This is a genomic window from Enterococcus sp. AZ089, assembly GCF_050547225.1.
GTDB lineage: Bacteria > Bacillota > Bacilli > Lactobacillales > Enterococcaceae > Enterococcus_D > Enterococcus_D entomosocium.
The window spans coordinates 1,108,356-1,157,500 of sequence record NZ_CP172954.1 but is presented as its reverse complement, the minus strand read 5'-3'; the positions used below and the strand labels follow the sequence as shown (position 1 = coordinate 1,157,500).

56 protein-coding genes, 1 tRNA gene and 2 rRNA genes (1 of these 59 only partly in view) are annotated in these 49,145 nt (G+C 39.7%); 7 read left to right on the top strand and 52 right to left on the bottom strand.

What is annotated here, in order from left to right:
* From IGJ01_RS05395 to dnaE, 11 genes are all read right to left on the bottom strand, one after another.
* Positions 1-156: ribosomal RNA gene (locus tag IGJ01_RS05395) — 23S ribosomal RNA — on the bottom strand (it extends 2,759 nt beyond the left edge of the window).
* Between the two features lie 179 nt (positions 157-335).
* Positions 336-408: transfer RNA gene (locus IGJ01_RS05390), tRNA-Ala, on the bottom strand.
* Positions 409-484: 76 nt separating this feature from the next.
* Positions 485-2,044 (bottom strand): 16S ribosomal RNA (locus IGJ01_RS05385).
* The 16S and 23S rRNA genes sit together here with 1 tRNA gene alongside, the layout of an rRNA operon.
* A gap of 613 nt (positions 2,045-2,657) precedes the next feature.
* Positions 2,658-4,163 carry a HAMP domain-containing sensor histidine kinase gene (locus tag IGJ01_RS05380; protein ID WP_034872519.1) on the bottom strand — a complete coding sequence of 502 codons (1,506 nt, stop codon included), beginning with the start codon at positions 4,161-4,163 and terminating at the stop codon, positions 2,658-2,660.
* 14 nt (positions 4,164-4,177) lie between these two features.
* Complete coding sequence (locus IGJ01_RS05375) at positions 4,178-4,864, bottom strand: response regulator transcription factor (RefSeq protein WP_005229193.1); 687 nt, start codon at positions 4,862-4,864, stop codon at positions 4,178-4,180.
* Between the two features lie 139 nt (positions 4,865-5,003).
* Positions 5,004-6,425 (bottom strand): NADP-dependent phosphogluconate dehydrogenase, encoded by a 1,422-nt coding sequence (gene gndA, locus IGJ01_RS05370; protein ID WP_005229192.1) that lies wholly within the window; start codon positions 6,423-6,425, stop codon positions 5,004-5,006.
* Positions 6,426-6,608: 183 nt separating this feature from the next.
* The gene (gene rpmF / locus IGJ01_RS05365) at positions 6,609-6,788 is read right to left on the bottom strand and encodes a 50S ribosomal protein L32 (RefSeq protein WP_005229191.1); all 180 of its coding nucleotides are present in this window, start codon (positions 6,786-6,788) and stop codon (positions 6,609-6,611) included.
* 56 nt (positions 6,789-6,844) lie between these two features.
* The gene (locus IGJ01_RS05360) at positions 6,845-7,405 is read right to left on the bottom strand and encodes a YceD family protein (RefSeq protein ID WP_005237175.1); all 561 of its coding nucleotides are present in this window, start codon (positions 7,403-7,405) and stop codon (positions 6,845-6,847) included.
* Between the two features lie 195 nt (positions 7,406-7,600).
* Positions 7,601-9,385 carry a pyruvate kinase gene (gene pyk, locus IGJ01_RS05355; protein WP_005229179.1) on the bottom strand — a complete coding sequence of 595 codons (1,785 nt, stop codon included), beginning with the start codon at positions 9,383-9,385 and terminating at the stop codon, positions 7,601-7,603.
* Positions 9,386-9,469: 84 nt separating this feature from the next.
* Positions 9,470-10,432, bottom strand: a complete 963-nt coding sequence (gene pfkA, locus IGJ01_RS05350; protein ID WP_005237177.1) for a 6-phosphofructokinase — start codon at positions 10,430-10,432, stop codon at positions 9,470-9,472.
* A 161-nt stretch (positions 10,433-10,593) separates the two neighbouring features.
* On the bottom strand, positions 10,594-13,905 hold the full coding sequence (dnaE, locus tag IGJ01_RS05345; RefSeq protein ID WP_429974802.1) for a DNA polymerase III subunit alpha: 3,312 nt from the start codon (positions 13,903-13,905) through the stop codon (positions 10,594-10,596).
* A 147-nt stretch (positions 13,906-14,052) separates the two neighbouring features.
* On the opposite strand from dnaE, the gene IGJ01_RS05340 reads away from it, so the two are divergent.
* Positions 14,053-14,235, top strand: coding sequence for a YjzD family protein (locus tag IGJ01_RS05340; RefSeq protein WP_008377814.1), 183 nt, complete (start codon positions 14,053-14,055; stop codon positions 14,233-14,235).
* A 47-nt stretch (positions 14,236-14,282) separates the two neighbouring features.
* Here the strand turns inward: IGJ01_RS05340 and IGJ01_RS05335 are convergent, their stop codons facing one another.
* On the bottom strand, positions 14,283-15,488 hold the full coding sequence (locus IGJ01_RS05335; protein WP_016619879.1) for a multidrug efflux MFS transporter: 1,206 nt from the start codon (positions 15,486-15,488) through the stop codon (positions 14,283-14,285).
* Between the two features lie 100 nt (positions 15,489-15,588).
* On the bottom strand, positions 15,589-17,028 hold the full coding sequence (locus IGJ01_RS05330) for an NCS2 family permease (RefSeq protein ID WP_430601509.1): 1,440 nt from the start codon (positions 17,026-17,028) through the stop codon (positions 15,589-15,591).
* Positions 17,029-17,289: 261 nt separating this feature from the next.
* Between IGJ01_RS05330 and IGJ01_RS05325 the strand changes: the two genes are divergently transcribed.
* The gene (locus tag IGJ01_RS05325; protein WP_005229159.1) at positions 17,290-18,093 is read left to right on the top strand and encodes a Cof-type HAD-IIB family hydrolase; all 804 of its coding nucleotides are present in this window, start codon (positions 17,290-17,292) and stop codon (positions 18,091-18,093) included.
* Between the two features lie 55 nt (positions 18,094-18,148).
* Here IGJ01_RS05325 and asnB read toward each other — a convergent pair whose 3' ends face one another.
* Positions 18,149-20,044, bottom strand: coding sequence for an asparagine synthase (glutamine-hydrolyzing) (asnB, locus tag IGJ01_RS05320; RefSeq protein ID WP_430601508.1), 1,896 nt, complete (start codon positions 20,042-20,044; stop codon positions 18,149-18,151).
* A 465-nt stretch (positions 20,045-20,509) separates the two neighbouring features.
* On the opposite strand from asnB, the gene IGJ01_RS05315 reads away from it, so the two are divergent.
* Positions 20,510-20,659, top strand: a complete 150-nt coding sequence (locus IGJ01_RS05315; RefSeq protein WP_005229155.1) for a hypothetical protein — start codon at positions 20,510-20,512, stop codon at positions 20,657-20,659.
* A gap of 59 nt (positions 20,660-20,718) precedes the next feature.
* On the opposite strand, the gene IGJ01_RS05310 is transcribed toward IGJ01_RS05315, so the two are convergent.
* The gene (locus IGJ01_RS05310) at positions 20,719-20,907 is read right to left on the bottom strand and encodes a hypothetical protein (RefSeq protein WP_008377804.1); all 189 of its coding nucleotides are present in this window, start codon (positions 20,905-20,907) and stop codon (positions 20,719-20,721) included.
* 229 nt (positions 20,908-21,136) lie between these two features.
* Between IGJ01_RS05310 and IGJ01_RS05305 the strand changes: the two genes are divergently transcribed.
* From IGJ01_RS05305 to IGJ01_RS05295, 3 genes are all read left to right on the top strand, one after another.
* Complete coding sequence (locus IGJ01_RS05305) at positions 21,137-21,796, top strand: Ltp family lipoprotein (protein ID WP_008377802.1); 660 nt, start codon at positions 21,137-21,139, stop codon at positions 21,794-21,796.
* A 384-nt stretch (positions 21,797-22,180) separates the two neighbouring features.
* On the top strand, positions 22,181-22,471 hold the full coding sequence (locus IGJ01_RS05300; RefSeq protein WP_196044609.1) for a DUF5960 family protein: 291 nt from the start codon (positions 22,181-22,183) through the stop codon (positions 22,469-22,471).
* Positions 22,472-22,659: 188 nt separating this feature from the next.
* Entirely contained in the window at positions 22,660-22,929 is a 270-nt protein-coding gene (locus IGJ01_RS05295; RefSeq protein WP_196044610.1) for a hypothetical protein, read from the top strand.
* On the opposite strand, the gene IGJ01_RS05290 is transcribed toward IGJ01_RS05295, so the two are convergent.
* Complete coding sequence (locus IGJ01_RS05290; protein ID WP_196044611.1) at positions 22,916-23,245, bottom strand: hypothetical protein; 330 nt, start codon at positions 23,243-23,245, stop codon at positions 22,916-22,918. The genes IGJ01_RS05295 and IGJ01_RS05290 overlap by 14 nt on opposite strands.
* A gap of 168 nt (positions 23,246-23,413) precedes the next feature.
* Here IGJ01_RS05290 and IGJ01_RS05285 point away from each other — a divergent pair, with 168 nt between their 5' ends.
* On the top strand, positions 23,414-23,956 hold the full coding sequence (locus IGJ01_RS05285) for a hypothetical protein (RefSeq protein ID WP_366950525.1): 543 nt from the start codon (positions 23,414-23,416) through the stop codon (positions 23,954-23,956).
* A 145-nt stretch (positions 23,957-24,101) separates the two neighbouring features.
* Here IGJ01_RS05285 and IGJ01_RS05280 read toward each other — a convergent pair whose 3' ends face one another.
* The 36 genes from IGJ01_RS05280 to IGJ01_RS05105 form a co-directional block, all read right to left on the bottom strand.
* Positions 24,102-25,121, bottom strand: coding sequence for a CHAP domain-containing protein (locus tag IGJ01_RS05280; RefSeq protein ID WP_196044738.1), 1,020 nt, complete (start codon positions 25,119-25,121; stop codon positions 24,102-24,104).
* A 39-nt stretch (positions 25,122-25,160) separates the two neighbouring features.
* Positions 25,161-25,604 (bottom strand): phage holin family protein, encoded by a 444-nt coding sequence (locus IGJ01_RS05275; protein WP_196044737.1) that lies wholly within the window; start codon positions 25,602-25,604, stop codon positions 25,161-25,163.
* 53 nt (positions 25,605-25,657) lie between these two features.
* The gene (locus IGJ01_RS05270) at positions 25,658-25,861 is read right to left on the bottom strand and encodes a hypothetical protein (protein ID WP_366950526.1); all 204 of its coding nucleotides are present in this window, start codon (positions 25,859-25,861) and stop codon (positions 25,658-25,660) included.
* Between the two features lie 13 nt (positions 25,862-25,874).
* Positions 25,875-29,645, bottom strand: a complete 3,771-nt coding sequence (locus tag IGJ01_RS05265; RefSeq protein ID WP_430601507.1) for a phage tail protein — start codon at positions 29,643-29,645, stop codon at positions 25,875-25,877.
* 1 nt (position 29,646) lies between these two features.
* A complete protein-coding gene (locus IGJ01_RS05260; RefSeq protein ID WP_311950308.1) occupies positions 29,647-31,152 on the bottom strand; it encodes a distal tail protein Dit in 1,506 nt (501 codons plus the stop codon).
* A 3-nt stretch (positions 31,153-31,155) separates the two neighbouring features.
* A complete protein-coding gene (locus IGJ01_RS05255; RefSeq protein WP_430601506.1) occupies positions 31,156-33,525 on the bottom strand; it encodes a phage tail protein in 2,370 nt (789 codons plus the stop codon).
* Positions 33,525-33,908, bottom strand: coding sequence for a DUF5361 domain-containing protein (locus tag IGJ01_RS05250; protein WP_118215262.1), 384 nt, complete (start codon positions 33,906-33,908; stop codon positions 33,525-33,527). Before IGJ01_RS05250 ends, IGJ01_RS05255 begins: the two co-directional genes overlap by 1 nt.
* A gap of 11 nt (positions 33,909-33,919) precedes the next feature.
* Positions 33,920-34,183 (bottom strand): hypothetical protein, encoded by a 264-nt coding sequence (locus IGJ01_RS05245; protein ID WP_086295611.1) that lies wholly within the window; start codon positions 34,181-34,183, stop codon positions 33,920-33,922.
* Positions 34,180-34,761 carry a phage tail protein gene (locus tag IGJ01_RS05240; RefSeq protein WP_142964712.1) on the bottom strand — a complete coding sequence of 194 codons (582 nt, stop codon included), beginning with the start codon at positions 34,759-34,761 and terminating at the stop codon, positions 34,180-34,182. The genes IGJ01_RS05245 and IGJ01_RS05240 overlap by 4 nt, the downstream gene beginning before the upstream one ends.
* Positions 34,762-34,772: 11 nt before the next feature.
* On the bottom strand, positions 34,773-35,108 hold the full coding sequence (locus tag IGJ01_RS05235; RefSeq protein WP_430601505.1) for a hypothetical protein: 336 nt from the start codon (positions 35,106-35,108) through the stop codon (positions 34,773-34,775).
* Positions 35,109-35,345, bottom strand: a complete 237-nt coding sequence (locus IGJ01_RS05230; RefSeq protein ID WP_041120510.1) for a hypothetical protein — start codon at positions 35,343-35,345, stop codon at positions 35,109-35,111.
* Positions 35,338-35,676 carry a hypothetical protein gene (locus tag IGJ01_RS05225; RefSeq protein WP_086295615.1) on the bottom strand — a complete coding sequence of 113 codons (339 nt, stop codon included), beginning with the start codon at positions 35,674-35,676 and terminating at the stop codon, positions 35,338-35,340. Before IGJ01_RS05225 ends, IGJ01_RS05230 begins: the two co-directional genes overlap by 8 nt.
* Positions 35,618-36,061, bottom strand: coding sequence for a phage Gp19/Gp15/Gp42 family protein (locus IGJ01_RS05220; protein ID WP_041120514.1), 444 nt, complete (start codon positions 36,059-36,061; stop codon positions 35,618-35,620). Before IGJ01_RS05220 ends, IGJ01_RS05225 begins: the two co-directional genes overlap by 59 nt.
* A gap of 4 nt (positions 36,062-36,065) precedes the next feature.
* The gene (locus IGJ01_RS05215) at positions 36,066-36,392 is read right to left on the bottom strand and encodes a hypothetical protein (RefSeq protein WP_118215266.1); all 327 of its coding nucleotides are present in this window, start codon (positions 36,390-36,392) and stop codon (positions 36,066-36,068) included.
* Positions 36,392-37,285 (bottom strand): phage major capsid protein, encoded by an 894-nt coding sequence (locus IGJ01_RS05210; protein WP_118215267.1) that lies wholly within the window; start codon positions 37,283-37,285, stop codon positions 36,392-36,394. Before IGJ01_RS05210 ends, IGJ01_RS05215 begins: the two co-directional genes overlap by 1 nt.
* Before the next feature lie 4 nt (positions 37,286-37,289).
* On the bottom strand, positions 37,290-37,751 hold the full coding sequence (locus IGJ01_RS05205) for a capsid assembly scaffolding protein Gp46 family protein (protein ID WP_041120521.1): 462 nt from the start codon (positions 37,749-37,751) through the stop codon (positions 37,290-37,292).
* Positions 37,752-37,831: 80 nt separating this feature from the next.
* Positions 37,832-39,241, bottom strand: a complete 1,410-nt coding sequence (locus IGJ01_RS05200; protein WP_430601504.1) for a DEAD/DEAH box helicase family protein — start codon at positions 39,239-39,241, stop codon at positions 37,832-37,834.
* Positions 39,242-39,300: 59 nt separating this feature from the next.
* Complete coding sequence (locus IGJ01_RS05195; protein ID WP_430601503.1) at positions 39,301-40,062, bottom strand: hypothetical protein; 762 nt, start codon at positions 40,060-40,062, stop codon at positions 39,301-39,303.
* Positions 40,055-41,296, bottom strand: a complete 1,242-nt coding sequence (locus IGJ01_RS05190; RefSeq protein ID WP_430601502.1) for a hypothetical protein — start codon at positions 41,294-41,296, stop codon at positions 40,055-40,057. The genes IGJ01_RS05195 and IGJ01_RS05190 overlap by 8 nt, the downstream gene beginning before the upstream one ends.
* A 151-nt stretch (positions 41,297-41,447) precedes the next feature.
* On the bottom strand, positions 41,448-41,780 hold the full coding sequence (locus IGJ01_RS05185) for an HNH endonuclease (protein ID WP_430601501.1): 333 nt from the start codon (positions 41,778-41,780) through the stop codon (positions 41,448-41,450).
* Positions 41,781-42,008: 228 nt separating this feature from the next.
* The gene (locus IGJ01_RS05180; protein ID WP_118215272.1) at positions 42,009-42,497 is read right to left on the bottom strand and encodes a hypothetical protein; all 489 of its coding nucleotides are present in this window, start codon (positions 42,495-42,497) and stop codon (positions 42,009-42,011) included.
* 160 nt (positions 42,498-42,657) lie between these two features.
* Positions 42,658-42,981, bottom strand: coding sequence for a hypothetical protein (locus IGJ01_RS05175; protein ID WP_430601500.1), 324 nt, complete (start codon positions 42,979-42,981; stop codon positions 42,658-42,660).
* 2 nt (positions 42,982-42,983) lie between these two features.
* Positions 42,984-43,238: a hypothetical protein gene (locus IGJ01_RS05170; RefSeq protein ID WP_430601499.1), complete on the bottom strand. Its 255-nt coding sequence runs from the start codon at positions 43,236-43,238 to the stop codon at positions 42,984-42,986.
* Between the two features lie 3 nt (positions 43,239-43,241).
* Positions 43,242-43,727 (bottom strand): hypothetical protein, encoded by a 486-nt coding sequence (locus IGJ01_RS05165; RefSeq protein ID WP_430601498.1) that lies wholly within the window; start codon positions 43,725-43,727, stop codon positions 43,242-43,244.
* Between the two features lie 5 nt (positions 43,728-43,732).
* Complete coding sequence (locus IGJ01_RS05160) at positions 43,733-43,933, bottom strand: hypothetical protein (protein ID WP_430601497.1); 201 nt, start codon at positions 43,931-43,933, stop codon at positions 43,733-43,735.
* Complete coding sequence (locus IGJ01_RS05155; RefSeq protein ID WP_196044564.1) at positions 43,923-44,231, bottom strand: hypothetical protein; 309 nt, start codon at positions 44,229-44,231, stop codon at positions 43,923-43,925. Before IGJ01_RS05155 ends, IGJ01_RS05160 begins: the two co-directional genes overlap by 11 nt.
* A 39-nt stretch (positions 44,232-44,270) precedes the next feature.
* Positions 44,271-44,474, bottom strand: coding sequence for a hypothetical protein (locus IGJ01_RS05150; RefSeq protein ID WP_196044563.1), 204 nt, complete (start codon positions 44,472-44,474; stop codon positions 44,271-44,273).
* Positions 44,474-44,689 carry a hypothetical protein gene (locus IGJ01_RS05145; RefSeq protein WP_144772086.1) on the bottom strand — a complete coding sequence of 72 codons (216 nt, stop codon included), beginning with the start codon at positions 44,687-44,689 and terminating at the stop codon, positions 44,474-44,476. The genes IGJ01_RS05150 and IGJ01_RS05145 overlap by 1 nt, the downstream gene beginning before the upstream one ends.
* 42 nt (positions 44,690-44,731) lie before the next feature.
* Positions 44,732-45,451: a hypothetical protein gene (locus tag IGJ01_RS05140; protein ID WP_196044562.1), complete on the bottom strand. Its 720-nt coding sequence runs from the start codon at positions 45,449-45,451 to the stop codon at positions 44,732-44,734.
* A 43-nt stretch (positions 45,452-45,494) separates the two neighbouring features.
* Positions 45,495-45,773 (bottom strand): hypothetical protein, encoded by a 279-nt coding sequence (locus IGJ01_RS05135; RefSeq protein ID WP_196044561.1) that lies wholly within the window; start codon positions 45,771-45,773, stop codon positions 45,495-45,497.
* Positions 45,742-46,047, bottom strand: coding sequence for a hypothetical protein (locus tag IGJ01_RS05130; protein ID WP_196044560.1), 306 nt, complete (start codon positions 46,045-46,047; stop codon positions 45,742-45,744). Before IGJ01_RS05130 ends, IGJ01_RS05135 begins: the two co-directional genes overlap by 32 nt.
* A gap of 44 nt (positions 46,048-46,091) precedes the next feature.
* Entirely contained in the window at positions 46,092-46,394 is a 303-nt protein-coding gene (locus IGJ01_RS05125) for a MazG-like family protein (protein WP_087627980.1), read from the bottom strand.
* 23 nt (positions 46,395-46,417) lie between these two features.
* Positions 46,418-46,612 (bottom strand): hypothetical protein, encoded by a 195-nt coding sequence (locus tag IGJ01_RS05120; protein WP_430601496.1) that lies wholly within the window; start codon positions 46,610-46,612, stop codon positions 46,418-46,420.
* Between the two features lie 452 nt (positions 46,613-47,064).
* On the bottom strand, positions 47,065-47,565 hold the full coding sequence (locus tag IGJ01_RS05115) for a Holliday junction resolvase RecU (protein ID WP_196044558.1): 501 nt from the start codon (positions 47,563-47,565) through the stop codon (positions 47,065-47,067).
* Complete coding sequence (locus tag IGJ01_RS05110) at positions 47,540-47,947, bottom strand: hypothetical protein (RefSeq protein ID WP_196044557.1); 408 nt, start codon at positions 47,945-47,947, stop codon at positions 47,540-47,542. The genes IGJ01_RS05115 and IGJ01_RS05110 overlap by 26 nt, the downstream gene beginning before the upstream one ends.
* 14 nt (positions 47,948-47,961) lie before the next feature.
* The gene (locus IGJ01_RS05105) at positions 47,962-48,786 is read right to left on the bottom strand and encodes a rolling circle replication-associated protein (RefSeq protein ID WP_230321977.1); all 825 of its coding nucleotides are present in this window, start codon (positions 48,784-48,786) and stop codon (positions 47,962-47,964) included.
* Between the last annotated feature and the right edge of the window lie 359 nt (positions 48,787-49,145).

Genomic DNA, 49,145 nt, shown 5'->3' with positions numbered 1-49,145 from the left:
CAGACGTAACATCCTATAAAAGATGCTGGGTTTCCCCATTCGGAAATCTCTGGATCATAGCTTACTTACAGCTCCCCAAAGCATATCGGTGTTAGTCCCGTCCTTCATCGGCTCCTAGTGCCAAGGCATCCACCGTGCGCCCTTATTCACTTAACCTTTGACCTTACGGTCGGTTTTGAGTACTTCTTCTAGCGATAGAAGGTTGCTCAAGAAAATAAGCGTTGAACTTATTAAAAAACTCTTTTAACATTTCAACTCGGTGTGTGTTACTTGTTTTGATTTTTTCTTCGATATCCAGTTTTCAATGAACAAAGCATAACGACCATTGTCGTTAATGGAGCCTAGCGGGATCGAACCGCTGACCTCCTGCGTGCAAAGCAGGCGCTCTCCCAGCTGAGCTAAGGCCCCGGGTATTTACTTGAGAGTAGACCTCTCAAAACTGAACAAAGGCAAACGATGTGTAGTCTTCCGAAATATTCCTTAGAAAGGAGGTGATCCAGCCGCACCTTCCGATACGGCTACCTTGTTACGACTTCACCCCAATCATCTATCCCACCTTAGGCGGCTGGCTCCAAAAAGGTTACCTCACCGACTTCGGGTGTTACAAACTCTCGTGGTGTGACGGGCGGTGTGTACAAGGCCCGGGAACGTATTCACCGCGGCGTGCTGATCCGCGATTACTAGCGATTCCGGCTTCATGTAGGCGAGTTGCAGCCTACAATCCGAACTGAGAGAAGCTTTAAGAGATTAGCTTAGCCTCGCGACTTCGCAACTCGTTGTACTTCCCATTGTAGCACGTGTGTAGCCCAGGTCATAAGGGGCATGATGATTTGACGTCATCCCCACCTTCCTCCGGTTTGTCACCGGCAGTCTCGCTAGAGTGCCCAACTAAATGATGGCAACTAACAATAAGGGTTGCGCTCGTTGCGGGACTTAACCCAACATCTCACGACACGAGCTGACGACAACCATGCACCACCTGTCACTTTGCCCCCGAAGGGGAAGCTCTATCTCTAGAGTGGTCAAAGGATGTCAAGACCTGGTAAGGTTCTTCGCGTTGCTTCGAATTAAACCACATGCTCCACCGCTTGTGCGGGCCCCCGTCAATTCCTTTGAGTTTCAACCTTGCGGTCGTACTCCCCAGGCGGAGTGCTTAATGCGTTTGCTGCAGCACTGAAGGGCGGAAACCCTCCAACACTTAGCACTCATCGTTTACGGCGTGGACTACCAGGGTATCTAATCCTGTTCGCTCCCCACGCTTTCGAGCCTCAGCGTCAGTTACAGACCAGAGAGCCGCCTTCGCCACTGGTGTTCCTCCATATATCTACGCATTTCACCGCTACACATGGAATTCCACTCTCCTCTTCTGCACTCAAGTCTCCCAGTTTCCAATGACCCTCCCCGGTTGAGCCGGGGGCTTTCACATCAGACTTAAGAAACCGCCTGCGCTCGCTTTACGCCCAATAAATCCGGACAACGCTTGCCACCTACGTATTACCGCGGCTGCTGGCACGTAGTTAGCCGTGGCTTTCTGGTTAGATACCGTCAAGGGATGAACGTTTTACTCTCATCCTTGTTCTTCTCTAACAACAGAGTTTTACGATCCGAAAACCTTCTTCACTCACGCGGCGTTGCTCGGTCAGACTTTCGTCCATTGCCGAAGATTCCCTACTGCTGCCTCCCGTAGGAGTCTGGGCCGTGTCTCAGTCCCAGTGTGGCCGATCACCCTCTCAGGTCGGCTATGCATCGTTGCCTTGGTGAGCCGTTACCTCACCAACTAGCTAATGCACCGCGGGTCCATCCATCAGTGACGCAAAAGCGCCTTTCAACTTTCTTCCATGCGGAAAATAGTGTTATACGGTATTAGCACCTGTTTCCAAGTGTTATCCCCTTCTGATGGGCAGGTTACCCACGTGTTACTCACCCGTTCGCCACTCTTTTTCTTTCGGTGGAGCAAGCTCCGGTGAAAGAAAAAGCGTTCGACTTGCATGTATTAGGCACGCCGCCAGCGTTCGTCCTGAGCCAGGATCAAACTCTCATAATGATTTGTTTGAATGACCATACGGTCATTAAGCTCATAAAAATTAACTTTGCTAGCTATTGCTTGCATGTATTTGTTTCAATAAATTGAAACGTCCTACACATTGGTTCGTTTGCTTGCTTTGTTCAGTTTTCAAAGGTCTACCGTGCTGTGTTAGCAACTTTTATATCATATCAGAGCGACAGTTGATTGTCAACTCTTTTTTAAAAGTTTTTTTAAGAAGTTGTTATTTAACTTCTTTCTTAACCTCAGCGACTTTTTCATCTTACCATCTCAACCGTTATATGTCAAACACTTTTTTGAAAAGTTTTTTTGATTTATTAGGTTTTTCAGAGATGATATTTTTTCGACTTTGTTATAATAACACTTGTAAAATGTTTCGTCAACAACTAATTTCAAAAAAGTTCAATCAGTGTTTGTTACAAATGTCTTAACAAGGACAAGTAATAATATAGCAATTCTTAAAGGAAAAATCAACTAAAAAAATAGGCTTTTTGGCAACTATTTTTATAAGCGAATTATTCATTGTCAAACGATTCGAACGTTCGCTTATAAGAAGTATTTCACGGCTAAATCTATCAATAATGGATAAAAAAAGAGAACTTAAGCTTTTCGCCTAACGTTCTCTTTTCGTCCGATCTTCCGTTTGAAGAATCGGTATATAAATTCGAAAGATTGTTCCTTGGCCAATGACACTCTCCGCCGTGATTTTTCCTTTATAGCTTTCCAATAGTTGTTTTGCTATAGATAACCCCAAACCATTGCCACCTTTGGTTCTAGCACGAGCTTTATCTACCCGATAGAAACGATTGAAGATCTTATCGAGGTCTTCTTTGGAGATGCCTTCCCCGAAATCTTGGATGGCAATTTCAAAAGATTGACGATCCAATGAAATGGATAGATGAACTTCTTTTCGATCAGTGGAATACTTTACTGCGTTATCCAAGACAATAATAATGATCTGTTCAAAATGATTGCGATAGATTTTCAGCTTCAACTCATGATACAAATCATCATCCAATGTAAAGACAAAATCCGGATACAGTATTTTAAAGTTATTGAACACTTGATAGACAACTTCTTTTGCATTAGTTGTTTCATTTGCATAATGAACATCCACTTGTTCCGCTCTTGAGAGATCCAACATTTCCTGTACTAGCGTCTTCATTCGACTGATCTCTTGCATACTGGCTGCGAGGGACTCATCCAAGATCTCTGGATCATCTTTCCCCCAACGTTGCAACAAATTCATGTGTCCTTCAATGATTGCTACGGGTGTCCGTAACTCATGAGAAACATCTTCAACGAATCGCTCTTGCTGCTCAATGTACAGGCGCATGCGATCCAACATCTCATTAAATATATCTGCTAAATCAGACAGTTCATCATTCGTATTTAATTCTGGCATATGCACGGTTGACTGCGGGTTTTTCCGAACAGTTTCCATCGTATCCCGTAGTACCTTTAACGGCTGAAGGAAATATGCTGATAAAAAGAACCCGAGTACACTGCTGAGAATCAGAGAGACGACTTCTAAGATAATCAAAGTCAGCAGCAGTTTGCTGCGTATTTCATAAAAAGAAGTCAACTCATAAAAGGTTTGTGCATAGCCAATCCGCTCTCTGGTGCCTTTTGAATAAATGGGTTGGATCGAGAGAAAGCCTGTGATACCATCCAGCGTTACGATAGTTGGCGCTTTGCGCTGCGTGTCGATCAGTGCTAAATCATTTTCATGGGTTTTAAACACAAGGTCCTCATTCAAATTATAAACAAACAGGCTCAATGGTGCTTGGCCTAATTCCGAAATAAAGGAGTCGATTTTCATTAAGTTGCCATCGATTGTTGAAGTGCGATCATAAATGCTCGTCGTTCCCGCATCATTTTTGGTTAAATTACGATACGTTCGGACCAATGTTAGTTCTTGATCCGAATTGGCTAAACGAGAAGCAACCTCTGACATCGTCCGCTCCACATTGTTTTCTTCTTTAGCGACGATCAAATTCACCGATGTTTTATAGGTGATCACGGCAAAGATCGTAAATACGACGAATATAAAGAAAGAACTTGCGAAGGCCCACTTTACAGTTAAAGAAGGCCCCTTCAGTTCTTTTAATTTTTTCATTCTTTTTTTAAGGTTCACGACCGCATCACATAACCTGTACCACGAACGGTTTGGATATAGCTTTCCTCCCCTGGTACATCAATTTTATTCCGTAAGTAGCGGATGTAAACATCGACAACGTTGGTTTCAACTTCTGTCTCATAGCCCCAGACTTTGTTTAATAAAACATCTCTGGCCAAAACGACATTAACGTTTTCCATTAAAGTCAACAATAGCTCATATTCGCGTTTCGTTAGTTCAATGACATCTGTTCCGCGACGAACGACACGATTTTCTTTTTCAATCGTTAGGTCTCGGTATGTGATCGTGGTTTGTTTTGCAACGTTTTTGTCCCCTTCGATATCGATACGGCGAAGCAACGCACGTAAGCGTGCCAGCAATTCTTCAATTGCAAAAGGCTTCACAATATAATCATCGGCACCATGATCTAAACCTGATACTCGATCAATCACGGAATCTCGTGCGGTCATCATGATGATCGGGGTGTTCTTCGATTGACGCACGCGGCGGCAAACTTCTAACCCATTTAACTCAGGAAGCATCAGATCCAATAAGATCGCATCCCATTCATTATTCAGCGCCGCATCCAGTCCCGTCCGTCCGTTGTAATGAACTTCAGTATTATACCCTTCATGCTTCAATTCTAATTCCACAAATCGAGCTAAGTTCTTTTCATCTTCAATGATTAGAATATTACTCATTATTGATAGCCCCTTTATTGATTATTCTGCCTTTAAATTAGACATTATCTGTCTTATTTTATCATGTATCTAAAAAATAAAAAAGAGATTGACCGAAAGTTCTCACTTTCGGCCTTTCTCTTTTGGATTCTCTTAAAGCTTACGCTTCGTCATACCATGAATAATGGAAAATTCCCTCTTTATCTGTCCGTTCATACGTATGCGCTCCGAAGTAATCCCGTTGTGCTTGGATCAAGTTCGCTGGCAAACGATCAGAACGATAAGAATCGAAGTACGCGATCGCAGATGAGAACGTCGGCACAGGTACACCGGCTTGGACAGCTAGTGCAACTACTTCACGTACAGAAGATTGATAACGTTTCGTAATATCTTTGAAGTAGTCATCTAATAGTAAGTTTTCAATGTCGGCATTCTTGTCATAAGCATCCGTGATTTTTTGTAAAAATTGAGCCCGGATGATACAGCCTGCACGCCAAATTTTGGCAATTTCACCAAAAGGAAGATCCCAATCATACTCTTTTGATGCTGTACGTAATTGCGCGAATCCTTGTGCATAGCTCATGATCTTACTGAAGTATAATGCTTCGCGGATCTTATTGATAAACTCTTCTTTGTTTCCTTCAAAAGCAACTGCTTCTGGTTTTGGTAAGACTTTGCTGGCATTGACCCGTTCTTCTTTGTAAGCCGAGATATAACGGGCAAAAACAGATTCAGTGATCAATGGTAGTGGTACGCCTAGGTCTAAGGCACTTTGGCTTGTCCATTTCCCAGTTCCTTTATTACCAGCAGCATCTAAAATCACATCAACGATTGGTTTGCCTGTACCTTGATCGTCTTTGCGAGTCAAAATATCCGCTGTGATCTCAATTAAGTAGCTATCCAATTCGCCTTTGTTCCATTCAGCAAAAATATCAGCCATTTCATCAACAGATAGACCTAATATGTTTTGCATCAAGTCATAAGACTCAGCAATCAGCTGCATGTCCCCATATTCGATCCCGTTATGAACCATTTTTACGTAATGGCCTGCACCGTTTGGTCCAATATAAGTCACACAAGGTGTTCCATCTTCGGCTTTTGCAGAAATTTGTTCCAAGATTGGCGCAACCAATTCATACGCTTCTTTTTGTCCTCCTGGCATGATCGAAGGACCTTTCAAGGCGCCCTCTTCCCCACCAGATACACCTGTACCGATAAAGTTGATTCCTGAGTTTGCCAACTCTTCGTTACGACGAACCGTATCTTTAAAGAAGGTATTTCCGCCATCGATCAAAATATCGCCTTTGTCTAGATGAGGCAATAATTCTTGGATCGTTGCATCTGTCGCAAATCCTGCTTTTACCATTAATAAAATACGACGTGGTTTTTCAATAGATTGAACAAATTCTTCTATCGTATAGGTTGCTTTAAAATTTTTATCTGGATGTTCTTTTACTACTTCTTCTGTCTTTGAACCAGTACGGTTAAATAAGGCAACTGAATAACCGCGGCTTTCGATGTTCAACGCTAAGTTTTTGCCCATAACAGCCATACCGACAACGCCGATTTGTTGTTTTGTCATCTTTCATCCTCCTAAGATTCAATTATCTTTTTCATTATAGCGCAAATGTACCTGCTTTTGAACTATTCTCTTTCGCTGGACAAAAATATTTCTGAAAAGTTCCATATTCGTCAAAAAAACAAAAAAACCTCAGGCTCCATGGTTAGCCTAAGGTTTTAGAATCCTCTTTCTGAAAAAAAGGAATTATGCTTCTTTTGTTGCTACGTCTTTGCCATCGTAATGACCACAGTTTGAGCAGACATGGTGGCTTTTTTTCATTTCACCACAGTTTGCACATTCGTTCAAACCGTTGATTGTCAATTTGTAATGTGTACGACGTTTTGCTTTCTTCGCTTTCGAAGTTTTTCTAGCTGGTACTGCCATTTTGCTACACCTCCTTGTTAATGAACGCAACCTTGAGGCTGCAATTTATTCCAATCCTACGCGTTATCGTCATCTGATTCAGTGAATAATTCGGATAATTTTGCAAGACGAGGATCAACTTGTTGAGCTTGCGCTTCTTTTTGATTTGCAAAGTCTTCTTCTGACAAAACAGCCCAATCGTTGCCAGATGGCATTGCTGAACCTTGCTTTTCTTCTTCTGTCAGGACTTGCAAAGGAATCGCAAGTAATAGGTTATCAGCGACTGATTCATCTAAGCTGATGGTTTGACCTTCAACGATCAAAACTTCTTCTTCGACGATCGTTTCATCGCGACGCTGAAATTGCTCTGGTGTCATGAAGTGTTCATCCACTGAAAAATCAAAAGGAATCGCTACAGGTGTCAAAGAACGAGTAGATGGCAATGTCATCGTCGTTTCTACTTGATAGTGCAGCAAGTATCCTTGCTTATCAACACTCATCAGCCCTTTTACTTTTACAGGAGACAAATCAATGATCTGTCCATCGCGTTTTATCAGTTGACTCTTTAAGTCAAGTGTTTCTTCAAACATCAGCGGTGTCTCTTGGTATTTTTTTAATTCCAATAAAGACCATTTCATTTTTATCACCCCTAAGCAACAAAAGCAATTATACAGGGCTTCTGAGGCTTTGTCAATGAAATTTTCTTGACACCTTTTTCATTTTTGATCGTGTCATTTTAATGCCCTTTCTCAAGGGATTTCGACCCTCTCAAAAAAACAACAGGAAGCGCACAACGTGCACTTGCCTGTTGCTTGATCAATCGTTAAAAATCATTAGATCGCTGTTGTTTCTCCACGATAAACGATACCGCGACGAGAATCAAGAGTAACCAATTCGCCATCTTTGATGGTTGTTGTTGCGTCTTTGGCACCAACGATGACTGGTAGATCTTTCGCGATTCCGACAACTGCTGCATGAGAAGTCAAGCCGCCATCTTCAACAACTAAAGCTGCTGCTTTTTCGATTGCTGGCATATATTCTTTATCTGTTGTTGGTACAACTAAAATCATGCCATCTTTTGCTTTCGCAATTGCTTCTTCGGCACTGTGAGCGATCACGGCATTGGCAACAACTGATTTTTCACCAATCCCTTGCGCTTCAAGCAATTTTGAACCGATCAATTGGATCTTCATGACGTTGGTTGTTCCGCGTTCACCAACAGGAACACCGGCTGTGATCAAGATTAGATCGCCTTCTTTAGCAAAACCTAAATCAACTGCTTGTTTTGCTGCTAATTCAAACATTTCATCAGTTGTTGATGGTTTTTCAGCAACGGTTGGGTAGACACCCCAGTTAAGCATCAAGCCACGTTTTGTACGTTCATCAAATGTAACAGCTAAAATGTCAGCATCTGGACGATATTTAGAGATCATTTTTGCAGTGTAGCCAGATTCAGTCGCTGCAACGATTGTTTTAACCCCTAGGTTTTTCGCCGCACGAGCAACAGATAAACCGATTGTTTCTGTTACATCTGTTTTATCGAATTGGTTGATTTGGAATGTGCTGTTTTCTGATAAAGCTTTTTCAGCTTCAACGTCGATCCGTGCCATTGTTGCTACTGCCTCAACAGGGTAGTCACCGTTTGCTGATTCACCAGAAAGCATTGTTGCATCGGTACCATCAAAGACAGCATTGGCAACGTCAGAAGCTTCTGCACGGGTTGGACGTGGGTTTTGTTGCATTGACTCTAACATTTGTGTTGCTGTGATAACTGATTTACCAGCAGCGTTACATTTTTTAATGATGCTCTTTTGAACCATTGGTACTTCTTCAGCAGGGATCTCAACACCCATGTCCCCACGGGCAACCATGATACCATCAGAAACTTTGATGATTTCATCGATATTATCGATACCCTCTTGTGATTCGATTTTAGAGAAGATTTGCACATGAGTCATGTCTTTTTCTTCTAAAATTTCACGAATTTCTAAAACGTCTTGCGCTTTACGTACAAATGAAGCGGCAATGAAGTCGATATCGTTATCAAGACCAAAACGGATATCTTCTGCATCTTTTTCAGTAATACCAGGTAAGCTGATTGATACGCCAGGAGCGTTGACCCCTTTACGTGATCCTAACATTCCAGCATTTTTAACAACAACCACTAATTCGCGGGTTGCTTCGTCTTTTTCTTTGATTTCCATGTCGATCAAACCATCATCAAACAAGATGTGTCCGCCCACATGAACATCTTCAAATAAACCAGGATAAGTTACAGCAATTTTTTCTTTTGTTCCTTTGTGTTCTGGATCCATTGAAATGCGTGTTTCATCGCCAACGTTAAATTGGATGTATCCAGCACGACCAAAGTCAGCTTCTGTCGTATTTTGTACAGTTGTACGGATTTCAGCACCTTTTGTATCTAAAAGGATACCGACATCTTTACCAGTTTTCTTCACGGCTTCACGAACCATTGTCATACGCGCTAATTGTTCTTCATGATCTCCATGAGAGAAGTTAAAGCGGAAGACATTCGCACCGGCTTCAATCAGTTGAGAAATAATTTCCACACTGTTACTTGCTGGTCCTAATGTACTTACGATCTTTGTTTTTTTCATTACTAAACGCTCCTATTCATTTATTTAAAATAGCTAATAAGCTTTTTTTACAAAATTACTGTTGCGTTGCTCTAAAAAATCTCTTTAGAATGAGATTTCTTTGTTCAAGTTATACAAGCTAAGATCTGGCTTGTGACGATTGTTTTCAAGGGTTTCGATAATATCAGAAGCAATCATTTCATTGTTTTCGATACCGATACATAGACCGCCTTTGCCTTGTTGCAATAATTCAACGGCATATGAACCAAATTTACTTGCTAACACACGGTCACGAGCGCTTGGTGAACCACCACGGACAACGTGTCCTAGAATTGATACACGTGTATGGAAATCGCCGTATTCAGAAAGTTTGTCAGCAAAATCATTTCCGCCCATCACGCCTTCGGCTAAAACGATCAAGCAATGTTTTTTCCCGCGGTCGCGTCCTTCACGGATACGATCAGCAACAACTTGCATGTCAAAATCATGTTCTGGGATGATGATTTCATCTGCACCACCGGCCACACCTGACCATAAAGCGATATCGCCAGCACCACGTCCCATTACTTCGATCACAAATGTGCGGACATGTGATGTCGCTGTATCACGGATACGGTCAATCGATTCTAAGACAGTATTGATTGCTGTATCAAAACCAATCGTGAAATCTGTTCCTGGAATGTCGTTATCGATCGTTCCTGGAATCCCGATTGCTGGGAAACCGTGGCGAGTAAGTGCCATCGCACCATGATAAGATCCATCTCCACCAATCACGACTAGCCCTTCGATGCCAAATTTCTTTAATTGCTCGATTCCTTTTAATTGCCCTTCTTGTGTCGCAAATTCTGGATAACGTGCTGAATATAAGAATGTTCCACCACGTTGAATTTTGTCACCAACATCAGCAACATCTAAGCGACGAATGTCGCCTGCGACTAGTCCGGCATAGCCATAGTTGATTCCATATACTTCAAGTCCGTCAAAAATACCCTTTCTGACAACTGCGCGAATCGCTGCGTTCATTCCTGGTGCATCGCCGCCACTGGTTAGAATTCCAATGCGTTTCATTATTCTTTCACCTCATCAAAAGATTTTGTTTAGGGAAGCCCCTGTTTGCTAGTTTTCAAGTAATAACCACGAGACATATTCTACCATTATTCCATGAAAATGTCTTGAAATAGTGGGAAAAAGTTGAAAAAAGTGTAAGTTGAATTATCGTTTTCGGAAAACTACTTGAAAATTACATTTCCATTTCCTAATAATGCCTTCAGTTGTGTGACAAAGTTCGGCTCATCCGTTACCCAGTTTTCTTCTGCTAATAACACTTTTTTGCCACTACTTTCATAAAACATCACCACTGGAATATTTCCTTGATGCTGCTTCATTTCCTTCGACAATGCTTGCAGGTGCGACGTTTCGGCTTCAGCAGAAATCTTTAAGTAGCAAGTTTGTGGCGCAATTTTATTTTGAACGTTTTCTGCTAAGTCTATTTTATCAGCAATGAGTTGGATTTCACCATTGTAACGACTTACCTCGACCTTTCCTTCAATATAGAGAACAGCATTTTCTTCGATCAAGGAACGCACTTGTCGATAAACGATGGGAAAAATCGTTACTGAAACTTCTTTGCTAGCATCCGTTCCTTCAACAAATGCCATCTGTTCGCCTTTTTTTGTACGTATCTCCCGAATCTTGCGGACATACAAAAGGATGCGGACCCGTTCATTCGGAACCAGATCGGCAATATCGGTGATTTGTTTTAATTGATGCAATTTTTGAAACTGTTCTACGGGATGGCCAGACAAATAAACACCTAAGTATTCTTCTTCCAAAGCCAGTTTCTCTTCCAGTTTGTAATCGGCAACGGCTTCTTCTTTTAAAGCCATGGTTTCTAAGAGATCCAAACTGCCGCCACTATAAGTAATATTTTGGATTTTCCCTTCTAGTTGGATCAATGCTTGTTTTCGATTAGGCGCAATCACATCGAATACACCGATGCTCAAAAGCGGCAATAAATAGTCCCACTTTAACCACTTGCTGTTCCGCTGATTCAAGCGAAGTAAAAATTGATCCATGGACGTGAAATTGCCATGCTCTTTTCGTTCTGTCAAAATGTCTTGGATCATGTCGCGCCGAATCCCTTTGATACTGCTGAACCCAAAGCGGATTTGTTTCTCATTTTGCAGTTGAAAACTAAACCCACTGGTATTGATCGATGGTGGCAATACTTCTACGCCATAACGTGCGGCTTCATTTAAGTATTCTTTCATTTTGCTTGCAGTATTGCGTACCGAGTGCAAGATCGAAGCAAAAAAAGGTGCCGGATAGTGCACTTTCAAGTACGCCATTTGAAAGCCGATAAAGGAATAGGCAAACGCATGGGAACGGTTAAACCCATAGTTGGCGAAGCGCTCAATATAGTCATAGACCAAATTGGCGGTCTTCTCGTCATAATGATTGGCCAACGCACCTTGCACAAAATGGCGACGTTCTTCATCCAACACGTCTTTTTTCTTTTTACTGATTGCTCGCCGCAAAATATCTGCCTGTCCTAGGCTAAAACCAGCCATTTTGGAAGCTACTTGCATGATCTGTTCTTGATAAACAATGATTCCGTAAGTGTTTTGCAAGATTGGAATCAAGCTGTCATCCGGATAAGAGACCCGCTCTTGTCCTTTTTTCCGCTTGATAAAAGTATCAATATTTTGCATCGGTCCCGGGCGATACAAGGCATTGACTGCAGCAATGTCTTCGATACTTTCTGGCCCTAGCTTGCGCAAGACATTGCGTATTCCCGCTGATTCAAATTGGAAGATCCCTGCCGTCTCCCCTTTTTGAAACAAACGCAATGTTGCTGGATCATCAAGAGGAATCTCTTTTTGGGTTACGATTTGTTGGCTGATTCGTTTGATACCTTTCAAGGTATTATCAATGATCGACAAGTTTCTCAAACCTAAAAAATCCATCTTCAATAGGCCAATGGCTTCCACGTCATTCATGGTAAACTGGGTCAGCCAAATCCCATCGCTGCCTTCTTGCAAAGGCACCAAATCAAGCAGATTCTTGTCACTGATCACCACACCGGCGGCATGGGTCGATACGTGACGGGGCAGTCCTTCTAAGATTTTGGCGACTTGAAACATTACTTGATTCCGCTCATTGAACGAAACCAGCTCTCGCAGCTGATTGGATTGTTCATAAGCAAGATCTAAGGTCATTTTCAAGGCATTGGGGATGGCTTTTGACCAGCGATTAGCTTCACTTTGCGAGAGACCAAAGACCCGAGAAACATCTCGCAAAACCATTTTGGCCGCCATGGTACCAAACGTGGCAATCTGTGCCATATATTCTTGCCCATATTTTTGGCGCACATACTGTAAAATCTCGTCTCTGCGATTGTCAGGAATATCTAAATCAATATCAGGCATCGTGTAACGTTCTGGATTCAAGAATCGTTCAAACAAAAGATCGTATTTGATTGGATCCACGTCGGTGATAGATAAAACATACGCCACCAGTGCTCCGGCAGCGGATCCCCGTCCAGCTCCGGTAACGATTTCTTGTTGGTGGGCAAAGTCCATGACGTCCCAAATAATCAAGAAGTAATCATCAAAGCCCATCTTATGGATGACAGACAACTCATAATCCAAACGCTGTTCGTACGCCGATGTAACGTGAGCAACACGCTGAGGCAGACGTTCAAAACAAATTTTGCGCAAATAGTCCGCAGCATCTTCTTCTGCTGGTAACGGGTAATGAGGCAATAGCCGCTGATGCAGTGGCAGCTCGACGGCGCATTCAGCTGCAATCCGCTGATTATTCATCAATGCCTGCGACGCTTCGCCAAATGACGCAGTCAATTGGTCTGCCGGTTGTAAAAAAAGCTGTGTAGTCGCTTGCTCTTTTGCCTGACGAAAGTCTTCAATTTGCGAGCCCTCTTTGATATGGGTCATCACTTTGACTGCAAAGGCTTCTTCTTGTGCTAAAGCCGCGATGGGTTGATACGCACATGGTGCAATGTTTTGCTCGTTAAACCAAGCGATCGTTTCTGGATCTAGCCCTTTGCTAGTAATCCCTAAAAACAAGCTCTCAGAATCAAATTTATGGCTGATTGCTCGCAGTGCTTCTTGATTGGCTTCTAGATCATCGTGCTGAGAAGGCAGAAACCCCTCGCCTTCAGGCAGCAAACCAAAGAGATCCTGCAAAGAATCACAAGCAGCTAAATTCAACTGCTCGGTGATCATTTTTTCACTTGATAAACGCATCAAGGTTTGATAGCCCTTGAGGTTTTTTGCAAATACGTACAATGGAAAGGACATTGATCCCTCTCCGAAGGTACAGTCGAACAAAGCGCCAAAAATCGGCTTGATGCCCTGTGCTAGGCATTGTTGATAAAACTCGACCGCGCCATAGAGAACATTATGATCGGTCAGCCCCAATGTCTGATAGCCCATCTTTTTGGCTTGCTCTATATAGTGAGGAATTTTGATCGTACTTTGCAGCAACGAATAGGCGCTTAAGGTGGTGAGCTGTGAATACATTGAAATCCCTCCAAAAATGAAAATTCTCTTTCTTTCTGCTAGTAAATAGATTTGAAAAACAAAATGAAAAAGTGAAAATCTTTACAATAAATATTTTTGTGATAAACTAAAGTCGAAATGGAAGATACGCAGAAAAGAGGTGTCGTCATGCGTTACCTAGTCACTTTATTTTGGACTTTTGTATTAGGTCAAGTCGTTGGCTATCTAGGCAGCTCACTTGCTGGAGCAACTTATGATTTTCAATTAACTTCAATCATCTCTTTGGTCACAGGTGTGGTGATCATTCTTGTTGGTATTATCGCACCAGCGCCTGAAAAGACAAGCCATTAAAAAAAAACCAGTTACCTTTATTGTAACTGGTTTTTTTTTCTTTTCAACTATTCACTGATGTCCGTTTTACGTAAGCTTTTACGGAAATTAAATCCTGAGATAAAAATATTGATCAGTACAAACCCACTAGTTACCCAAAAGACAGCGGGATAACCAAAACCAGCTGCCACCGTTGAACCGACCATCGGACCTAACACTTGCCCAAAGTTAGAAAACATTTGGTTGTAGCTGTAGATGCGGCTGACCCCTTCCATCGGGGTGATCTTGCTGATCAGTGTATTGATGGACGGCATCAAGGCACCGGTAGAAAAACCAAGCAAGAAGCGTAACACGCCTAATTGAAACGGAGTAGAAACAAAGCCCATCGGAATGAAACAGAAAAATGATAGCACTAAGCCCCCCAATAGTACTTTGTGATTGCCATAACGATCACCGATTTTGCCTAAAAACGGCGAGGAGATAATCGCTGAAACACCGGCAACAGAGACGATCAATCCGCTGACGAACAAAATATTGCCCGTATCCCCGCTTAAATCACGAATATACAATGTGAGGATTGGGCTGATGCTGGTTACACCTAGCTGTAAAATCAGTGACGTAATAAACAAGCCAACAAGCAACTGCATATTTTTGATTTGACCAAAAATTTCTTTGATGGACAGCAGATCGCCCTTTTCAACCGGCTCAAAATCTTCTTGAACGAGAAAAATCGTGAGCAAGAGCGTAATTAGCAGCACGACACCGGTAATGATAAAAACATTTTTCATGCCGAACCATTGCGCCAACGCCCCACCCATGGAAGGACCAATCAAATTCCCTGCGATGGCTCCTGTAGCCAATGTCCCAAGCGCCCAACCGCTTTTTTCTCGAGGCGCCTGCGAAGCGATCAACGCAGTCGCATTTGGAATATACCCCGATAAAATTCCGGTAAAGAAACGCATGATCAATAACCAATAGACATTCGGTACAAAAGCCAAAGAACCCATCGTCACTGTCATCCCCGCAGCCGCGCGAATCATCATTAAACGACGACCTTTTTGATCTGCTAGATTTCCCCAAACTGGAGCAATGATAGCCGCCGCAAACGCCGTTACTGAGATTGCTAATCCAGAAAACAACTCAATTTGACTCTCTGGAGCGCCTAACTCTTCTATATATAAGGGAATGAATGGCATGACAAGACTAAAACTGGCACCCGTAAAAAAACAACCTACCCATGAAATCAGTAGATTTCGTTTCCAATCAATCTTCATTTACAAACCTTCTTTCACAAATACTATACCGTATCGTGAGTAATAATCAAATAAAAAATCTTTCTGCATTTAAAATACAGAAAGATTTTCTTCATTAAACTTAACTGATCAAAGCCAAAATGACAAAGTTTAGGATAAACAACGCATTGACGACCCAGATGATCGGAGACACTTCGTTGGCTTTTCCTTTCACTACTTTCACTAATGCATAGAAAATGAAACCAACAGCGATCCCGTTGGAAATACTGTAAGACAAGCCCATAAAAATAGATGCAAAGAAAGCGGGAACTGCTTCTTCTAGATCAGTCCACTTGATGTCTGCAAAAGAAGCCATCATCATTACCCCAACTAAGATCAACGCCGGTGCTGTCGCTTGTGCGGGAACGATTGAGATCAGTGGAGAAAAGATACTGCTGATCGCAAAGAGTGCTGCCACCACAACGGAAGTCAAGCCCGTGCGTCCACCAGCACCGATGCCAGCTGCTGATTCCACATAAGTCGTTGTATTTGAGGTCCCTACGATGGCCCCTACAGACGTGGCTACGGCATCTGCAAAAAGAGCCTTATCCATTTTCGTATTCAACCCGTTACTATTTTCAACCGCTTCTTCATCTTTTTTCGAAAAGATCCCTGTACGACGTCCAGTCCCGATAAAGGTACCGATCGTATCGAAGACATCTGATAAGCTAAATGCTAAAATCGTCATGATTACTTGAGGGATTTTGGCAGAATCACTGAATAGTGAGCCCATTCCTTCAGAGCCAAACGCAGCGCCAAATGTGATTCCTAGTTCGCTGATGGAACTTCCTAATGAATTCCCGTGCCAATCAATGGCACTTAAATCCACCACACCCATCAAAATACCAATGATCGTCGTTCCTAAAATACCAAAAATAATTGCCCCACGTACATTTTTCACCACTAATAAAGTAGTCACTACTAAACCAATCACTGCTAACAAAACAGGTGCATTATTGAAATTCGCCAAAGCTGGGACGATCCCCCCATTAAAATTGGCACTCACAATCGTTTCACCGTCGACAACTGAACCCGTCACTGCGGTAGTGTCTGCACTGAAGTTTAGCAAGTTGGCATTTTTGATCCCTACATAAGCCACAAAGATCCCGATCCCGCCGCCGATTGCATGCTGCATGCTTTCTGGAATCGCATGAATGATCATTTTTCTGATTCGAGTCACCGTGATAAAAATGTTGATCAGGCCGCAGATGAAAACCATCGCTAATGCTTGCTGCCACGTATACCCCAAACCAAAAACAACGGTAAAGGTGAAGAATGCATTAAGTCCCATTCCAGGTGCTTGCGCGTAAGGCACATTTGCAAATAAGCCCATGATCAGGGTACCAATCACTGAAGCGATGATCGTTGCTAGGAAAACAGCTTGAAACGGCATGCCTGCAGCAGATAAAATCGTCGGATTCACAAACAAAATATAACTCATCGCGAAGAAGGTGGTGACCCCAGCCATCACTTCTGTGGAAACCGTCGTTTTATTCTCCTTTAATTTGAAAAACTTTTCCATGTTATGTTTCACTCCTGAACTTTAATCGTTTCTATGAAAAGAAAAAATGAATAATTGCGCTTTTCATCGAACAATTACAAATTATAAGGGAATAATTTTCGCTTTTCAAACCTTTTTCCGAATAAAACGAACCAAAAACGTTTAATGTTCGTGTTTTACTTTGTAACTATTATGAAAACTTATCGAAAACTTACTTGTATTGTGAAATGACAGAAATATGTTACACTTAAGCCACTACCATAAGAGAATGGAGCGAGTCTTTTGAAACCAAAAATCATCGCCATTGATTTAGATGGCACAACCTTAAATACTGAATCCCAACTTTCCCCTCGCACACGTGAGGTACTGGTTCGCGCCACCAAAGCGGGACACTTTGTTACCATCGCTACAGGAAGACCTTTTCGTATGAGTGATCAATTCTATAAAGAATTGGCGCTCACAACACCAATGGTCAATTTTAACGGTGGGTTGGTCCATAAACCTCGACAAGTATGGGCAAACGAAATGGAGCACTCGATCTCTCGAGAAATTGCGTTTGAGCTCATGGCACAAAAAGAGCAGCTGGGGCTGACGTTTGTGGCAGCAGAAAATCGTGAAACCTTTTTCATCGATGACCTAAGCGGATTTGATCAACACTTTTTCTTTTCGGGTAATGCTTCCGAAAAAAATCTATTAGCAAATTTAAAAACGGATCCCACTTCATTACTGGTGAAAACCGAAAATGAATTAGCAGAATCTGTTTCTTTACGTATCAAGGATCAATTTGACGATGCAGTCGATGTTCGCACGTGGGGCGGGCCTCAAGCCATCTTAGAGATCGTACCAAAAGGGGTCCATAAAGCACTTGGTCTTTCGGTGATCGCGGATTCTTTGTCTTTGGATCGGCAAGATATCATCGCTTTTGGTGATGAACACAATGATTTGGAGATGCTGGATTATGCGGGTTGGGGCGTTGCTATGGCAAATGGCACGCAACAATTAAAATCAATCGCCAATGATGTTACTGACAAAACCAATGCGGAAGATGGCATGGTCGATTACTTGGAAAAATATTTAGGTCTATAAAAAAAGCCGATGCGGGATTGTCCGCATCAGCTTTTTTTTTGCTTCCATATTCAAATCAAAGTGTTTCATAAACGATTTCTTTGGCTTCGGGAATCGATTCATCAATAAAGAATACTTTGTACCAGGTCAAGAACGTAAAGATCGTCCAGATTTTTCGCTGAAGATTCGGTTTTCCTTGGCGATGGTCTTCTAGCATTTGCAAAATCGCTGTTTGATCAAAGAAGGTTGCTGCAAAGTCTGACTCAAAAAGGGATTTAACTGCTTCATACCCTGTTCCTTCTTTCAGCCATGCCTTGATTGGTACAGGAAAGCCTAGCTTTTCACGGTTTGCCCATTCTTTTGGCAAATGACGGTTTGACGCTTGTCGAAACACATCTTTCGTATTGTTTTGATTGATCAAATATTTCGTCGGGATCGTTTGCGCCAATTTTTGCATCTCGATATCCAGTAACGGAACCCGTAATTCTAAAGAACTCGCCATGGACATTTTGTCTGCTTTTAACAAAATATCCTTCGGCATCCATTGATGAAGATCCAAATATTGCATCTTGTTGACCTCGTCTTTGAGACCATTGACTTTCTCATAATGAGGCGCAACGATTTCAGCAACAGATGGTCCTTTTTGATACGTTGGTTTTAAAAGCTGTAGTGCTTCCTCTTCTTCAAAGACCAGGGCTTGCCCGATAAAGAAGTCTTGGGCAGGTGCCGTTGCTTCATAAAGATGAATTCGACCATGGAAGTTTTTCATTTTGCCGATTTGACGCCCTAAACGAAAGCGGATGTTTTGCGGCAGTTTTTTCAAGCCTTGGGCAAAAACGCGAACCGCTTTAGAGTTTGTGTGGAAGCCATAGGCAGCATAACCGGCAAATAATTCATCTGCCCCTTCCCCAGATTGAACGACCCGCACTTGCTGTGCTGCTAGGTTGGCTAAAAAGTACAAAGGGACACAGCTTGGGTTAGAATCCGGTTCGTCCAAGTGATACTGAATCAGCGGAAATGCCTCAAAGGACATTTCACCATCGATGACCGCTGCTGTGTTGTTCAAGCCGAGCTTTTCCGTCAATTTGCGGGCTTCGATCGCTTCGTTGTAGGTTTTGTCATCAAACCCAATTGAAAATGAGTGATCTGGGCGCAAGACCGAGGCCACGTAACTTGAATCGACACCACTGGATAAAAATGAGCCGACTTCAACATCACTGATTTGATGAGCGGCAATTGATTCTTGGACTGCTTGATCGATTTTATCGACCCATTCTTCTCTTGAATGATTTTCTTTCACTGAAAAATCTGCATCCCAGTACTGCTTGATCGTCAATCCCTGTTCATTAAACAGATAATAATGCCCTTCTTGCAAACGATGAACGCCTTTAAAGAAGGTTTCTCCGTTCAAAGGCGAGTATTGGAACGTCAAATAAGGTTTCAACGCCTCCTGGTTTAATTCTTTCTTGAAATCTGGATGAGGCAAAAAGCTTTTGATTTCAGAGCCAAACATGAAACTGCCGTTCATTTGTGCATAGTAATACGGTTTGATGCCAAAGTGATCCCGCGCGCCGAAAAGCTCTTGTTTTTGAGTATCCCAGATGGCAAAAGCAAACATTCCCCGCAGGCGTTGCAAAACATCAATCCCCCACTCTTCATAGCCATGTAAGACTACTTCGGTATCCGCATGGGTAGAAAAGACATGACCTGCTTGGATCAATTCCTCACGCAATACTTGAAAGTTGTAAATTTCACCATTAAAAATGATTACTTTTGTTCGATCCTCATTAAAAATTGGTTGTGAGCCACCTTCTAAGTCGATGATCGATAAACGACGAAACCCTAATGCCACTCGGTCGTCGGTAAATTTCCCTGAACTGTTTGGTCCGCGATGAACGATCCGGTCCATCATGCGTTCAATAATGATTTCTTTTTGGTCTTTTGAATTGACAAAGCCGACAATTCCGCACATATTTTCACATCCGTTTTCATAATCCATTTTCATTTTTCTAAAGTAAATCATACCATAGAATTCAAGAGATACGATCTCTTTTTCAAAAAAATACAATCAATATATTTTTGCACAAAACATAATTTGAAGATAAACCTTATGATATCAAGGTTTCCAATCATCTCATACTCTCAATCTTACAAATTTGTTATCTAAGAAAATAGCTATCCTCAAAATTCTTAAGAAATTTTTTATGAATTCTATTTTTCTGAAAATATACAAAGATACTTTTCCCGAATTTACTGACTCCAGCAAACTTCTTTTGCTTCCATTTTCAGCATTGATTTCCTGAAAATAATCAGTCAGATTTGTTCGTTTGATAGTTTTATTGGACTATTGTGAAAAAAAGTGTTATTCTAACTATGGAATTTCGTTATCAACTAACCGTTGCCTTTCAATGACAAGTTTTAAGAAAGGAGAATGACTATGACATTCTATAACACAGATCTACAATATCGTGTAACTCTGGATACCAAATTGAATTTATTTATCGTTTTCGATAAAAAAGATGCGAATCATTTTGCGACTGGAATTACGATCGAGCAAGCTGTACAAGAATTGAAAAAAACTGCATAAGGAGTTTATCCAAATGAAGGATACCGATTCGTACTGAAAGCACCTCGCTAAGGAAATAATTAGCTAGGTGCTTTCTTGTTTTTTGGCTCGCTTTTGTCTTTTGCAGCATCCACTTCTTGCTTCTGTCCACTTTGCTGTTCATCTAGCTGTAAGATTTCATCAACAGATCCTTGCGTAATAAACTTACTCAATCCCTGTGCCGCAACTTTTGTATAACGCATAAAATAATCTTTTTCTTCAAAATCCATCTTCTTGCCTCCTGCTGATACAACTGTGCTTTTATTAAGTTTACCATCTATTTCACTAGTCATTCTTGAGCGTCATTCCTTTAATACTTATGAATGATCCATTAATAGCATACACGTTACATTTGTCAAATCATCCTTTTCCTCTATTCATGAAAAGACAAATCTGTTTTCTGGTACAGAACATAGTACTATTGTCTTTTCAGGAGACTTTTATTTAGGAGGAATTTTTATGGCTACGTTTTTCGCCATTTTGTTTTTCATTGGATTGTTCTGTTTCGTTTTTGGCATTGTCTTATTTTATATTGGGCTAGTAAAACAAAATGCAAAACGAGATCGAAACGTTTTGATCATTGTCGCTTCCGCTTTTATTGCCTTGTTTTCTTATGGTGGCTTGTCCTTCTACCAAGATGTGACATCTTTCGATAGCATCACTGCGCAATTAAGCCTTTCTTTACGTAACGAATCAAGGCAAAGCGAATCCTTTGGCGATGCCGCTGCTTCCATGGAACAACCACAAGGAGAACAAAAAGCTGGAAACAACGAAGCAAGTAGCGCACAACAAGAAGAACCCGCGAACAACGAGCAACATACACCTGAACTTTCTCGTGAAGAAAGAAATGCACTGAATCGTGCAGAAAGATACTTATCCAGCAATGCGTTTTCTCAGTCGAGCTTAAAACGCCAACTACTCTATGAAGATTTTTCTGAGAGCGCAGCAGACTTTGCCGTAGCCACCGTGGATGCCGATTGGAACGAGCAAGCATTGAAAAAAGCGATTCGCTACTCGCAAAATTTATCCTTATCGGATGAGCGTGTGGCGAGCCAACTTTCCTTTGAAGGCTTTACTTCTGAACAAATTGAATACGCCTTAGCACGTTTGCCCGATTGATTCTTTTCGTTTGTTGCAGGACCACAAGCAAAAAAGATATCGGCAAGTTGACGGAACAATTATGCTGTTTTCTAGACCGAGTGTAGGTTAATCGCTTTTCAGATGGTTATCGATCAACCTCGGCAGTCATTTATATTCTTCTGCCCACAACAAACAAAAAAGCCTATCTCGAAAGATAGGCTAAACGCTCCAAAGCGTTGGTATAAGGAGAGTACAAGCCTAAAACCCCCATTGTAAACATTGATTTATAAGCTATTTTTCAGAGTTAATGCAAAATTGATGCAAAATAAATTTTCTTAGTGAGAACCCTTTTTTCAAATTATTGTTAGTCACCCTTTACACAAAGAACATTTGTTCGTATAATTCTTGCAAGGAGTGATTGATATGCAAATACCACTTGCGCACCAACGGACATATGCTTTTGAACGCTACTATTATGAATTCATTGAACGAATGGGTCCAGCACACTTACTTTACGATCAGTTTGTTCGGACGATGGAGAATTTTGGCAAACCATACTTTACCGTGCCATCAAGTTATAGTGGTTATCCAGAAGAATTAGCTTATGTATTTAAGAAAGAAGGAGACAATTATCTGTTCGATCACGTAAGAACGCAAGACGAGATTCTCCGAAAATACGATCCTAACACAAAATACAAACCGGGCGGGAACTGATATGAACATAATCTGCCAATACGAACAAGGCTACCTATCTCTATCTGATTTTATAAATGAATTCCCGAACAGTATTTCTGAATCTCAGGAAGCTTTGTTCGGTGCAAAGTGTATCGAGTTTTATGTTGCTGTCGCATTAGGCAAAACGGATTGTCGCTATTATGTACAAGCTTTTGGAGGTGATTGTTATGAAATCGATGAAAGGTGTAGTTTCGAAGATACGTGTGTTGAAGATGAGCAAGACCCCTTTGGTGCGGTTCTCGCTTGATGGAGTTAACTGCTTGATTGCTGCACATAGTTTGAACTTCTTAGCAGATGTGGATGAGGGAATGCAAATTGTGGTTGCTGGTGAGCATAATGATCGTAAGCAGTTTGTTGTGAAGAAGTACTCGGTGATTGGCAAAACTAAGATTATGATTGAATTTGAATCAATGAAAAAAGACCTTAGCTTTCGCTAGGATCTTTTTTTGCTATATTTCCAAAACATTTAGTACATATCATTGTCTCATTAAATTCAATATCACCGTTGTCATCTTTATTATAATAATCATACTCGATTACAGCAATCTCTTTATTACAGAAGTCGCATCTAGCATCATAGCCTTCTTCTTTAAAACTTTGTATAGCCATCAGGTTTATTTGGTTCTTCTCAATATCACAATCACAAGATTGAAGACCTAAATCATAGTCCGTCGTTCTAAATCCTGGTGGCCCATTTCTAGTTTCGATAATTTCAAAAATACCATCTGAACAAATTGGACATTTGTACGACATAAAAATCTCTCCTTTTTTAGGGAAAGATTATCATACATCTTTGTATTGGTAAATAGAAGAAACACTATAGTTTTTAGAACGTGACTAACGTTCTCTTTCTGTTCGTATATGTAAAATATTATACTCTTATTATCAGTATCACATTACCAAAATTAAAGGAGTGTTATTATGAATGAAAAAAGTAAAAAATGGTTTGTCAGTTTAACAGGACTCTTTGGTGGGATTATTGTATCGTGGATCGGCACCTACATATATAACGCTACTAATATGGAAGGCGGATTAGATTCGATTGTAGCCTCTATAAAAAATCACTTCACAAATTACCCATATACATATGCTGTAAGAGTTACCGAATTACCTTTCTTTATACGGTATGGACCCGCATTCGGTTCTGTAATAGTTGGTGTGGTATCAACTTTTATATTGAAACTTATAAAAAATAAGGATAAAGATTTCTGGGTTTACTTTGGTCTCTTTTTTTATTTATCAATTGGTTTAGGCTTTATTATTTACAATAACCCTTTAAAATCTCAATATGAATGGATAACAAAAGAAAGAAATAATATAGAAATTATAAAACCCGTTATTTCGGATTCCGAGTACAATGTATTAGTATCAGAATATTATCAAATAAAAAGTAAGGATAATTTTGAAGATTTAAAAAACAAAATAAAAAATACTGCCGATGATCATCGCTTATCATTGCAATGAATTAATTAGATAAAGCCCAATCCAAAATATAATAAGATATAGAACTATCAAAAAAATATATCTTAATATCTGTTTTCCAAATTTGAACATATAAAATACCTCCCTAAAAATCTTATGTACAAGCCCGCAGAAGCGGGCTATTTGTTTACCACGGTTTTCCTTTAGTGTTTAAGTTCGTCTTAATCTGTTTAGCAAGTGCTGATGGTCGTGTAATCTTTTGATCAACAGCTGTGCCAGCTTTAGCTTGCATAGAACCAATGGTTCCCGGACCCATATTGCGATCGACCTTCAGTCCTAAATCTTTTTGAATTGCTGCGACTAAATCACTACCTCCGGTTCCAAACTGAATACCGGTCATTCCCGCATTCCAATCACCTTTGATTTGGCCAGAGATTACTTTATCAACGGTTGTGCCATAGTATCGCTGCAGATAACCATTCAACTCGCCATCCCAATTAGAATCGATCACAATACTGGCAAATGGGTTGGTTGAGGTTTGATTGCTCGAAGATCCTTTTAACAACTCAGTGACTTTCGCTTGTACTGCATCATAGGAGTAACCGGCAGTCGCTAGTTTCTTTTTGCGGTCGTCACCATTCCCCCAAGCGCCATTGATCACTTCTTTTGCGATTGTTTCAATCGTTTTTTGCCCTGCTGTGCCACCTGCTGATGTCGAAGTACCATAAGCTGGACGAGCATACCCTCGGATATAGCCCCATCCTACAGGCATCGTACGTCGTTTTACTTGGCGACCATAATTGCCTTCAATAGTGGTGATCACGCCATTCGAAACAGATTCAACAAATCCAATATGATCCGCCCAGCCATCGTTGGGTTGTGTGGAATCATCCCAGTTAAAGCAGACAATATCTCCTGCTTTAGGTGTGATTCTTCCATCTTCAATCCAAATCCCTTTAGATTTAAAGATGTCAATATGACGCTGTACGCCGCATTCACGCCCAATTAAATCAGTTGCGGCAGTTTTAATTCCGATAAAGCTGACAAACGTATCACACCAGTCATCGGTGTATTTCACTTGATAGCCGACTGGAAGCGGCTTTGTTGCATTGTACTTATCAACGATATTTTTATGGGAAATAGTTCCCATTACAGTACCGAGGTATTTTCTTGCTTCGGTTAAAACCGTATTTGCTGATACAGTCATTTATATCATCCTTTCTTATAAAAAAGAGCAGCCGCTAGGCTACTCTTTCTTTTCTGTGAACTCTTGTCCATCGCCATAATCTGGTTTTTCTTCGGTCGGAGATTCGTTGTTTACTTTTAATCTTTTCATAATAGGGTCAAAGATATTCGTTCCAACACCCAGCTTGTTTAAATTTTCCAAGATACTGATCAATTCATTTACCATTTCTAAGGTGTAAACACTAATAATGACGGTGACTGAAACAATATCCGGCAACACCACTGTTAAAGGAACGATCGCTACCATAACTAAGAGCAAGGCGAATTTCTTCAACAAACCAGTACTCATCTTCCCTGATTTCAAGTCGTGATTGGTATAAGCTTGGATAAAACCAGTTAATACATCAATCGCCATCAAAACCAAAATAAATACCAGCCAAATCACAATTTTTCCATACTCATCTTTCATCATTTCCTGTGCCCATAGCAACATTTTCATATCCATAAATCTCACTTTCCTTTTCTATTTTTGACATTAAGCAACATAAAAAGAGCAACCTATTCTGGCTGCTCTTTCGTAAATGTTTCTCCGATTTTTTCCTGAACTAGATTCAGAATGAAAGATAGATCCAATTCATCTTTCCCAATATTCACTTGGCCAGAAAAAGACTGTACATCTCCTACCTTTCCGTCGACATAAATAGTGTATCCCTTTACTTGTTTTTGCGCGTCATAATTAAATGTAATACTTGCAATATTCATCGTTTCACCTCCCCTATAGACTAACAAATCTAATCCCTGATAGTGAGATATAAGTCACACCACTGTCTGCGGAAGCTACCATTAAGTCTCCATTTAGTTCTACCTGCATACGGCCAGATCTACCAGAATTTGCCCCGCACAAAAACAATTCAAGCATTGAGGCAGGATAAGGAATTGATCCTATTCTTCGACCGGTTAAATCGAAATTCCCACTGGACGGTCCCACACGACCTCTCAACTGGACTTCATAACTACCATCTATAAGTCTAATTCTCCGATATTGAGGAGTGGCCCCTTCTATTGTGACAAATCCACTTGCTAATGGAATATTTACCCAAGGTGCCGGATTTAAAGCGGCCGCTGGCAAGTAACCACCGACTCCACTTTCAACCATGTATAACTTCCCTTGTCCTAACTGTGTTGTTCTAGCTGGTGCAGAAGAACTAACTTTGTAGGTATCAACAAATCCTTGGACACGATCCATTGTAGTCGTCCATGTTGACCCGTCCGAACCGGTTCGTGCAATAGTCACATTCCCATCTTTCATAGTAGTAGTTCCAGTATAAGTTACACCAGAATCTGTATAGGAAAATGTATTTACAATCTCTGCTCCTTCTAACCTTTTGAACACCCCATTCTCAGAAATAATGTTGGTAGCAAGTAAGTTATCAATAGGCATCCCCCACATACTCCAAACAGTTCCGTCAAACACTTTAATGATCTGAGGAACAACGCTGCTATCTTGCCATAAAGTTCCTTTTGTTGGATTGGCAGGTGCTGTATCAGAGATAACGATCGCATCTTTTCCTTGTTGAGCGACAAGATAGAAATAAGCACTGTAGGTATTATCCGTATATTTGAACCTTGTTCTTGTCCACATGTACCAGCCCGCTTTAGGTGTGGGTCTAGTCCCTGACCATCCAGATGTCGGTGGATTTACTCCATCTTGAGAAATGGAATAGCTTATTTCTTCGGCAGCAACCCCTTTGCCGGTATTCCCTGTTGCCCCTTGTAAAGATAGAGCGTAAGAAAACTGCTTCGTGAATGTTTTGCCATCTGCTGTGATTGTGATCGGCACAGTACCGCTTTTTGATACTAATGCAGTTGTAGCTGTTAATGTGATTATTGATCCACTCACACTAGAGGACAGTCCTGTCGGCTTAGTCCCTACAGTAATGCTAGTAGGTGTAATTTTATTGATGCCTTTATATACGATCACTTCTGTTGTTGTTGATCCAGCTAATGCTGCAGTTGTTGATCCGGCAAAGGTGTAGGATTCGTTCGTAAGGAACACAGTATAAGCATCAGAGCCAGGAGGCCCTTCTCCACCGTCTTTGATTCTAGAAATGGTGAACACATCGCTCACAGTCGCATCTGCCGCCTTGATGGTTAGTTGATCAAATGTCGCAGTAACTGGATTAATTGTAACCGTATTACCTGATCGTGTGACTCCTGTCGGAACAGCTGAACCAAAATTGCCACCGTTTAGACTATACGTCCAATTTGATATAGTGGTGTTCACTGCAGTTCCGTTCACCGCAAAACTAGAAGCTGGAGTGATCTTTCCATCTTTATCAACTGTGATCGCTTGTGTTGCACCTGATAAATAAATGAGTGGGGCTGAATCTCCTTTGGGGCCTTGTCCCCCTTGTGGTCCCATGAATGGTGTCCATGGTTTGTAATCATCAGGATTGTCTGAGCCTTCTACATTCGTATCTGAATAGAATCCTTCGTATTTTGGATAGGCATTTTCGTAGTCTACTGAAGGCGGTGTTGTGAAGATAGTCCCATCATTTTGATCTTCCTCTAATAATTCAAGTTTGTAATCACGAACATCCAAATAAAATGTAGATAAATCCGGTACAGAATCTCGCACAAACATCGGATTAAACCTTACAACGGAGGCTCCAGATGGAAAGTTATCAATAGTCAATTTTAACTGTTGCCAATCAGTTGTGATCACATCGTTTCTGCCATCACCTTCAAAATTCCCACTCACACCAGAAGCAATGTATCTCGCCATTAAAGCCATTGTGACTTGAGAGCTAGCGCGTACATAGCAACTAATTGCTACCTTTTTCCCCGCTAACTTGGCTGCAATACCAGATACTGATAACGATGTAAAAACACTAAATGTGGTTGGCATTGCAGGCAAACCAGCCCGTCGAGTGCGTATAAATGCGTAGCCGTCCTCAGTAATTCTGGTATTTGTCATTGGATAACGACCGGCATCATTACTGTTTAAATTAGTTGTTCTAGCATCAATTAAATTCTCATTCGGATAAACCTTGGTAAAGGTACCGTCTGCCATCAAATATCCACGATGTGGGTAGTATGTTTCGCCTGGTTCTCCTTTCTTACCATCATCGATATTGGTAACTGTCACCTCAGCGCCACCACGTACATTCCCCGAATCGTCTGCTACTTCAAAACGAAAGACTGCCTTTTCTTCGATATCTGCAGCATTGATCGTCACTGTCTTGGTATTTGAAAACAAAGTGCCATCTTTATACCACTTCAGACTAAAGGTATCTGTTACATCCTTGATACCATCTCTAACACGAGCAGTTAATGTGGTACTGCCGAATCCATTCTTAAAAGTAACCCCATCACTAGTGATGATTTCATACGTAAAGACTTTATTTGCTTCTATCAATGCTTGAACACGAGCAAGTAAAGTAGTATCCACTTCTGATTGTAGAATCTGAGCATTAGTAAATTTTGTTTGATTTCTATTCGGCTCATCAAAATAAATATCTTGTTCACTAACTCGAACAGATAAATTCAACGCCGGCTGATACTCTGTATTCAAAGCCCTAACTGTATCGCCGATTCCAAGATATTCATACGACTTTATTGTTACTGTAACTTCCACCTGTGATAGTTTTTTCAACTGTGCTAATGCTTGGCCTGCTAAGGTGTTTTGGTTGTTGGTTTCATAGGACCAATTCTTTTTGATATACCCTTCACCATTCATTTTTGCCATAAAAATATTTCTTGCTTGAACAGCATAAATTATCGGAGAAGCTTTAGGACTATAAAAAAGTTGATTACCTTCTGTATCTCGTTCATCGATTTCAATCCCCGCTATTGTTAAACCATCTGTTCCTATCGGCTTAATGGCAGTTTTTAGGTTATCAATGTTATCCTTCACTTCGATTGTTTCAACATTGTTCCCCCACTCAAGAAGAATATCCTGTCGATTATTTCCTACGCCTTGGTTTTTATCATCATTCGCTTTGTACACATTCAAAACAATTTGAGATAGGCCCCAGTGCTGATTCAATTGCGTAATAAACTCAATCTCTGCGTTAAACCTTGTTGCCAAACTAAATAAACGAGCAAGAAGATCATCTTCGCTGCCTTCCCATTCTAACTGCAGTTTTTTGTCCGATACTTCATTGATCCCCATAACCAATGGGTTGTCACCAACAAATAAAAAGACCTTGAGGTATTCCTCAAAGGTCATCGCTTTTGTGGCTTTATATTCAGAAGCATCTTCATTTCGCAATTCCAAAGTCAGGCTGTCAGCTTGTACGGTAACATACTTCTCATTTTTAACCATATCCGTAATATCAAAATGATAGGCAGTGTTTTTATAAATAAAGGAGATCTTGTTTCCAACTTTAAAAAAAGGTGCCATAGCAGATTTTTGTAAGATGGAACAGCGAAAGAATGCAGCAGTACCTAACAAATAGGTATGTAAATTCCCACCTTCATATTCATCAGTCACACATAGCAATTGGTCTTTATTATCTAAGATTGCAATTAATGGACGTTCCATTCTATACAAACCTCTTTTCATACGTCCCGGTTATTGTTGGTGGAACGGTAGTAAATGGAGAATATGGGAATTCAATATGATTATTACCAGGTACAAGATACGGAAAATTACTACCAGTGATTAAATCTTCAAGTGTTGGGATTCCGTCTCGATAGATCATGTTCATGCCGTTTTCTTTGGTGATAATCACATCCGATCCAGCTGAGAATCGATTAGGTAAATTTTCCCAATATTGTGATTTCAAATCTGCAACCAACACATCCCTAAGTCCCATATTAGGTACAGCTTGTTGCGGTGTACGATCTGCATATTGACCAGTATAGAACTGGACTCTTTTCACTTTTTTTCCTTTTAAGAAGGGAACATTGACAGAATGATAGCCGCCATTCCAGAAAAACGTGATCTTTTCGCCTTCTTTTCTCAGATCAAACATATTTCGATTGTCATTTCTTGCTTGCGATCCATACGGGTTTGGAGGCAACCAATAAGATGGAGTCAGTGGGATACTTTTATAAATCTTTGTGCCAGCTCCTTCATTAATCAGAAAATACACAGTAGCACTATTTCCGTTCTTGTCTCCTTTGGAAATTGCCATGCCTGCCACAAAGATATTATTCTCGTCAACATAGGCTAATGTCCATTGACCAGTTTGCCCCATTTTTCCTGTTTCAAACCATGCCCTTCCCCACAAGTACGCACTTTCAATCGGATTCGGAAGAATCAGTTCCTTGGCTGTTCCAAACCATTTTTTTGTACCTGATTTCTTGGCATCCGCTGGGATACCACCCATCCATCCACCATACGCAGTCGTTACAGGCATCTTGGCAACAATTGCCTTCTCTTGGTTCTCATAGAATGTCGTCGCATCCGTCCAATTGCTAAATACGCCGCCATCTTTTCCGATAATAATTTGTGCTTTTTCTCGAATCTCGCCATCTGCTTCATCAACATAACCAAGTTGTGTTAGAAAGGTATTTTCATCACCATGCATGCCAATAGCACCTAAAAATCCAGTTTCGGCATTATTATGGATCGTAAGTGTTAGCGGGGTTTTCTCTGTTCCTTTATAATCAATATCCATCGCAAGAATTCCATTGGAATCAACTTTCGCGACTACACTATCCAGTGAATTATTATGAGCAACTCCATCAGTAATTTGGAAAGTTATAGTTCCTGTTCCATAAGTTTTTTTATCATCAAAACTTTTATCACCTTGAGGTATAGCATAATAAAAGAGATTCGGTTCATCTCCAAATACTAATTTCCGAGGTACTTTAGTATTCAAAACACCCGCTAATCCTCTTCTCTTCTCTATCACATTACTTTTTATAAAAAAGGACATCTTGATTAAGGCTTCCTCATTTGTACTGGAAACAAAAGCGTTACCAGCCTCACCAAAAGATTTTGATTCAATTGTGGTTGAAGGTCCAATCCCTCTGTCTAATGAGGTAATCTCGTCTATAAAAGAAGATAAGTCAACCTCACCAAAGAACACCGGTATTTTCATAACTTACCCCCTATTTCTATAAACTTTGTTTTCCATAATTTCTATACGATCATTTTCAATTTTTACCATTGGTGCTAAGATAGTTCCAGTCTTTTGACCATCTAATAACACTGTCCCCTCTATAGTGATATACATAGGTTCATTTTTCTTTTGAGCGAGTGCGCCATCAGCAATGACTCTTTTAGCGGTATAGTTTCCATCAGATATAGTTTTAGATACATCCATTTGAAGTGTTTTATTAGAAAATGCATCTATTTCATCAGCAATAAAACTACTAGAAATACCTGCAGCCATACCTTTTACTGTTGCCTGTACATCTTTAAACTTATCTTTTAAAGTCTCGTTAAATCCTCCCATTATTGCTTTACCAGCTGGTACTAATAATTTTCGGTCATAAGAAATCGGTCCTTTGTGTTCTTTGATCCAATCTGCGATTCCTCCAACAAAATTTTTTACACCTTCCCAAGCTGATTGCAATCCTCCTAAAAATCCATTCATTATAGCTGCACCAGCACCACTGATATCAATATTAGCAAGACCACTAATAACATTTTTTACATTATTGATAATACCTGTTACTTGAGATCCGACACTTGAAAAAATACTTCCCATTGCACTAAATCCGCTACCAACAGTTGTTATGACGGATTTGATAATATTTCCTGCAGCTGAAATGACTGATCGAATTGCGCTCCATATACTAGACATAACACCACTTAAAGCACTACCAGCGCTTCCTAAGCTACTAAATACGACACGAATGCCACTAATTGCGCCTGATATTAAACTCCCTGCTGTTGATACCGCAGTTTTAATATTGCTCCAAGCGTTGCTTAGTATGCCACTTAACGATCCTCCTGCACTGCCTAAATTTGTAAAGTACCCAATAACAGTTCCGACCCACTCAGCAACAGTTGTTAATGCCGGTACACAGGCTTTGAACGCTTCAACTAGCCACGTAATAACTGGCGTTAAAAATCCGATTGCACTTGTGATCATGTCGAATGTCGCAGAAACACCCATTAAAATCCCTTTGAAAACTCCTCCTAAAAATGCACCTACAACTTGTAAAACAGGCATCAGCGCACTAGCCAACACAGTGACGATAGGCTGAGCTGCATTCCACATTTTTACAAAAGAATTGACGACCATATCAATAGCAGGACTAACAATTGTCATCATTGTGCTGAAAGCATTCGTTATAGCAGGAATGATTGCAGAGATTACTGCTTGAAGCCCACTAAAATCAAGCTTAGTAAAGGCAGTAGCAATTGTGTTAATTATTGGCGTAAGTGTAGATACCACTGTTTGAAATAGCTGTGGAAGTTGACCAAAGGCTGTTTTAAATGCTTGAATTATTGGATCGATTGCGCTTCGAACGTTTCCTAACAACGTTGATAAACCTCCATCGATCCCAATTCCTAACTGTGACAACAATGCTTCTCCACCTTCGAGAAACCTTGGACCAGCTTCTTGAAATAGTGTAGAAAACACTACCGGCAAACCTTTCAATATATTACCGACCATTGGAATGAAGTTGTCGAATAAAAACGTTGAAGTGGTTTGTGCTAATGCTTGAAGAGAAGGAACTATATCACGTCCCAATGAAAGATTTCCAAGCACATTAGAAAACGCTGATTTCATTGAAGTAAAAGACCCGCTGAATGTTTCTGCAGCTTCTTTAGCTGTAGTTCCAGTAATTCCTAATTCTTCTTGAACAGCATGAATCGCAGTGTACACATCACTCAAATTGTTAATATCATATTTAACACCGGTTAATTTTGTAGCATCTGCTAAAAGTCTTTCCATTTCTGTTTTAGTTCCGCCGTAACCAAGTTTTAAGTTGTCAAGCATAGTATAGTTTTGTTTCGCAAATCCCTGATAGGCATTTTGAATATCACCCATATTTGTGCCCATTTTATTAGCATTGTCGGACATATCAACCATTGCCATGTTCGCTTTATCGGCAGCCTTTTCAGTATCTCCGCCCATAGATTGCAACAAACTTGCACTGAAACTAGTAACATTCTCCATATAATCGTTCGCCGATAATCCAGCCGTTTTATATGCTTCATTGGCGTACTGCTTTACCTTATCAGCACTGCCCTTGAAAAGAGTCTCAATCCCTCCTAATGACTGTTGCAATGCGGCACCCTCTGACAAAGAAGCAGAAATACCTTTAGTTATAAGTTCACCAATTTTAGCCGCTGCAATAATTCCACCAATCGCCGTAACTAGCTTACCGCCAATTAAATTTCCAGCACTTGTTCCTGCTGCATCAGCTTCACCAGACAATTGTTTTGTTATGGATCCACTAATTCCCTTGGCAGAGGGCATGATTTGTACAAAAGCTTGTCCTAATTCTGTTGCCATTATTCTTCACCCCCATTCGTTGAATCTCCAATCAGTTGTTTTCTCATACGAGTAAAATCCTCACCAGAATCAAATACAACTTCCTCTCTTTCGTTCATGTTATTTCCGACTAATTTAGAAAGAATCGATTCAGGCTGGTTTTTTCCTTTTTGGCCATCTTTTGTTTTTGCCCAAACCAAAAGCCTTAAGTTATCGTTTATTCCCGCTAATAAAAGAGTATTCAGCGGAATTTTTTGCCCACTAAGCTTTTGCTTTATTCTAGATTCATCTCTAAGCCCACATGAAAAAACAGCTACCTTAGAAGCTGGCAGCTGTTTGTAGTCATATATTTTATAGGTTTCGGCTAGATCGCATATCAATGAACTCTCATCGATATTAATCATTCCGGCGAGGATTAGGAGTTTTTTGTTTGATCTTGATTTTGAAAAATATTTCCAAGTTCTTCAACCATTTTAGCAGCAGGAACAATTCCATCTTCATCTCGAACGTGTTCTTTCAAAGCTGCTGCCTGTTCTTTTCCTAAAAGAAGATTTAAAGCTTTCGGCGCAACCACAGGATTTTCATCTATTTCACCAATAACTTCTAAGAGTTCATAATTATCTAATCGTTTTTCTTCGATAGAATACTTGAATCCTGAATTTGTTTCCCCTTTAATCATTGTCCTGAACCTCCTGTGCTAGCTGCTGGTTTCTGAATGTATTCGAAGTGAGTATTTCCTTCATCATCAGACGGAATAGCAGTAATAGTTGTTTCATAACCTACTGCATCAGCATCAGTGTAACTAATTTCTCCGATTTCCGTTACTTTTCCGTTTGGGATAACAATTCTTTTAAGAATTCCGCCTTTTAGAATCATGTCTGCAACTAAGACGTGTTCTTCAAGTTCTTTTGCATTCGCTTTAATTTTAATTCCAGTATCAATTGTGCCTGTTACATTTGTAGATCCATATACTTCCTTCAAAACATCAGTATTTAATGCTTCAATCAAAGTGTAAGAAAAGGTATCTTCTTTCTCTGTTTGAGGACTTGCAACAGTATCCCCACCCCATGCTTTAATATTTTCAGAAGAAGGTGTGTTTGAGTTTGTCATACCATCCTCTGAAATATACCCCAAGCTTTTGAATGCAGCATTTAATTCAGTTGTTGCATTTTCGGGCAATGTAGTTCCCAATGGAGCCGAATAAATGGCCCCTCCCACTTTTGGTTTAGCAGTTGATACATTTTTTGCATCTGACATGTTATTACCTCCTAGTAATGAGTGATATCAAATACTGCTTGATATCTGTACTCTTTTGTTGTTGTGTCCGTGTAGTTATAATCACTATTCAGATTAATCCTGCTGATCTCATCCAGTTTGATCAGATCTTTTAAAACTTCTTTCAACTCAGCATTTAACAATGCGGCTTCATACAATGTAGGTGCATAGCTTTGAAAAGCATATGTTGAAGACGAAATATGATTGTTTGCACCGCTACCAGTCTTTTCGAAAAGAACATAGCTTTCTGGCATTTTCCCTTGTTTTTCTAAAAAAGACGTTACAGATAAATGACTATCAAGAAAATTCTTAATCACAATTTCAATCATTTATCGCACCGCCTTTAAAAGGGTATTATTTTTCATATTGTCTTTTTTTGCTTGGTATGTATCCGCATATACCATTGCATTTGCTCTCGTTTTACCTACATAAATATCTTGTTTGTAACCTTCGCCAGCTCTATTTCTCACACCAGTTGCTTTCTCTTCTAATACACCTTGCATCTGATTAGACTTCATTAGAGCTGCTACTCCACTCCTGTTTAACTTGAATTTCATCTTAGCCATAACGTTCCACCATCACTTTCTTATTCCAATCAAGTGGGATTAAGTCTTCGATACCCTCTGTAGGAAAACCAAATGTACGCCAGCGTTTGCCAAAGAATTTTACTTCCTTGTCTTCCCAATCATTAGTATCTCCTTTCGGGATTGCTAACGTATATACAGCTTTTTTTCCAGTTAAAGTAAGTTGGTTGACAATATCATCAGTAGAAGTAGGAGTGACTAAGACATTTTCAACATCAATATCTGCTTCTTCGTAGATTGGGTTCCCGAATGGATCAGTTCCCGTTTTGGTCAAACCCACCAATTGAATTGTTATTCCTTTCAAAAGTGCCATAAGGTTCAATCACTCCCATCCGTTGCCGTCTTAAACCAAGACGGCTCAATTCGCTGTTTTTAATAAATAATCCGCCTCCTGGCACAAGGTACGATCCAGAAACGGAATAACCCAATGCTCCTTCTGCATATTGGGTCATTGGCTCCTGATCAGTTGATGTCATTAGTGTTCTAGCTACAACATCAACAGTTACCGATTTGACAACATTCAAAAAGTAATCAGGCTTCATGCTTATCATGTTATCTAAATCTTTTCCCACCTTATCGGCTTCCATTCGCAAAGAATCAGAAACAATATTAAGCAATTCAGTAGCTCGCGTGATTTCTTCTGGCTTAAGGGCACGCCATAGGTTTGACAAATCATCAATAGTTGCAAAGGCTGCCACGAAATCACTTCCCTTGCATCATCAAATCATACAACTCTTTCTTTTTAGAGCTAGGATTATACTTGATACCAAATGCATCTAACTCCTGCATGATCTGCTTTTTAGTAATGCCTTCTAATCCAGCCACTTGTTCATCTTGTTCATCGGCCTGTTGTTCTGGAGTAGCAGCTGATTTTTCAGCATCATTAGCAGTATTTTCAGTTTGTTTTTCATTAATCGCTTTTGGTTCTTCATCAGTTTTTGGCTCATCTGCAACTAATACCCAATCGCCACCAGAAACAACACAAGGGCTACTAAAAGTAACCCCTGTTTTTGTGTTTTTATATTCCATTACTGTCCACCTCCTGCAGGTTTGATCACACGTGCAAAGCTACTTCCGTCCATGATTCCCCATCCAAGGTATGTTTCTGAACGCAAATAAACTTGGTTGTAACCTTTCAAATCTTGTCCGCTATTATCAGGATCACCATACTTGATTACTTCCAATGGGATTTCTTTTGCATATCCCCATTTGAACATGGAAGCAAAGTCACCAATTATAACCAAGTCATTCCCGCCGTTAGATACTGTGCGATTGATATCAGTTGGGATTCCACGAACAGTTCCCGGATTTGCTCCCCATGCTAATTCTGGAAATTGTTTGACACCATTTACTTTGTAAGATGCTAAGGCCGCTGAAAACTGCGGATCCATCGCCATACCCGAAATTACACCTTCCGCACCTTGTACCATTGAAGCAGCCGTTTCAATGTTTACATCTGGATCTGCTTCATTAAAGTCAACTGTTTGCGTTACTTTCCCGTCAAAGTGATTCGTTCCGATAATTGCTGACGCTGTACCAGTACGTGGATTGATTCCATGGAATGCCATTAAATCTAAACCACGAGCAAGTTTGCGAGCGTAACCTTCATTGAATGCTTTTACGATATCAATTTTTTCTTCATCTGACGCATACAAGAATTCATCAGAAATACGAGCGCCATATTCGACCTTGATTGGCACGATAGTCAACGGCGCAATAGAAACTCCTCCATGTGATTTTTTACCGTTTTCAGCAACGATATCGATTTCGGAATCCATAGTGAAAGTGAATTCTTTTTGCCCATTAAATGGAATCGGCTTTTGTTGAGATAAAGCTACTAAAGAACTTTTTCCTTTCACTTTGTTAATAAGGTCTGTAACTAATTCTGGATCAAATAAACTTCCTTTTGATAATGTTGGCATAATATTACTCTCCTTCTAAATTAAGATTTTCAATTAGATTTTTATAAGCGCCATCTTTTCCTTCACCTAAATTATTTTCAGTATTTTTCAAAGGTGGCGGCGTTTGTTTCTTACTTACAAAACTCGCTAACCGTTCTGCATCAGCTTTGATACTTTCTTCATCATCTCCAACCAAGCGATCTGCTAAATCAATTGGCAATCCGTTTTGCAACGCAATTCTAGTGCGCAAATTCACTGTTTCTTTCTCAGCGATTTGTTTATTTAGATCAGCTATTGTTTGCTCATGAGTCTTAGCGGCATTGCTTGATTCTTCGATTGTTGATTTCAAATCATCTAGTTCTGCTTCTAATGCAGCATTACGTGTTTTGATTTCATCGTAATCAGCGAACTTCCCTTTTTCACGACTCAATCTCTCCTGGATAATACGGTCCAGTTCCTCTTGTGTTTCAATTGCTTTGAATGTCATAATACAAACTTCCTTTCTCCTGCTTGCCCGGCAGTTCGGTAATTTTGCGTATTAAAAAACGACTACCGCTAAATAGTCGTCTAATACCTTTTTTGTTGTTTTTTCTTGGGCTTTTTAATACTACAAGCCCAATGTGCTAATAATGCACTGTCCATTAAACAGATATCTCTATCTTCAAATTGCGATTTATAACCAAATCCACCGTTGCTACCGATATTGCGCTTCTCACTGTTCGTAACTACTGAACTTAGAGATGGCTGATCTTTGTGACAAATTGTTTGTTGAAATATCCCTTGTTCCCATAATGAATTGGCAGTAATGATTTCTGATACTTTTGGAAGGATTGGCGCTTTAATTTTAAACTCTTCCATTTCTTTAGTTAGGATATTTTGACCTCCAGCACCGTCAATGACCACTGCATTTACGTTAGCTTTTTTCAAGAAATTAATTATCCATTGATTGCCATTTCTTACAGACACACAATCAATTGCTTCAACGAATATTTTTTCGGATAAAGTTTTAACTGCAATACTCATTGCAACATTCTGTCCATCACTCCCATACTTGATACCAACATACAACGGTCCTTTCAATACAGGCAGAGCTACTACTTTCAACCTTGTCCAATCCCTAGCAGAAATAGCAGATTTTTGATTGTACTTAGGCCAGTATCCTAAACGCTGTACGTTGTGATCAAGTTTGTCATCACCAAGTTCCGCTTCAATCTTTCGTTCCGTCAAATGATATCCCAATGAAGGATTGGAATTATACCAAGCCTCGACATCATGGATATCTTTCATATCCTCAACTGACCATTCGGCCCATCCAGAATATTTCGATTTACCGAATAGCGTAGTATCTCGATAACCTGTAAAAACGGTACCACTAGATACAGGAGTTGGTGGCGTACCACACATAATCGTCATAGGGTTTTGACTGTCTGTCACGGTATACTTCAATGCTGATTCTTGCTCAGTAGTGTATTCTTGAGCTTCATCGATCACAAGCAAGTCAAATCCTTCCCCAAGTCCACCACTAGATGTTCTTGTTCGGAATTGAATCACGCCGCCAGTTGAGTATAGCTCCAATCGTTCTTGACCTTTAGCTTTGATTGAATTGAAGTCTTCGCCCTCAATATATCCCGTGTCTTCAAGTAATTTTTTTACTTGTTCATATGAAGCGTGAGACGTACTGATTCTGTGAGCCGTATGCAAAATACTTAATCCTTCTTCTAAAGCATCTAACTCAATAATGTAAATAACCTCGGTTTTACCGTTTCTTCGCGGAATTGAGAAACCAAACTTTTGATGAACCCATAAATTATCTTCATCAATAGCCAAGATAGGTTCAAGCATACTAATTTGCCAATCATAACAATTGCGACCAGTTCTTTGATATCTTTCAATCGCTCTTTGAGATACAGATCTATCATATGGAATAATTACCGATTGAGTAGGATGTTGATTACCAAATTTCACTTTAGTAGTCATAAACTATCCCCTTTCAATCTCGATCATGCATGATAACCCTGTCGCTGGGAGATATTGGATCACGCATCCTTTCTCAAATTTATATTTTTTCTAGCTTGAATTTTCTGTTCCTTTTGTGGATCAGTCCAAGCTTTTGACCATACATTTTGTTTTCGACCATCACCCGGTTTATATTCAACTATACATTTACACCTTTCATGCCTTCGATAAATATCATCTGGTAAATCATAATAATCAAATGAGCCAGCTAAACTTTTACACCAATCACAAGCATGTCCTACTAAGGTTCTGTTAACTCTTGGCCTTAACCCAGATTTCGCATGAAAATCTACATTTGCTTTAATAACATCATCAACAACACTTTGACTAAAATTTACGATCGGTTCTCCTAATACCCACTTAACAGTATCGAAATCTTCTGCTGCTGATATCTTGTTTACAAGGCCATTCACCCTGTCTTGGTTGAAGTCAGGTTTCTGTCCTTTAATTTTAATTGCAGCTTCTTTGTTTAACTGCTCTTGAACATCAACAGCAAAATTTGAAATCAAATCGTAATTATTTTTCAGCGTTTCATTAAGCAACCGATCAGCAATATTAAAATACATTTTCCCGTCAGGAAGAATGTCAATGCTGATATTGCTGCCTAATACATTTGCTAATATTTCTCCAATTTCAATAGCAAACTCATTTACATTTTTGTATGTGGCCTTACGATTTTTGAGCAAAGAAAAAGCAGACTTCAACTTCTGACTATTGATTGTCTGCTCACTAAATTCATTTTTAATTTTTTCAAGTAATGCGGGAACAATGTCGTTATCCATTACTATCGCCACCTTTTATTCCAGTTAAATCTCTGATTGTTTCACTATTGATATATCCTGGAATCGCTTGATTCAATTTAATCGCACCATCTCCAATTAATGTTAATGAATTGGCATCAGCTTCAAATAATGGCTCCCACTTAGGAATTATTTTTGCAAACTGATATCTAAAATACGGGTAGTCATCACGTAAACAAGCAGCAATAAATGCTACGTTCAATATTCCAGATCCTAACGATCGTTGTGCTTTACGTCCAGCTAGCCTTAAATTTTCATGACTTGCCCGAATCGCTTCAACCGATGAGGGATTATCGGAAACAAATCCCAAGTCATCCAATGTAAGTCCTGTTTCACCAGCGAATCCAGCAGCTGCAGTTTTTAATTGTTCTGTAAATGGAGTCATACTAGAAGTCGTGAACTGTCCCACTGTTGGAGCATTACCACCTTCTCCGACTGTAAATTCGAGCATCGCTGAAATGGTTGCCTTCCAAGTATCCAATGGTTCTGAATCTTGATCTGTTCCTAAAACATATTTTTGCGGAAATGAGTAAAATTCTGCGGTGATATCTGCACGTTCTAGTGTACGTTTTGCGTATGACTGGTAATACATACCTGATCGTGTAATACGAGAACGACCAAATGGCCGAACTGCATCTGGCCGATGAATTACCGGCACTAATAATGGATAATCAAAACTATGTTCGATAGGTTCATCCGGTATATTTTCATCAGCATAATAGTAATGAGTTATACCAGGCAAAAAATATGCTTCAATAGATGGATTTCCATCTTTATCTCTTTCGAGAACTGCATACCCTTCCGTTAGAAGTCCTGTAATTGGATCAATAATCCCCGTTGCATTGCTTGCTTCAATTATTTGTAATCTAGGTATTTCTCCTTCACCCCTTGAAATATAAACGAAAGAACAAGAAGCAATCAAAGATGACAAAACCAAGCTATCAAAAAATACATCCGGATTATTTGCTTCAAAAATTTCGTTTACCTCAAAGTCATCATGTTCAAATTCACGAAAAACTAAACGATCAGCCAAAGAATCCACCCCTTTGGCACACCATCCTAAAACTGATCGATATCTTTTTCTTATTTCAGGTGGAATTGTGATTCCGAAGCTTGATTCATTCTTCTTCATATCGTATTGTCTATACCTTAAATCAACACGAATTTTATGAGTAGCTAGCTTATTTCTTAGGTACTCAATGCCATAAATTTCCATTATTTCACTCCTTTCAAAAAGTCGCGTGAGAAAAAATGTACAGTGACGGCGTGAAGCTCGGCCGCCAAGGCGGAGGGGTACCTATCCCCCCTTCTCTTTTCGCTTGTATCAGGTTTTAATTTCTTTTTGGTATGATTGGTATCTAACTTTTTCAACCGCCATAAGAAGCCCAATCAGTGCTTTGTGGAAGGTTTCTATTACCTACAACTTTAGGCGCTTCATCTTTGATTGAGTATAACTTGTCAGACTTCTGTCGGTTGCATGTCCAATGAGCCAGCTGCAGGTTTTCGATGCTGGATGGATGACCACCTTTATTGATTGGTACAATGTGATCCACTACTGGACTCAAAGGATGCGGTGCCTTTAGTGTTTTATCAATAGGCTTACCACAAATGCCACATGTGTTCAGGGTCTTCAGCAGTATCTTCTTGTTCTTCTCAAAGGCTACCCGGTGGGGTCCTTGTCTGTCCGCTCTTAAAGCCATTATAAAGGGATCCTTTCTTAGGGGTGGAGTACATTTAATACTCATAACAAAAAGACAGCACTAGCGAATTTTGATTTGAAGTGATTCACCTCGTTTCAAAACAATGTGCTGTCTTTCTATTTATCCAAAGAAGTTTTGCGATAAGGAGCTTTCCTCCATTCGGTTTATGATTATGTGAGTAGCCATAGACCGTCTCTCGTTTCTTCTACGCTATTAATATATTCCATATTAATCAAGTTTAAAACTAGAATTAGTAGTGCAACTTTTGTGCAACTTTTCTCGATGATCTTGCAATGATATCTTCATCTTCAACTTATTTTTGTTTAAAATATACTCATCGACAAAATCAATTGCTTTCCTTAATTCAGTATGTTTCTTTTGAATATACGATGTGCTGTAGTTAAGATCTTCGGCAATTTTTTCTAAAGTCATCCCTTCAACATATTTCAAATACATTATTTGATTGTCTAATCCCTTAAACGACTTTATCAGTAAAACCATTTCATTTAGTTGATCTTCTAGTAATTCAATCTCTTCTTCAATTATTTGAATATTCTCTTCTAAAGAAGCTGACCTTGAGTTTTTTTCAAGACGGACGTTTGCTAAATCACCACTGACCCATCGTTCCAATTCCAACTTACTTTTGTTAAGATTCCATTTCATGAAGAGAATCTGCTCTTCTAAATCTTGATAATTTTTAAGCCACTGAAATCTCACAAACGCCACTCCTTTTATGGTAAAATAATCATGTCACTGGTCACTTACCTAAAAGGTAGTGGCTTTTTTTATTTGCCTTCTTTCTCGTCCATCTTTTTCCCGACAATTACTGCAATGACCATAACCATCACGAATCCCGAAAATCCCAATATAGCAAACGTCATAAGCAATCATCCTTACAGATTAGTTCCCATCTTTCGATTTTATCTACTGGCAGTGTGAGAATGAACATTTGATTTTCAACTTTAAACCGGGCAACCACTTCATTTGGTTTTATTGGACTTTCTTCAACTCCACGGATAAGTAGTTTGGAACCATTATCAGCATGGAAATAGTATTTACGCCCATTCTTTGTGTTTTCTACTATTTGTTTTGCATTAAGCTGTACAGTCCGTTTTTCCTCTTCCCTTTTTAGAACTTCATTTTCTTCACGTTCTAAGGCGGCTTCCCTCATTACTTGCCACATTGGTTTTTGATTTGTCATTTTCATCCTCCATATAAAATAGCTTTAATCTTTTTAACTTGTTTCTTCTTTATTCTGGATTTATTGGTTCTTCTATAGATAGCATAATATTTTCGTATTCGGTCATCGCCTGATACCTTAGCTAAACTTTCCCAATCCATCCTGTTAATTATTTTAGAAACTGCTGAGATAACATTCGAGAATACCTCTACAACTCCTTGTATTACTAATCCGATGCCATCACTTACTTTTTCAAGTCCGGTTCGTTTCTTTTCCATGATTTAGCCTCCAAGCTTAAATGAGTTATTTACAGAATTACGGATCTGATTTGCAACACCACTCGAAATATTTATCTCCATTCCGGATTGACTCAGCATATTGGCAGAAATACTTGTTCCAACTATTAAGCCCTTACTCAATTGTCTTCCGGTTATATATGATCTTGCTACCTCATACAATTCACCTCGAGGGACAAAGTTAAACTTATATATTTCAAAAAAACGATCATTACTCATTTGAAAGAAATCTAATGCCAATTTGAATTTTGAATGTCCTTTATATGTGCCGTATTTTTTAACTAAATATGCTCCACGATCGTCATCTGCCTTGATCTTATCTTTCTGATTGTCATTCATTTTTTTACTGGCTTCTGATTCTGAAACATTCTCAACGGACATGATCCATATTTTTTCCAAGCAAGCCTTCATGACTTCTTCTTCGTTCGAATTCATACCATGAAAAGCAATCCGTCCTATTTCTTTTAACATTTATTTCATCCCCCTGCTTCCATAGCATCCCTGACTAACGGATCGTTGATAATAATCTTGTACTTCATCTGCTCATGCTGCAGCTGTTCTTGTAACTGCTCAATTTGTTTCTGCTGGTCCACAATTGTATAGGATAGCCAACTCAATCCAGCGATCGTTAACAGTATTGATACAATGGCTAGTACTGTATAATGATTAACTTTCATTAGCTTGCTCCTGAACTAAAACAAGTAATTCATTCTCTACTTCATGAATCTGCTCAAACAAATCACTTTTCGCTTCGTTGATTGCTTTCGCCATAATCTTACGAGGCACACCAAAATGCTTATTGTTTCCCTCAAAAGCATCCCAAAAACACAACTCACAATCGCTAGACTTAATTCCGCCACCGTGTTCTCTACGGAATGCATCGCCAAAACGTTCTCCATGTTCTAACTCACTATCAAGTTTTTGCAACTTATCAGACAGTTCACTTACTTTTTTACAAAAATCAGGCCAATTCATTCTTATCCCTCCTGTTTGCTATCGTTGACGATTGCGGAATTAATTAAGTCCTTTTGCCAAAGTTCTAAATTTGTAGACAGCTTTGTTGGTTTGTCGGTAGATCAGAATAATTCGATCATTATCCATAGGTACTAATTCCACATATTCAAAAACTTCGTCTGGATTTTTTGCTACTTTTTCTTTAAAGAAATCAGTTAGTTGTTTATCAATAAATGGTGCTAAAAATTCCTTGAATTTTATCATCACTCTTCCTCCTGTTCCTGCGCCAAGGCCATCAAAGAGCCTAATAATGCGTTAAATCCGTTTCGAGAAAATTTCATAGTAATAATTTGAACTTTCCTTTTTCTTGTAGGGAAAGCACGAGCCGTCACTTGATAACTTCCACTCTCTAATTTTTCGACATTGATTACTTTTTCAATGTATTCACTCTCTGGTAGAGCTGAATTCTCTATTTGCATAACTATTCCCCCTAGTTGTTTATTTCGTCGGATAGCTGACTATTATTCAGATAATTCGAGCGGAATGAGAATCTTATTTTCAATCGCTCGTATTGCATTTTCGGTCAAAATTCTTTGCCATCGTTTATTTTTTGGAGACCAACGCATTGCAGCTGATTTTAACAAGCCTCTTATATCCTCGGACGGCTTTCCGTTAGTTACGATATAAATTCGGTTATCTTCTAAATCGATGCCATAACCAGCAATTTCTTCGTGTTCAAGTTCGCTATAAAATGCTTGCCAGCCTTCTTCTTTTGCTTTAGCTTTTCGTTTAGCGTCTACATTTTCTCTTTGTTCGATCAAAACTGGATCAAACATTTTTCTTGTATTATCTAAAAATCTTTCATGCTTCCCATCGTTGCTGTATAGTTCCCTTTCCAACTCATGAATGCGATCAAGTTCACGCTTTTTCTTTCTAGTGGGATAGTTAGCACCGCCGGAAATCATTACAGATGGAATTGTCGTTGCTTTCAAAATGTTGGTTCGCAACTCAACTACCAATTTGTTGTATCTAACAAGCCTTTCATCCAAAGCTTTTTCATTTTCTGGTGTGACGAATGATCTAAAGTCATTTACAAAGGATTCGATATAACTTTCAATCTCCTTGTTAAAGTCTCTTCCTCGGTAAAAAGAAGTCAATTCTTCGTAACGTTGCCCTACTTCTTTCGGAATCTTGTAAACAAGCTCAAAATTTCCTTGTTGCACTTTTTCAAAAGTTAACATTTGCTAAAACTCCTTCAGTTGGTTATTTTGGTGGATAGTTGAATTACTCAACGTCTTCATCTTCAAAAACCCTCTTATGGCAATCATCACAATGCCACCATTTTCCATAAGTGGTTTTTAAACCGTCATACATAGAACCATTTTCTACATCTATCGTATTACTTGCGTAATACCATGAAGAACCGCTCATATAGTCTTTACGATAGAATATAGCGCAACCGCAATGTGGACACTCGTTAATTGGTAGAGTCACTTTATTCAACTCTCTTTCTAGTTTTGTATTTCTGTCGTTAATCAACTGGTAAACGCCTTGTAAAGCCACAATTCATCCCCTGAACAAAGTCAAATGAATACTTCTGCACATAATACTCTGAATTATCGCTATAACTGTCTATTGCTTTTTCAACTAACATTTTCCATGTTTCTTTGTTTAAATTCTCTGGTTCGATACCACTTAATCCCCATAAATCGAACTCTTTACCCACCTCAATGAATCCGTACATTCCATTTTGATTGTTGTAAAGGTGAACTCGAACTCCTTTAAACCTGTTGCTATCGCTAAATTCATCTTGAATTTTATAGCCTTTGAATTCCATAGTTTTCACTTCCCTCAATTCCGCAATTTCTTCCGATTCTGGAATTATTTCAGGTCACTGGATTTAACGAAAACACCATTGACCATCTTTCCAGTCCGTCCTTTGATTTCGTCATAAGCAAAATTCAAACATTCGTACAAGTCCATATCATTTTGCATTGCCAAAATGATCAAGGTTACTACTACATCGCCAATACCATCTCTTAGTGCATCTCGATCGTTTCTTGCTAATGCAGCTGCAACTTCACCAGTTTCTTCGACAACTTTCAACATTTGTTTGCTAGAATCTGATTTATCCAATCCTTTTTCTTTTGACCATTGTTCTACTAATTCAACTAACTCATTCATGAATTTCCCTTCAATTATTTTGATTAATCGTAATCAACCACCTCGTCAATGGTTCCACTCCAATCCTTATAGCGGTAAGTCCTTCCTTGTTTATCTTCATGACCATAACGTAATAAATCGCTCATCGTTCGATTTGCTTTTTTACACTTCCGACATACGTCTTTTCGAGTACCTGTGAAAATCACTTCGCCTTTGTATAGAACTTCAACAATTCGCAAATGGGATTGCTCCCCTCTCCAGAGTTCAACACGCAATGCTTCCCGCTCTTTCTCGCTTATTGGATCAATCTCTCAATCATCAAGGTTAGATAGATAAAGCAATCGTTGTAGTTTTAAAGCACGTTCTCTGTGACGCTTCTTTTTTTCATGCTCTTTCTGCTTCATCGCCTGTTGATTCTGTTTCATGTTGATCACCTCCTGCATCTGCTGGCTTATACACATATTCATAAGGCTCCCACTGCTTATTTCCGAGAAGGCGATAGTACTTCCCCGCAAGTGTAATAATAAAATGATAGGTATCTGCCTTCTCCGGAACGTAACATCTTGCATAGTATTGACGGTAATTCTTGGGATTGTTAGAAAAATACTCAACCGTCCATCCTCGTACCTCGCAAAACATGGTGAATTCGACACGTGCTACTTTAAAACTGGTTATTCTTTCATCCATAGAATCACCAATTCGTTTTATTCAGAAAATCGATGTAGCCCGGCGTAGCAACCTGATATTCTTCCAACTCTTCTTCAATAATGTACTGACGGCCATATTTTGCTTTCATATTCTGCCAATCACTCCATGGGATAAACCCAACGGTCTTTTTGATCATGCAACAAACTCCTGCCATCGCACCTAATTTTTGATGGAGATCCAACAATGCCTCTTGATTTTGTGTGATCACTGATTTTTTTAATCGATCCGTTGTGGTCATCTTTGCTTCAAAAACAATGGCACGTCCATCCCATAGAGTTCCTTTATAATCTGGTTGAGCTTTTCCGATCGGATAAACGATCATGCTGCCATCGCCGATTATTTTCTTCACACGAAACGGTTCAGGCGTTTTTTCAATCAAAGCAATTTCATTTGTTCTGTAGTACCAACATCCTTGATCAATCATTTTTTCAAAGATATCGCCTAAATCATTGTTGACTCTATTTTGGTAATTTCTTGAAGACATCGTTTCTACCTACTTTCTGCATTAGTTTAGTAATAAATCCTTCTTTGTCATTTTGACCAAATGTATCTAGTGTTCTGCGGTAAATGCGCTCATAGTGTGCTTTATCTTCAAAGCAAACGAATTGTGAATACCGATCACTCTTAACTATTCCTGTGTATGCTGAATGATCATTTAACTTGTTTGATGCAGTATCGCAAATTTGCTGATTTTGAAGAAACCGGATTTCCTTTGCTTCTGATTTGATTTCCAATGTTTTAATACATGGAGAAAATTTCCCTTTGTTTTGATCATCAATGTTTAACATCAAAAAGACTTCCTGCATCATGTCGATACAATCTGATTTATCAAAGCAGGCGACCAGATACGTCTGTTTACTTTCCATTTCTACCTCTTTCTCTATCCATCATCATTTCTGAACAGTTCGATTTTGAAATACCATCCACGATCCTCATCGTAAATTTTTAATATATCTCCTAAAATCCGGTATTGAGGAAACCTCTTAAGAATTTCCTCTGCTCCATCATCATTGGACATACCTAATTTATTTAGTTTTCTAAATGACCAATAATCATCGTTCGTTGTTTCGTGTGGTTCTTTAAGGTTTCGACTCTTGGACCATCGTTTTTGACCTTTCTTCCACTGGCGATTTTCCCATTTCTCTTGACCAGTTAAATAATTGACCAAGCCTTGCATCCCATCTGAATCGTATTGAATGTTTTGCACTTGCCTTCGACCAAGAGGCTGCTTCTTCTTTCCTCGCCCTTTAGACCAAACACTCTCGATTGCATCCCTTGATGGTCCATTGTTTAAAACAATATGGTGATGGATTCGAGTGATATAGCCTACTTCCTCATCGTATTGATAAGAGGTAAACCACATGTACTTGAGTTCGAACCCTTCTTTCTCATAGAGTCTTTTTAGTTTTTTCAAAGTGTTTTCTTGATCACGCTTTGCATCAGCAGGCTTTTCAGGGAGAAACTGATCAGAATAAGTGAAAGTGGCATAGTAATCTTTCTCTCCAAAATTTGCATATAGGAACAAAGCAGCCTTTCTTTTACTTTGGGCTTGATTCCATCTTGCTTGAGATAAGCCAGTTACTTTTTTTCTCCTACCTCTGGGTTCTCTGCATTTTCGTTCCTGCTCGATCGTCCTACTGTAAAGTCGGATTTCTTTATATGGTCCAGCTTCCACTCTGCGTTCTCTAACAAATGATTTCTTCATGACAAACACCCCAGAATTTTCTACGTCCGTTAAGTTAGTATCTAATACAAGGACGATAAAACGCCGAAATAGCAGCGTTTTTTGCAAAAATAGTCTGAGGATGGTATACTTATCTTGTCAGGGAATAAGTTATACCATTCTCAGAAGTCGCCAATTTGGGCGGCTTTTTTTATTGTTCTGAAAACTGGAAAAGAACCTTTTCTTCGGTTGGTTTTCCCAGATGAAAAACATGGTGATACAACGTTCTTCCACGCAACTGAAATGTTTCTACTCTACCTCGTTCAGTTTTCGCTTCAATACTGTATACATAATTCTCGCCACGTTTTCTCATACGAACCTGCATCACAATTGCAGGCATT

Coding starts and splice junctions, on each gene's coding strand:
- IGJ01_RS05335 (WP_016619879.1), bottom strand. CDS start 15,488: ATGAAGATTGATTGGAAACGAAATCTACTGATTTCATGGGTAGGTTGT.
- IGJ01_RS05330 (WP_430601509.1), bottom strand. CDS start 17,028: ATGGAAAAGTTTTTCAAATTAAAGGAGAATAAAACGACGGTTTCCACA.
- IGJ01_RS05200 (WP_430601504.1), bottom strand. CDS start 39,241: ATGACTACTAAAGTGAAATTTGGTAATCAACATCCTACTCAATCGGTA.
- IGJ01_RS05310 (WP_008377804.1), bottom strand. CDS start 20,907: ATGGATTTTGAAGAAAAAGATTATTTTATGCGTTATACAAAAGTTGCG.
- IGJ01_RS05340 (WP_008377814.1), top strand. CDS start 14,053: ATGCGTTACCTAGTCACTTTATTTTGGACTTTTGTATTAGGTCAAGTC.
- IGJ01_RS05205 (WP_041120521.1), bottom strand. CDS start 37,751: ATGACATTCAAAGCAATTGAAACACAAGAGGAACTGGACCGTATTATC.
- IGJ01_RS05235 (WP_430601505.1), bottom strand. CDS start 35,108: ATGATTGAAATTGTGATTAAGAATTTTCTTGATAGTCATTTATCTGTA.
- IGJ01_RS05175 (WP_430601500.1), bottom strand. CDS start 42,981: ATGACAAATCAAAAACCAATGTGGCAAGTAATGAGGGAAGCCGCCTTA.
- IGJ01_RS05295 (WP_196044610.1), top strand. CDS start 22,660: ATGAAATCGATGAAAGGTGTAGTTTCGAAGATACGTGTGTTGAAGATG.
- IGJ01_RS05255 (WP_430601506.1), bottom strand. CDS start 33,525: ATGGCAACAGAATTAGGACAAGCTTTTGTACAAATCATGCCCTCTGCC.
- IGJ01_RS05115 (WP_196044558.1), bottom strand. CDS start 47,565: ATGTCTTCAAGAAATTACCAAAATAGAGTCAACAATGATTTAGGCGAT.
- IGJ01_RS05165 (WP_430601498.1), bottom strand. CDS start 43,727: ATGTTAAAAGAAATAGGACGGATTGCTTTTCATGGTATGAATTCGAAC.
- IGJ01_RS05185 (WP_430601501.1), bottom strand. CDS start 41,780: ATGGCTTTAAGAGCGGACAGACAAGGACCCCACCGGGTAGCCTTTGAG.
- IGJ01_RS05360 (WP_005237175.1), bottom strand. CDS start 7,405: ATGAAATGGTCTTTATTGGAATTAAAAAAATACCAAGAGACACCGCTG.
- IGJ01_RS05190 (WP_430601502.1), bottom strand. CDS start 41,296: ATGGAAATTTATGGCATTGAGTACCTAAGAAATAAGCTAGCTACTCAT.
- IGJ01_RS05240 (WP_142964712.1), bottom strand. CDS start 34,761: ATGTCAGATGCAAAAAATGTATCAACTGCTAAACCAAAAGTGGGAGGG.
- IGJ01_RS05250 (WP_118215262.1), bottom strand. CDS start 33,908: ATGATTAATATCGATGAGAGTTCATTGATATGCGATCTAGCCGAAACC.
- IGJ01_RS05275 (WP_196044737.1), bottom strand. CDS start 25,604: ATGGATATGAAAATGTTGCTATGGGCACAGGAAATGATGAAAGATGAG.
- IGJ01_RS05300 (WP_196044609.1), top strand. CDS start 22,181: ATGCAAATACCACTTGCGCACCAACGGACATATGCTTTTGAACGCTAC.
- IGJ01_RS05375 (WP_005229193.1), bottom strand. CDS start 4,864: ATGAGTAATATTCTAATCATTGAAGATGAAAAGAACTTAGCTCGATTT.
- IGJ01_RS05230 (WP_041120510.1), bottom strand. CDS start 35,345: ATGGCTAAGATGAAATTCAAGTTAAACAGGAGTGGAGTAGCAGCTCTA.
- IGJ01_RS05315 (WP_005229155.1), top strand. CDS start 20,510: ATGACATTCTATAACACAGATCTACAATATCGTGTAACTCTGGATACC.
- IGJ01_RS05380 (WP_034872519.1), bottom strand. CDS start 4,163: ATGAAAAAATTAAAAGAACTGAAGGGGCCTTCTTTAACTGTAAAGTGG.
- IGJ01_RS05260 (WP_311950308.1), bottom strand. CDS start 31,152: ATGAAAATACCGGTGTTCTTTGGTGAGGTTGACTTATCTTCTTTTATA.
- dnaE (WP_429974802.1), bottom strand. CDS start 13,905: ATGTATTCACAGCTCACCACCTTAAGCGCCTATTCGTTGCTGCAAAGT.
- IGJ01_RS05225 (WP_086295615.1), bottom strand. CDS start 35,676: ATGGCACTTTTGAAAGGAATAACAATTCAATTGGTGGGTTTGACCAAA.
- IGJ01_RS05125 (WP_087627980.1), bottom strand. CDS start 46,394: ATGAATGAGTTAGTTGAATTAGTAGAACAATGGTCAAAAGAAAAAGGA.
- IGJ01_RS05215 (WP_118215266.1), bottom strand. CDS start 36,392: ATGGAATATAAAAACACAAAAACAGGGGTTACTTTTAGTAGCCCTTGT.
- IGJ01_RS05140 (WP_196044562.1), bottom strand. CDS start 45,451: ATGTTAACTTTTGAAAAAGTGCAACAAGGAAATTTTGAGCTTGTTTAC.
- IGJ01_RS05270 (WP_366950526.1), bottom strand. CDS start 25,861: ATGAATATTGCAAGTATTACATTTAATTATGACGCGCAAAAACAAGTA.
- pfkA (WP_005237177.1), bottom strand. CDS start 10,432: ATGAAACGCATTGGAATTCTAACCAGTGGCGGCGATGCACCAGGAATG.
- IGJ01_RS05170 (WP_430601499.1), bottom strand. CDS start 43,238: ATGGAAAAGAAACGAACCGGACTTGAAAAAGTAAGTGATGGCATCGGA.
- IGJ01_RS05280 (WP_196044738.1), bottom strand. CDS start 25,121: ATGACTGTATCAGCAAATACGGTTTTAACCGAAGCAAGAAAATACCTC.
- IGJ01_RS05195 (WP_430601503.1), bottom strand. CDS start 40,062: ATGGATAACGACATTGTTCCCGCATTACTTGAAAAAATTAAAAATGAA.
- IGJ01_RS05210 (WP_118215267.1), bottom strand. CDS start 37,285: ATGCCAACATTATCAAAAGGAAGTTTATTTGATCCAGAATTAGTTACA.
- IGJ01_RS05105 (WP_230321977.1), bottom strand. CDS start 48,786: ATGAAGAAATCATTTGTTAGAGAACGCAGAGTGGAAGCTGGACCATAT.
- IGJ01_RS05110 (WP_196044557.1), bottom strand. CDS start 47,947: ATGGAAAGTAAACAGACGTATCTGGTCGCCTGCTTTGATAAATCAGAT.
- asnB (WP_430601508.1), bottom strand. CDS start 20,044: ATGTGCGGAATTGTCGGCTTTGTCAATTCAAAAGACCAAAAAGAAATC.
- IGJ01_RS05285 (WP_366950525.1), top strand. CDS start 23,414: ATGAATGAAAAAAGTAAAAAATGGTTTGTCAGTTTAACAGGACTCTTT.
- IGJ01_RS05150 (WP_196044563.1), bottom strand. CDS start 44,474: ATGATAAAATTCAAGGAATTTTTAGCACCATTTATTGATAAACAACTA.
- IGJ01_RS05265 (WP_430601507.1), bottom strand. CDS start 29,645: ATGGAACGTCCATTAATTGCAATCTTAGATAATAAAGACCAATTGCTA.
- IGJ01_RS05290 (WP_196044611.1), bottom strand. CDS start 23,245: ATGTCGTACAAATGTCCAATTTGTTCAGATGGTATTTTTGAAATTATC.
- pyk (WP_005229179.1), bottom strand. CDS start 9,385: ATGAAAAAAACAAAGATCGTAAGTACATTAGGACCAGCAAGTAACAGT.
- gndA (WP_005229192.1), bottom strand. CDS start 6,425: ATGACAAAACAACAAATCGGCGTTGTCGGTATGGCTGTTATGGGCAAA.
- IGJ01_RS05145 (WP_144772086.1), bottom strand. CDS start 44,689: ATGCAAATAGAGAATTCAGCTCTACCAGAGAGTGAATACATTGAAAAA.
- IGJ01_RS05130 (WP_196044560.1), bottom strand. CDS start 46,047: ATGGAATTCAAAGGCTATAAAATTCAAGATGAATTTAGCGATAGCAAC.
- IGJ01_RS05160 (WP_430601497.1), bottom strand. CDS start 43,933: ATGAAAGTTAATCATTATACAGTACTAGCCATTGTATCAATACTGTTA.
- IGJ01_RS05305 (WP_008377802.1), top strand. CDS start 21,137: ATGGCTACGTTTTTCGCCATTTTGTTTTTCATTGGATTGTTCTGTTTC.
- IGJ01_RS05245 (WP_086295611.1), bottom strand. CDS start 34,183: ATGATTAAAGGGGAAACAAATTCAGGATTCAAGTATTCTATCGAAGAA.
- rpmF (WP_005229191.1), bottom strand. CDS start 6,788: ATGGCAGTACCAGCTAGAAAAACTTCGAAAGCGAAGAAAGCAAAACGT.
- IGJ01_RS05155 (WP_196044564.1), bottom strand. CDS start 44,231: ATGAATTGGCCTGATTTTTGTAAAAAAGTAAGTGAACTGTCTGATAAG.